Raw genomic sequence first — 55999 nt, 5'->3', positions numbered from 1 at the left:
CCTTCGGTGCGAAGTAGGTGAGGATACCGTCGCAGCCGGCGCGCTTGAAGGCGAGCAGCGATTCCATCATCGCCTTGTCGCCGTCGATCCACCCGTTCTGCGCGGCGGCCGTGATCATCGCGTATTCACCCGACACCTGATAGGCGAAGGTGGGCACCTGGAACTCGTCCTTCAGCCTGCGGATGATGTCGAGATAGGGCAAGCCCGGCTTGACCATTAGCATGTCGGCACCCTCGGCGAGGTCCTGCTCGGCCTCACGAATGGCCTCATCCGAGTTCGCGTGGTCGATGTAGTAGGTCTTCTTGTCGCCCCTGAGCAGGCCTTGGGTACCGATCGCCTCACGATACGGGCCGTAGAAGGCGGAGGCGAACTTGGTCGCGTAGGACATGATCGCGACGTCCTGATATCCGGCTGCGTCCAGCGCATCGCGGATCGCGCCGATGCGCCCGTCCATCATGTCGGACGGAGCAATGATATCCGCACCGGCAGCCGCCTGGAGAACGGCCGCAGATGCCACCTGCTCGACCGTCTCGTCGTTGACGATGACACCGTCGCGCAGGATGCCGTCATGGCCGTGACTGGTGAAGGGGTCGAGCGCGCCGTCGGTGATGATGCCGATGTCCGGAACCGCCGCCTTGATGGCGCGCGTGGCCCGGTTGATCAGATTGTCGGGATTGAGGATTTCCGAACCGGCCACGTCTTTCAGAGAAAAGACTACCTGCGGAAAGGTGGCGAGCGCGGGAATGCCAAGTTTTGCGGCGCGCTCTGCTTCCTTGACGGCGAGATCGACGGAAAGGCGGAAGACGCCCGGCATGGCCGCGATTTCCTCGCGGCGGTTTTCGCCATCGGTCAGGAAAAGCGGCCAGATCAGGTCGTCGACGGTGAGATGGTTTTCCTGCACCAGCCGCCGCGACCAGTCGGCCCTGCGCATGCGGCGAAGCCGGCGCGAGCCGGTGATCTCGTCGACCGTGCGTGACTGGCGGGGGAGGCTGAACTTGTTCATGAAAGTGCTCCGATCGCGCGGCTTCTAGCACGCAAAGGCAACGATGACCAATCTGTCACCGAGCCCCTGGCATTGACGCGGTTGGTGGCCGCGCTTAGCACTTCATGCGTTAATCGGAGGGAATCGAACGGATGGATTTCGGCGGCGGCGACCAGATCCGTTTCGAACGCCTCGGCAAGGCAGGCGTGGTCACGCTGACCCGGCCGGGAGCCCTGAATGCGCTGACCCACCAGATGGTCAAGGCGCTAAGTGCAGCGTTGACCGCTTGGGAGACCGATCCCGCCATCGCAGTCGTCATAGTCAAGGCGGAAGGCCGCGCTTTCTGCGCTGGCGGTGACGTCGTCGAAACCTACAGGGTTTGGGAGCGGGGCGGGCGGCTGACGCAGTTCTTTGCCGACGAGTACAGGCTGAATGTCCAGATCGACCGCTTCCCGAAACCCTACGTCTCCCTCATCGACGGCATTTGCATGGGCGGCGGCATGGGCATTTCCATCCACGGTTCCCACAGGGTCGCAACCGAAAACGCCGTCTTTGCGATGCCGGAAGTAGGGATAGGTTTCTTCCCGGATGTCGGCGGCAGTTACGTCCTTCCAAATCTCGGCGGTACCGTCGGCATGTATCTCGGTTTGACCGGAAACCGGGTGGGGCAGGGCGATGCTCTCTGGTCAGGCATTGCCACCCACACCATTCTTTCGGTTTACGTCCCGGCGCTGGTCGAGGAGATTGCCGACAGCGGCGACCCCGGAACGGAATTGCGAGAATTCTTCAAGAACGTGCCGCGCAAGGCCACCGACGCGCAGGTCCAGGCTATCGCCAAGCATTTTTCGCGCGGTTCGCTCCCCGAGATTATCGCCAGTCTCGAACGGGCGGCGCCCTCGGATGAATTTGCCGCCGAAACGCTGGCGATCATCCGCACGCGTTCGCCGACAAGCCTGCACGTGACCTTCCGTGCGCTCACGGCAGGTTCGACCATGCCGCTCGCCGATTGCATGCGCATGGAGTTCCGGATCCTGAACAGGATGCTGGAAAGCCACGATCTCTATGAAGGAATACGGGCGGCGCTCATCGAAAAGGGCTCCAAACCTGTCTGGAGGCCGCCCACGCTGGCCGACATCCGCGAGAGCGACATCGACGTCTTTTTTGCACCGTTGCCGAACGGAGAACTCGCGCTGTGAGTGACCTGGCCGAACGCGGACCGGTGCAGCCGACGCTCGCAGAAACCGGGTTTGTCTGGTTTCAGCGGATCGTCGCCGGCTACTGCCTGCTGTTTGGCATTTTGTACTGGGTGCGTCTGATCGGCATCTACGATGGGCCGCTGTGGCGGTTCGACCTCATGCCTGTTCACTGGCAGATCGCGGCCGTCACGCTTGCCGTGTTCTATCCATTTGCCGCCATCGGCCTATGGATGCTTGCGTCATGGGGGCCGGTGATCTGGGCGATCTGCGCAGTCACCGAGGTCCTGATGTACGTCTTGTTCCCGGACCTCTACGGCCACAAGCTCCTGATCGTGTCGAGCCACATCTTCGTGGCGGTTCTCTACACGGCCTTTCGCGTTCTGATACACCTGCAGCATCGCAAGGCGGAGCAATACGGTTAATTTTAGCTCCGCGGGTGACCGATCGTTAATCGTCTTGCCAACACAGGTCGGCTTAACCCCTTGTTAGTCCTGGTGTTTAAGTCGAATTTTATGTGCATTCGATAGTGTCGCGACCAAGGTGAGAAACAAAAACAATCACCGGGCGACAAACGAGAGGCAAGACAATGAACAATTCGCGTTCGGCGGCGAAGACCGCTCCCGTATCCGATGATCGTCGCGAAGCGATCCGCTCGCTTTACATGGAATCCCTGCAGCTGGTCGAGCGCCTGCACCGCCGCCTGCTGGACGTGATCAAGGACGAATTCGATCGCAATGGTCGCTCCGACATCAACGCGATCCAGGCGCTGCTGCTGTTCAACATCGGTAATGCCGAGTTGACGGCCGGCGAACTGCGCTCGCGCGGTTATTATCTCGGTTCGAACGTTTCCTACAACCTGAAGAAGCTGGTCGATCTCGGCTTCATCAACCATCAGCGCTCGCGTATCGATCGCCGCTCGGTTCGCGTCAGCCTGACACCGAAGGGGCAGGCCGTGGCCGAGGTCGTCGCCGGGCTCTACGAGCGCCACATCGGGTCGATCGAGCAGGTCGGCGGCATCAATCAGGACGAGTTCAAGCAGATGAACCGGGCGCTGCAGCGGCTGGACCGCTTCTGGAACGATACGATCGCCTATCGCATGTGATTTCTTGCCCTCCAGTCGGCAAGCAGCGGCCGTTGCGGGGAGGCAGCGGCCGCTTTCTTTTTGCCCGCCTCACGCTGTCGTGTGTGGCCAAAGCCTTGCTGCCGCCATAATCGGATGGATATGCGGACGTAGAGTTGCGCGATGCGCAGGCAAGGGTGACGGCTCCTGTTTGTGGTTGGCCATTTGTTAAGCATGGCCGCCATAGAGTTGCACCGCGATGATGACGGGACAGTATCCGGTATGACGATCAAAACCAGCCGACGGGTCTTTCTTTCAGGTGCGGGCATGCTCGCCGCTGCGGCTTTTGCTGCGCCGGCGAGGGCTCAGGACGTGATCATGGAAGTCCTGCAGTCCAATCGCCGTGGCAATTGGGACGACACTTTCGACGCACGCGCCAGCGATGGCGGCAAGGTTGCCACCAATCTCCCGATTTTTTCGCCACAGACGATTTCCTATATCCAGCAGGCCATCGGCCAGTATTCCAACATCGTCGCGCAGGGCGGATGGCCGGTCGTTCCGGCGACCAAGAAGCTGCAGTTGGGCGTAGTCGATCCCGATGTCGCGGTGTTGCGCAAGCGCCTGATGATCTCCGGCGACCTGTCGACCAGCGCGGGCATGTCGGAATCCTTTGACACCTATGTCGATGCGGCGGTGAAGCGCTTCCAGGCGCGCCATGGCCTCCCGGTGGACGGGGTACTCGGCAAGTACAGCTATGCGGCGCTAAACGTCTCCGCACAGACCCGACTCGGCCAGTTGCAGACCAATTTACAGCGTCTCCAGTCCCAGGCTCAGCCGGTCGGTCGCTACGTAATGGTCAACATCCCCGCCGCGCAGATCGAAGCGGTGGAGAACGACCGTGTCGTGCTCCGGCACACCGCCATCGTCGGCAAGATCGACCGCCAGACACCGATCCTGAATTCGGCGATCAACGAAATCATCGTCAATCCCTACTGGAACGCGCCAGAGTCGATCGTTCGCAAGGACATCATTCCGCTGATGCGGAAAAACCCGCAGTATTTGGCGGAAAACAACATCCGCATCCTCGGCCCCAACGGGGAGATCGATCCTGCAACGATCGATTGGAATACCGAAGACGCTGCCAAGTTCCGCTTCCGTCAGGATCCGGGCAAGATCAATGCTATGGCGTCGGTGAAGATCAATTTCCCGAACGAGCACGCGACCTACATGCACGATACGCCGCAGCAGACGCTGTTCGACAAGCTGATGCGCTTCGATTCTTCCGGTTGCGTCCGCGTCCAGAACGTCCGGGACCTTGTTACATGGTTGCTGCGCGATACGCCGGGCTGGGATCGTCAGCGTTTCGAATCGACAATCAAGAGCGGCGAGAACATGCCGGTGCAGCTCGCGGTCCCGGTGCCGATTTACTTCGCGTATGTCTCGGCATGGTCGACCGGAGACGGGGTCGCGCATTTCCGCGACGACATCTACGCGATGGACGGCGTGAGCGAACTGCAGCTTAGCCAGGCACTTTAGAGTTTCCAAGGGCCGCCTCTGGGCGGCCTTTTTGCTTTGAGAGCGGGTGTTCTCGGGCTGTCTGCCGCAATTCGGCGACGAAATTTCGCATGCGCGAGCGTGGCGAGGCCATATCAACTGTGTTAATGCGCGCCTGACCTTCCGCTGACCTCCATATTCGGGATTTGAACGCCATGGCAACAGCAACGGCAGCCGCGAACCATTCGGCTTCGTTTTTTGGAACATCGCTCGCCGACGCCGACCCGGAAATCTTCGGGGCCATACGCTCGGAACTCGGTCGTCAGCGTCACGAGATCGAACTGATCGCGTCCGAAAACATCGTGTCGCGCGCCGTGCTGGAAGCCCAGGGCTCGATCATGACGAACAAGTATGCGGAGGGTTACCCCGGCAAGCGCTACTATGGCGGCTGCCAGTTCGTAGATATCGCCGAGGAATTGGCGATCGAGCGCGCCAAGAAGCTGTTTTCCTGCAACTTCGCCAACGTGCAGCCGAATTCCGGCTCGCAAATGAACCAAGCTGTGTTCCTGGCGCTGTTGCAGCCTGGCGACACCTTCATGGGTCTCGACCTCAACTCGGGTGGCCACCTCACGCACGGCTCGCCGGTCAACATGAGCGGCAAGTGGTTCAAGGTCGTTTCCTACGGTGTTCGCCAGGACGATCACCTGCTCGACATGGATGCGATCGAGAAGACCGCGCACGAGACCAAGCCGAAGCTGATCCTGGCGGGCGGCACGGCCTATTCGCGCATCTGGGATTGGAAGCGTTTTCGCGAGATCGCCGATGCTGTCGGCGCCTATCTGATGGTCGACATGGCCCATATTGCGGGCCTCGTCGCCGGTGGGCAGCATCCTTCGCCGCTGCCGCATGCGCACGTGGTGACGACCACAACGCACAAATCCCTGCGTGGACCTCGCGGCGGCATGATCCTGACTAACGACGAGGATATTGCAAAGAAGATCAATTCGGCCGTGTTCCCTGGACTTCAGGGCGGACCGCTGATGCACGTCATCGCAGCCAAGGCGGTCGCTTTCGCCGAGGCGCTCAAGCCGGAATTCAAGACCTATGCCGCAAACGTGGTCTCGAATGCGAAGGCTCTTGCGGAAAGCCTCAAGGAAACGGGCCTCGATATCGTCTCGGGCGGCACCGACAATCACTTGATGCTGGTTGACCTGCGTCCCAAGAACGCGACGGGCAAGCGCGCCGAGGCCGCTCTCGGTCGCGCCAACATCACTTGCAACAAGAACGGCATTCCCTTCGACCCGGAGAAGCCGTTCGTCACCTCCGGCGTACGCCTCGGCACGCCGGCCGGAACCACGCGCGGCTTTGGCGAGGCGGAGTTCCGCGAGATCGGCAAGCTCATCGCGGAAGTTCTGGATGGCTTGAAGGTAGCAAATTCGGACGAGGGCAACGCGGCGGTCGAGGCGGCGGTGAAGCAGAAGGTGCTGACGCTGACTGAAAAGTTCCCGATGTATTCCTATATGGGATGACGCCGACTATCCCAACGTTGGAGGACGATTTGGACGAGCCTGACACACTGGATGGCACACCCCGCTCCAAATCGGTCGCGATGTTGACGGATTGGTCAGGTGCCAAGGTCTACATGACAAGGCCAGCGCTTCGGGAATTGGCTGCGGAACTCCTTCGTATTAGCGAGGCCGATCCGAAGGAGTGTTTTGAAGTTCATCTCTCGATACTCTTCTCGCATTTCGGTGCGAACAACGAGTATCTCGCGCCGAGAGCACGCTTTGCCAATGGCCTGGGGCCTGTCTTTGAGCGAATACAAAGGAAGGTCTGGCTTGATGAACCGGACAGCGGCAAATGGAATGCCGGTTCCGGGTTCGACGTGACGATCATGCACATCCCGCCCGAAATGGTCGGAGAGGAAGTCGGACGTCCTGACGAATAGTTCCCTTGCCCTTTCTTGCGACACCGGCGTACGTGTTTTGGCTCGCCGCAAAATCGGTTAAGTGTCGCTGCAGAATCTCTCCCTCCGTTTATCCGAAGGCCTTCATGCGCTGTCCCTATTGCCAGTCCGAAGACACACAGGTGAAGGATTCGCGGCCCGCCGAAGATGGCGGGGCGATCCGGCGCAGGCGCGTCTGCCCGGTATGCGGTGGGCGTTTCACCACTTTCGAACGCGTCCAGTTGCGCGATCTCGTCGTCTTGAAGAAGACGGGACGCAAGGTTCCCTTCGACCGTGACAAGCTCTTGCGGTCCGTCGAGATCGCGGTTCGCAAGCGCAACGTCGAGCCCGAGCGGATCGACCGGGCCGTCACCGGCATTGTTCGTCAGTTGGAAAGCTCTGGCGAAACCGAGATACCGTCGGCCGAAATCGGCCGGTTGGTCATGGAGGCGCTGAAGACGCTCGATGATGTTGCGTATGTCCGCTTCGCCTCGGTGTACCGCAATTTTCGCGAGGCCAAGGATTTCCATGAAGTTCTCGGCGAACTGAAAGGCGATGAGGACGCCGGCTGAAATGACCTCGCGCTCGGCGGCGGAACAAGAGGCGCTTGATCGCCGCTTCATGGCGGCTGCGATCCGGCTTTCGGGCAAGCACGCCGGCCTGACTGCCACAAACCCTTCCGTTGCCACGCTGATCGTCCGCGAAGGGCAGGATGGACCGGTGATTGTCGGCCGTGGCGCAACCGCTATCGGCGGCCGACCGCATGCCGAAACCGAGGCTTTGACTGAGGCCGGTGACCTGGCGCGGGGAGCGACCGCCTACGTTACCCTGGAGCCCTGCGCGCACCATGGGCGGACGCCGCCGTGCGCCAATGCGCTGGTTTCGGCGGGTGTAGCCCGGGTGGTTGGGGGGGCGAGCGACCCCGACGACCGCGTTTCTGGCAAAGGGTATACCATTCTGCGAGAGTCGGGCATCGAAGTCGTCGAGCGGGTCTTGGCCGAACAGGCCACCGATGCAATGGCCGGCTATCTCACGAGATCCCTGAAAAAAAGGCCGGAAGTCACGCTGAAACTTGCGATTTCGCAGGATGGGATGATCGGCAGGCCCGGCGAGGGGCAGATCGCGATCACGGGCGAGGTATCGCGCCGGCAGGTCCACATGATGCGCGCCATGAGCGACGCCATCCTCGTCGGGGTTGGCACAGCCATTGCCGACGATCCGGAACTCACAGTCAGGTTGCCGGGGCTTGCCGACAGATCGCCGACGCGGATCGTGCTCGATCCCGCTGCAAGGCTGCCGCTCACATCGAAGCTCGTCCAGACGGCCGGACAAGTCCAGCTCTTGGTCGCTGCCTGCGAAGGGGTCGATCCGGGACGGAAGGCCGCGCTGGAGCGTTCTGGAGCGGGGTTTCTCGCAACCGAAACCTTTGACGGACGGATTGCGCTGCCCGAACTGCTCGAGGATCTCGCCGCAAAGGGATTGTCGACGGTCATGGTGGAGGGCGGCGCGGCTACTGCGAGACATTTTCTGGACGAAGGCCTCGTGGACCGGATTGTGCTCTTTCGCGGTGCGGTGGTCGTCGGGGCGGACGGGATTGCGGCGCCGGTAGATGAAAACCACATGCCAGGTGGATTTAGCTTGGCGCGACGCGCAACCTTCGGCGACGACCACGTTTCGGAATGGGTGAGGCCGCTCTGATGTTTACCGGGATTGTCACCGATGTCGGCAGGATAGCCGCGACAGAGGCGCTGCCGAAGGGCGTCAGGTTTCGTATCGAGACGGCATACGATCCTGCCTCCATCGCTATTGGTGCGTCGATATCCTGTTCGGGCGTATGCCTGACAGTCACCCGACTTCCCGACGTCGGAAGCAATGAGCGCTGGTTCGAGGTCGAAGCCTGGGACGAAGCGCTTCGGCTGACGACCGCTTCAAGCTGGCAACTCGGTACGCCGATCAATCTCGAGCGAGCGTTGAAGATCGGGGACGAACTCGGGGGCCACATCGTTTCCGGCCACGTCGACGGCAAGGCCGGAATCGTCGCGCGGACGAAAGAGGGCGAGGCGGTGCGCTTTACGCTGGATGCTCCCCGGGAATTGGCGAAGTTCGTCGCGCCGAAGGGATCGGTCGCGCTGGACGGGACGTCACTCACGGTCAACAAGGTCGATGGCAGGCGCTTCGATGTCTTGTTGATCCATCATTCGCTTTCGGTCACCACATGGGGCGAACGGCAGGTTGGCGACGACGTGAATCTCGAGGTCGATACGATGGCGCGTTATGCCGCAAGGCTGGCGGAGGCGTCGACGCAGGGCCTCTGATGCGGTCATCGTGCGCATGGCTGGGGTGCACAATGTAGCGCTTGCGGTCGCACCCGGATCGGCCTAAGTCACCGCCCGACCGGGAGATACCAATGGCCGTCACTTCAGACCACGGAAAAGCCTTCAGCCTGCCCAAAGAGAAGGCGAACATCCTCATTGTCGAGGCACGCTTCTACGACGATCTCGCCGACGCCTTGCTTGATGGCGCAAAGGCGGCGCTTGACGAGGCGGGCGCGACCTACGACGTCATCACCGTTCCGGGAGCGCTGGAGGTTCCGGCCGTCATATCCTTCGCGCTCGACGCCGCGGATGAAGGCGGCACAGACTACGATGGCTACGTGGCTCTGGGGACAGTCATCAGAGGCGACACCTATCATTTCGACATTGTCGCGAATGAATCCTCGCGCGGGCTTATGAACCTGTCCGTCGACGAGTCGCTGGCGATCGGCAACGGCATCCTCACGACCGAAAACCTGGAGCAGGCATGGGTGCGCGCCAGGAAGACCGAGGGCGACAAGGGAGGGTTCGCCGCGCGCGCCGCGCTCACCATGATCGCGATCCGCGAGCGGCTGGGGGCCTGACCGTGCAAGAGCCAACTGGCGAACAGCCTAATATCAGGCAGGCCAACAAGCGCGGCGCGGCACGGCTCGCTGCGGTGCAGGCGCTGTACCAGATGGATGTCGCCGGTAGCGGGTTGCTGGAGATTGCGGCGGAGTACGAGGCCTTCAGGTTGGGGAAAGAAGTAGACGGCGCCCAGTATCGAGAGGCGGATGCGCAGTGGTTCCGGGCAATCCTGTCGGGGGTTGTCGAGAACCAGAAGGTAGTCGATCCCATGATCCGGCAGGCGCTGACGGAGGACTGGCCGCTGTCGCGGCTGGATTCGACGTTGAGAGCGATCCTGCGTGCAGGCGTCTATGAACTGATGAAGCGCGATGATGTGCCGGTTGCGGTCATCGTGTCTGAATATGTCGACATCGCCAAGGCATTCTACTCCGAGGATGAGCCGAAGCTGGTGAACGCAGTGCTCGATCGTGTCTCGCGCAGAGTCCGTGGCGAAGGACGGGGCCGCGACGCATCATGAACGCTCACGCGCCGGTGGATGCACGGCGCACCGCGCTCATTCTTGCCGCATCGCAAGCGATCATAGGGTCGGCGGCTCCGATCGCGATCTCGCTTGGCGGGTTGGCCGGTTTCTATCTGCTAGGCGCTGACAAGTCGCTGGCGACGTTGCCGGTCACTGGTTTCAACGTCGGCGTGGCGCTTGGTGCAATCCCGGCGGCGGTAATCATCCGCTCACTTGGCCAGCGCAACGGCTTCATGACGGGCACGCTGGTGACAGCGTTTGGCGGGCTGATCGCGACCTTCGCGCTTTTCCAGGCAAGTTTTTGGGGCTTCGTCGCGGGGCTCGTGGGAATTGGCGTCGGCGGCGCCTTCGTCCAACAATTCCGTTTTGCCGCGGCTGACAACGCGCCGCCAGAGTTCAAGGCTCGCGCGATTTCCTTCGTGCTTGCCGGGGGTATCTTCACGGCGGTCATCGGGCCCCAGATCGTAATCTTCACGCGCGATCTGCTGGCACCTGTCATGTTTGCCGGTGCTTTCGCCTCGATCCTGCCACTTGCGGCCGTGGGCGCAATCTTGCTGTCTTTCCTGCGCGTTTCCCGCCATGTCGTAGGCTCCAGGCAGGATGCCGACGCTCCTGCGCGTCCGTTGCGCGAGATCATCGCCCAGCCCCAGTTCGCGATCGGCCTTCTGTGCGCCGTCGGCTCCTATGCGTTGATGAGCCTTGTCATGACCGGCGCTCCGCTGGCGATGGTCGGCTGTGGATTTTCGCCCGACGACGCGGCGCTGGGCATCTCCTGGCATATCATGGCCATGTTCGGGCCAAGCTTTTTCACGGGCGCGCTGATTACCCGCTTTGGCAAGGAGACGATCGTCGCGGTCGGCTTGATCCTGCTGATCGGTTGCGCGATCGTGGCGCTGTCCGGCATCCAACTCTGGCACTTCTGGACTGCGCTGATCCTGCTCGGACTTGGCTGGAACTTCGGTTTCATCGGTGCGACGGCCATGGTCGCGGGCACTTACCGCGCCTCAGAGAAGGGCAAGGTCCAGGGTTTCCACGACTTCATCTTGTTCACCAGTGTCGCTTGCGGCTCCCTGCTGGCTGGCGTCGTTTACAACAACTGGGGCTGGGAAATGCTGAACTGGATCGTGCTGCCAGTCACAGGACTATGCTTCCTCGGCCTAGCCGGATTGCGGCTGTACGTGCGTGCCAACCCGGCCTGATCCAGCGAGTTTCCTTCCTTTTCGTGTCCTTGGGATGGATCGCAGGGCGATATTGCGCGCAAAAAGGCGAAAACCGGGCAAAAAACGAACGCCAGCTTGACCTTCGCGGGGCTGTTTCGCATAAGCCTCGTCCTTAGGGACCGGATTCAACACGACGAATCCCGGTCTCCTTCCGTCGGCCCGGGGAGGGGAGATTTTCGGGCCAGCAATCAGGGAATTTGGCATGACCATGCTGTACGTCGTTATCGCCTGCGGCCTGCTTTCTGTCCTGTACGCCATCTGGGCGACACAGTCGGTCCTCGCGTCCGACCAGGGCAATGCGCGCATGCAGGAAATATCGTCCGCCATCCGGGAGGGTGCGCAGGCTTATCTAGCACGGCAATACACTACCATCGCTATTGTCGGCGTCGTCGTCCTCCTGCTGGCCTGGTGGCTGCTGTCGTTCACGGCCGCGCTTGGCTTCCTCATCGGCGCGGTGCTGTCGGGCGTAGCGGGTTTCATTGGAATGCACGTGTCGGTTCGCGCAAACGTGCGGACGGCGCAGGCGGCTTCCAACAGCCTGGCGGCAGGCCTGGACATCGCTTTCAAGTCCGGTGCGATCACGGGCATGCTGGTTGCCGGTCTGGCCCTGCTGGGTGTCGCCGTCTACTATTGGGTCCTGATTGGCCCGATGGGGTATGCGCCGGCTGATCGCGTCGTCATCGATGCCCTTGTTTCGCTCGGGTTCGGCGCCTCGCTTATTTCGATTTTTGCCCGTCTCGGTGGCGGCATCTTCACCAAGGGTGCAGACGTCGGCGGCGATCTCGTCGGCAAGGTTGAGGCCGGCATCCCGGAAGACGATCCGCGCAACCCGGCGACGATCGCCGACAACGTCGGCGACAATGTCGGAGACTGCGCCGGCATGGCCGCCGACCTGTTCGAGACCTACGCGGTGACTGTAGTCGCCACCATGGTTCTCGGCGCCATCTTCTTCGGCGGCTCGGCTGTTCTCGGATCGGTGATGCTGTATCCGCTCGCGATCTGCGGTGCCTGCATCATCACCTCGATCATCGGCACGTTCTTCGTTAAGCTCGGTTCGAACGGTTCGATCATGGGCGCTCTCTACAAGGGCCTTATCGTCACGGGCATCCTGTCGATTATCGGGCTCGGCGCAGCGACGTCGCTGACCATCGGCTGGGGCGACGTCGGCACGGCGAACGGCTTCCTAGTAACAGGAACGAACCTCTTCATCTGCGGCCTGATCGGGCTTCTGGTGACGGGTCTGATCGTCGTCATTACCGAGTATTACACCGGCACCAACAAGCGTCCGGTTAACTCGATCGCGCAGGCGTCGGTTACCGGTCATGGCACCAACGTTATCCAGGGCCTCGCAGTCTCGCTCGAATCGACCGCGCTGCCCGCGATCGTCATTGTCGGGGGCATCATCGCGACGTTCCAGCTTGGCGGTCTGTTCGGTACGGCCATAGCCGTGACGACGATGCTTGGCCTTGCCGGCATGATCGTTGCGCTCGACGCGTTCGGTCCGGTTACCGACAACGCGGGCGGGATTGCCGAAATGTCAGGTCTGCCGCCTGAGGTGCGTCACTCGACCGATGCGCTGGACGCTGTGGGCAACACCACCAAGGCCGTGACGAAGGGTTACGCAATCGGTTCGGCGGGCCTCGGTGCGCTGGTCCTGTTCGCAGCCTACAGCTACGACCTGCAGTATTTCGCGGCCAACGCGGCGCAATACCCATATTTCGCCGATATCGGTACGGTCTCCTTCGATCTGTCCAACCCGTATGTCGTGGCTGGACTGATCTTCGGTGGCCTGATCCCCTACCTCTTCGGCGGCATCGCCATGACGGCTGTCGGCCGTGCGGCGGGATCGATCGTCGAGGAAGTGCGTCGCCAGTTCCGCGAGGACCCCGGCATCATGGCCGGAACCTCCAAGCCGAACTATGCACGCGCGGTGGATCTGCTGACCAAGGCGGCGATCAAGGAAATGATCATTCCTTCGCTCCTGCCTGTCCTGGCCCCGTTGGTCGTGTACTTCGGGGTGTTGCTGATCTCCGGCTCCAAGGCTTCGGCGTTTGCCGCTCTCGGCGCTTCGCTGCTCGGCGTCATCGTCAACGGCCTGTTCGTCGCGATCTCGATGACCTCCGGTGGCGGCGCCTGGGACAATGCCAAGAAGTCCTTCGAGGACGGCTTTGTCGACAAGGACGGCGTCAAACACCTCAAGGGATCGGAAGCCCACAAGGCCTCGGTTACCGGTGACACCGTCGGCGATCCCTACAAGGATACGGCCGGGCCGGCGGTCAATCCGGCTATCAAGATCACCAACATCGTCGCGCTCCTGCTGCTCGCCGTGCTCGCACACGGCTGAAAGCGGACCGGAAACAGAAACCCCGCGAAGAGCGATCTTCGCGGGGTTTTCTTTTTGGGCGACCTTAAAGGCGGTCTGAGGCTACTGGCCGCCGCCCAGAATGTTCTTCGCAGTGCTCGCGCCCATGTTGCCCGCGCCTGCGAGCATCTGGCCCAGGAAGTTGAGGTCGCGGCCGGCGGTCGGCGTCGTGCGCGAGATGAAGTCGAACACTTTTCCGTCCTTCAGTCCGTAGTTCGCGATGTTATCGACGCGCCCTTCCTGGTTGAAATAAACGGCGAGAATGCGTTGATCGACAAGCTTCGCGTTCATGAAGGCGACGGGTCGTTGTCTTGTCTGTGAGATATAATAGAAGACCTCATTGTCGAATGTGGCGGTCGTCGATGGGCTACCAAGCGTCAGCAGCACCTGCTCGCGGCTGGAGCCTACCGGGACAAGGTCGATCGATTGCTGGTCGATCACATAGCCCTGCGTCAATGTTTCCCCAGGCTTCAGGCCAGCAAAGGTTTTCGAACTGTTGCAGCCTGATACGAAAACCGCAGCGACAACGAGCGTAAGCCCCGCCGTCCTCGGAAGAGAAGATGACTTGAATTTCGACGCCTGCAACAAAAACTCCCTCGAAATCGCCCCAGCCGGCGAATAGTCTGGCCTGCTTGCGTGAGCCGGCAAAACCGGTAAACCAGCTTCCGTGGCGATGCAACATTGCCACCAGGCGAACCGTCGCCGGGAGAGCCCCATGTTCCAGCGCCTATTCCGCCGCGATCGCAGCACAAACCGCTTGATAACGGAAGAGCTTTACGCATCAATCGTGGCAGCCGCGCGGCAGGAACCGTTTTATTCGGACTGGCAGGTGCCGGATACGCCGCTTGGGCGTTTCGAGATGCTCTCGCTGCACATGTTCCTGTTTCAGCATCGGATGCGCGGGGAAGGGGACGCAGCCCGCGATATGGCGCAAATCCTGATCGACAACTTTTTCACCGATGTCGACCATTCGCTCAGGGAGCTGGGAGTAGGCGACCTCGGTGTGCCGAAGCGCATGAAGAAGCTGGCGAAGATGTATTACGGTCGCACGGCTGCCTACGGGGACGCGCTGGACCGGGGCGATGACGCGGATCTTGCTGCTGCCCTTGCACGAAACGTCTGCCCGACGATGGCTTCCTGGCCAGAGGCTACCTATCTTGCGAACTATGTCATGGGTGCCGACAAAATGCTGGCCGGGCAGGACGTGAATGCGATCCTCAGCGGAACGCTTCATTTTCCGAAGCCGGGCCGGACGGAGTGAAAATGGACGATCAGGCCAGCCCGGTTTCCTTCAAGGCGTTTGTTTCGCGTTTGCCGCAGAAGGGTATGCCCGTTGTCATCGATGCGGATGCCCGGCAACGCGAAGCGCTTTCGGCCGCTCATGGCGTTTTATCCGTCGAACGCTTTCACGCGGAACTGAACGTCACGCCGTGGAAGAGAAACGGCGTGAAGGTTTCCGGGTACGTCGAGGCCGATATCACGCAGGAGTGCGTTGTTACGCTCGAGCCTCTGAAAGCCGCGGTCCGGGAAGATGTGACAGGGCTTTTCCTTCCAGCAGATTCGAAATTGGGTCGAATGGGTTTCGGTGACGGGGGCGAAATCCACATCGACGCTGACGGGCCGGACAGTCCGGAAACCTTCACCGGCGATACGATTGATGTGGGTGCGCTTGCGGAGGAGTTCTTCGGTCTGGCTCTAGATCCCTATCCGAGAAAGGACGGCGCCTTGCTGGAGTCCAAGCCGGCCGATGTCGAGCCGGTCGAGGCCGAGGGCCCACTTCAGGCGAAACTGCGCAAGCTCGTACAAAAGGACTAGGGCAAGGCCATCCGAAGAATTCGCAGTTGTGTGACAGGCCAAAATCGCTATTTTGCGCCAGCTTTACCGGCCCCGGTTTGGCCGTACCCGTCCATTAACCCGTACCTGCCCTCAAACCAGATTCGTCCTGAATCGAAACTCAAGCGGAACGTGGCTTCGTGATCAGAATATCAATCGATGCGATGGGCGGCGACCACGGACCTTCCGTGGTGATACCGGGATTGATGAAAGTCGCCGAGCGCCGGTCGGATGTGCGGTTCCTTATTTTTGGCAAGGCCGACGAAGTGCGGCCGATTCTCGAAAAATACCCTAAGGTCGCAGCGATCAGCGAACTCGTGCATTGCGAAATCGCGGTGCGGATGGACGACAAGCCGAGCCAGGCGCTCCGTCACGGCCGCTGGAAGTCGTCCATGTGGAAGGCGATCGATGCGGTCAAGGCGGGCCAGGCCGACTGCTGCGTTTCGGCCGGGAATACCGGCGCGCTGATGGCGATGTCCAAATTCTGCCTGCGGACGATGGCGACGATTGACCGTCCTGCCATCGCCTCGATTTGGCCGACCATGCGCGGCGAAAGCATTGTGCTCGATGTTGGCGCTACGATCGGCGCCGATGCCCATCAGCTGATCGACTTTGCGATCCTCGGGACGGCAATGTCGCGTGCGCTCTTTGGCATCAACCGTCCCACGGTCGGCTTGCTGAATGTCGGCGTGGAGGAGGTCAAGGGCCAGGAAGAGGTCAAGGAGGCCGGTCAGTTGCTGCGCGAGGCCGGCCTGACCTCGATGAGCTACCATGGCTTTGTCGAAGGGGATGATTTCGGCAAGGGCACCGTCGACGTGTTTGTGACCGAGGGCTTTGCCGGCAACATCGCTCTGAAGACCGCTGAGGGCACCGCCAAGTTCATGGCGGCCCTGCTGAAGGACGCCATGGCGCGCACCACGATGGCGAAGATCGGCTACGTCTTCGCCAAGGGCGCATTCGACCGGTTGCGCGAAAAGATGGACGTACGCAAATCCAATGGCGGCGTTTTCCTTGGTCTGAACGGCATCGTCGTGAAGAGCCATGGCGGCACCGACGACGAGGGCTTTGCGGCAGCCGTGGAACTCGGCTACGACATGGTCCGAAACGGACTGCTCGACAGGATAGAGGCCGACCTCGACCTCTTCCATGCGCGGCATCCCAAGAAAATTGCGGCGCGCTCCGCCGAGGAAGACGACAAGGAATAGTCATCTTGATCAGGTCTGTCGTGCGCGGGATCGGCTCTGCCCTGCCTCGCCGCATCATGAAGAATACCGATTTCGAAGGTGTCGTCGAAACCTCTGACGAGTGGATCGCGCAGCGCACCGGAATACGCCAACGCCATATCGCAGGCGACGACGAGACAACCGCATCGCTCGGCGCGGATGCGGCCCGTGCCGCCCTTGCGAATGCGGGTCTTACGCCCGATGACATCGACCTCGTCCTGGTCGCGACATCGACTCCGGACAACACTTTCCCGGCAACCGCCGTGGATATCCAGAACCGGCTCGGCATGAGGCACGGCTTCGCCTTCGACATGCAGGCGGTGTGTTCCGGCTTCGTCTACGCGATCACGACGGCCGACCTCTACATCAAGGGCGGGCTTGCAAAGCGCGTGCTGGTCATCGGCGCGGAGACGTTTTCGCGCATTCTCGACTGGACCGATCGCAGCACCTGCGTGCTTTTCGGCGACGGTTCAGGCGCGCTCGTGCTCGAGGCGGTCGAAAGCCAGGCAACGCTTGCGGAGCGAGGCATTGTCGCAGCAAGCCTGCGATCGGACGGCGCGCACAAGGATAAGCTGTTCGTCGACGGCGGACCGGGGACGACGGGGACGGTCGGCCACCTTCGCATGGAAGGCCGCGAGGTATTCAAGCATGCCGTCGGCATGATCACTGACGTTATCGAGGACGTGTTCGCGAAGGCAGGCATAACCGCTGACGATCTGGACTGGTTCGTCCCGCATCAGGCCAACAAGCGCATCATCGATGCATCGGCGAAGAAACTCGGTATTGCCGAGGAGAAGGTGGTGACCACGGTCCAGCTTCATGGAAACACATCGGCGGCGTCGGTTCCACTCGCGCTGTCAGTGGCCGTGGCGGACGGGCGCATAAAGAAGGGCGATCTCGTCCTCCTTGAAGCCATGGGTGGCGGATTCACATGGGGCGCCGTCCTTCTTCGCTGGTAGGCTATCGCAATCCAACATCGGCATATCTGCCACACTTTGCTTTATCACGACTTGAGGTGACGGGTTCGGTCCTTGACCTAGTATGGTCAATTCCCTAACGTTCTTACGTTTCAAGCTGTAATTGTTATTATGTATCGAGGGGATGAGTTGGACGCTCGCATGGGAGGGAAGACACTTACTCGCGCCGACCTTGCCGAAGCCGTCTATCGAAAGGTAGGCCTCTCTCGGACCGAATCCGCTACTCTTGTGGAGTCGGTGCTTGATGAGATTTGCGAAGCAATCGTGCGCGGTGAGACAGTCAAGCTGTCGTCCTTCGCTACCTTTCACGTGCGGTCCAAAAACGAGCGGGTGGGCCGCAATCCCAAGACCGGCGAGGAGGTTCCGATCCTTCCGCGCCGCGTGATGACCTTCAAGGCATCGAATGTCCTCAAGGACCGTATTCTCCGGACGCACCAGAATACCAAGAAGGTCGCACGGTAGTTTCTAGGTCTTTGCGACCGCGCGCTCGGTGCATAAAGCATCTCCTATGTCAGTCGTCCCTTGAATAGCGGTCCGTAAACCGCTGGAATGCGTATCGATTCGGATTTTTGATACGCAACGGCATTCATGGAAAAGAGCCCAGACGCTTTCCGCACGATCAGTGAAGTGGCCGAGGATCTCGACCTGCCTCAGCACGTGTTGCGCTTCTGGGAGACGCGCTTCACGCAGATCAAGCCGATGAAGCGCGGCGGCGGCAGGCGCTACTACCGACCGCAGGACGTCGATCTGATCAAGGGCATCCGCCATATGCTGTATGATCAGGGCTACACCATCAAGGGTGTGCAAAAGCTGCTGCGGGAGAACGGCAATCAGTTTCTTGTCGCGATCGGCTCCGGCGATCGCGCGGCGGTGGAAGCGATTGCCCAGCGCAAGGCTGCGGAGACCGTTCCGCTTACGCCGGCCGCCCAGCCGCGTCAGGGCGAGGACGAAATGCTGGTCGGCGAGGCGAAAGCCAAGCCGCGCCGCTTCTTCGGTCTGGGCAAGGCTGACGATGACGGTCCGGTGCAACCGGGCGACGGTAAGCTTTCGCGAGACAATCGCGCGCTTCTGCAAGAGGCGCTGTTCGATTTGCTGGAGTGCAAGCGGCTGCTCGATCAGGTGCGCTAGACCTATCGCTCGCTGCGCTTGATCGTCTGGTTTGCGATGGCGAGCTTTTCGCACAGGTTGGTTGCCAGCAGGCGGTGGGCGAGCAGCGCCAGTTCCGGATCGTCGGTTTCGAGCCGCGTAAGGTCGTCTGCTCCGAGCCTGAATATTTCCGATTGCATTTCGACGATGACGTCGGCCGTGCGCTCCTGACGCATATAGAGGCCGATCTCGCCGACGAAGGATCCGTCGGTCATGGTGCGCAGCCTCAGCTTGCGTCCATTGGCAAGCGTGACCTGCACGCGCACGCGGCCATGAGCGATGAAGAACAGATCGTCCGCCTTGTCGCCGGCCGTGATGATGCGGTCCCCCACCTCGACATCGATCCTGCTCATCAGAGCGAGGAGGTCGCCCATCCGGGGGTGTGGACCGGCAAGCGCATTGAAATGACCGAGCAGCCCAGTCTGCGTATCCTCCGCCTGCTCCTGCAGGATCGCTTCCTCGGCGTGCTCAAGCGCATGGTCGATGTCGGCTTCCAGAGTCATCGGGCCGTCTTTGTCAAACCGGATGCCTGCGAGTTGGAGCGTTCGCCGGACATCGTCGGGTACCTGCGTCAGAAACACTTTGACGGAATTGTCCTCGCTCATCCGCCGGATCTTGATGAAGCCGGTGGTAGCGGCGGAATCCAGTCCGCTGACATGTCGGAAATCCAGGACGAGAAAACGCAACGGTATGCGGTGAGGGTCGGTCAGTCGTCGTTGGACATACTTCACCATCCCGTCGGCCGATCCGAAGAACAGGTAGCCCTGGAGCTGGATCATCTCGATGGCTTCCCCGTGGCGCGCGAGAAACCTTGCGGCTGCTGCCGACCGGTCTACGGAGCTTCGGTATTCGATGCCGTTGCCATTCACGCGCATGATCGGAAGGCGGGCGTAGTTGAAGACGAACACTGCGATCGAGACGAGTAGACCAACGGCCAGCCCCTCGAGGAAGCCGATCAGCGCGATGCAGGCGAGGATGAAAAGAACGATCAGCCACTCGCCGATCGGCAGTTCGCGGCGCGTCGCGAACAGCCATTCCTTCAAAAGCCCGATCCCCATGAAAAGCACGAAGCCCGCAGCGAGGAAGACAGGCACCTCGAAGACGAAGGAGCCTGCGGCGACCAGCCCGAGTATCATGGCGATGGCGGTAGCAATGCCTGCGCCGCGACCGTGCACCCCGGTTCGCTCCGCCAGGATCGTCATAGTCAGTCCGACATAGCCCGAAGGCCCGCCGATGACGCCGGAAAGCAGGTTGGCGATGCCGGTCGAGCGGAGTTCCGCATTGACGTCGATGTCCCGGCGCATGGCCAGTTCGAGGCCACTTATGTTCAGGAGCAGGCCTACCATGCTCACCGCCGCGACTGCGACTATCGTGGGAGCCGCCATCAGTACGGCGCTCCAGTCCACCTTCATGAGCATTTCGACAGTCGGAAACTCGATGCCACCATTCGCCGTCAACTGGGGAAAGTAGCCCAGCGCGCGGCCTTCCTCGATCGTAATCCCAGACGCTGCTAGCACCCCGAAAAAGATCATTGCGGCCAGCGCCATCACCACCGCGATTGTGATGGTATGGCGGAAACGTCCGATGGCGATTTCCAAGGCCACGGCAAAGGCTATCGCAGGCAGGAAGATGAAGATGACGTTTGGCTGGCTCGCGCGCTCGATAAAGGACAAGTCGATTCCCGCTCCGGTCATCATCACGACCGCGCCGTCGAGCAGGAGCCAACCTGAGCCGGCGAGGAAGCCCGCGACGACCGGGTAGGGCATGAAGCGGGCAAGACCGCCAAGCTTCAGTCTGCCCGTAACCCAGAATAGTGCGCCCGTGGCAAGGCTGGACACGCCCAGCACAGCGACAGCAGTCGCGACCCTGACGTCATCTGGGCCGGTGAGCGTGGCGGTCGCGGTTATGATCGCGGCCGCGAGGATGGCAATCGAGCTTTCCTGCACCAGCGCGATGGAATTGGCCAACACGCTCCTGAGCGCGACCACGAGCGCGAGGATCGCGCCTCCGACGAGGACGATCCCGACGCCGACGCCCAGTCCTTCCGAAAGAGGACCTGCAAACAGCAAAGAGGCTATCGCGAGCGACGCCGCGATGTTGTCGAGTCCGGCCAAAAAACCGATGGTCGCCGCCGGCAGCCACGAGCGGCCGCGCTCCTCCGCAATTCCGACTGCCATGTCCCCTCCGCTCGGCGGACGCGACGATATGCACTTTACTGCCGCAAGGGAACCCTTGGAGAGGTCTACTAGCGTTTAATGTCAATTGGATAAGGCTAATGTTTTGCTGGGCTTTATCGTTTCCTTCGGCGGCTCTGACGGCTCTTCCGTGGTTGTGACACAAGCCCCGCCATCGACGAGCGGAAGCGTCATGTAAGAGCTCGGCATTTTCGCCCTTGCACTTGAACGCTCGCTCTTCTAAGGCTCTCCGCGGTCCGGAGTGTAGCGCAGCCCGGTAGCGCACTTGACTGGGGGTCAAGGGGTCGTGGGTTCGAATCCCGCCACTCCGACCATTTTATCACTCGATCTTTTCCCTACGGCTTGCAGTCCCCGCTGATGCCGTTTTTCCAACGCCATTGCTCCCCAGACCATCCCGATCAGCAGATAGAAGTGGCGCCAGTGGTCGGTGTCGATGACGGTTCCCAAGGCGACATGGCCGAGGAAGACGAAGTAGGCGCATAGCAGGTAGGGCTGCCATGGGCGATTGCGGAAAAGTATCCGGAAGCCGCCTCCGATCGTCCAGCCGATCATGACCAGCCAACTGACGAAACCGAGCCAGCCGTAGTCGAGCAGCGCCTTCAGCCAGATATTGTGCGTGTCCTCGCCGTAGGTAAGGCCGAACATCAGGGGGCCGATGCCGAGCGGGTGTTCGGCGGCAACCTGAAATCCGATGATATGGCGCGCGAAGCGTCCGAGACGAGCAGAATCATAGTCCTGCGTCAGTTGGGCGCGCTGGGTCAGCATGTCCGCGACGCCCGGTATGTTGAGGATCGCGATGAAGGCGACAACGAGCAGGGCGACCGCGGCAATGCTCATTAGCGCTATCCGAAGGCGAAATTTCCCGCTGGCGCTTTGCAGAAAAAGTGTGGCCGTCAGCAGCATGGCGGCAAAGGCGAAGAGGCCCCAGGCACCGCGCGAGAACGACAGGAAAATGCCTGCCATCACCACGAGCAATGGTACGGCATAAAGCATCATCTTGAGAGGATTGCCCGTCAGCACGAGATACAGCAGGTAGATGCCGGGAAGCGCCAGGAACGGACCAAAGACGTTCGGGTCCTGAAAGGCTCCGGCGGCGCGATCGTACTTGGTGAAGATCTCCGCGCCCGGCAGCAGGCCGAAATAGCCGATGATGCCGAGCGTCGAGGTGACAACAGCGGCCGCAACCCAACTCCAGAAGATCAGGCTGTAGAGTGCCGGACGCGCCTCCAGGACCGCAGCGAAAAAGACAGCCGTCAAAGCAAGGAAAAGCGAGACGGCGATGTACATCGGCGTTTCGTATAGGTCAGACATCTGCGTCATGGAAATCATGCCGCCAATGTTGAACAAGACAAACAAGACCAGAAGCGGAGCGACCGAGCGTGATATCCTGAGGCCGAACAGCGCCCAGATGGCGATCAACCCCGCCATGTAGATTTCATGGGGCGCAGGTTCGTCGAGAACGAAGCCGGATAGCAGGATGCCGACCACCACCGCCGCCGACGAAATCAGCGCAACCAGCTTGGCGTTTACCGCCTCGCGCGGGAGCTCTGAAACGACGGCGTTCAATACGCGTTTTCCGTGTTGAGGAGACGTATTGGCGTCAGGAACAGGATCTGGAGGTCGAACCAGAGCGACCAGTTCTCGATGTAGTACAGGTCGTACTCCGTCCGCATTTTGATCTTTTCGTCGGTGTCCATCTCACCGCGCCAGCCGTTGATCTGCGCCCAGCCGGTGACGCCCGGCTTGACACGGTGCCGCGCGAAATAGCCATCGACCACCTCGTTGTAGAGAAGGTTGTGCGATTGGGCGGCAACCGCATGCGGGCGAGGGCCTACCAGCGATAGCGATCCGAAGAGGGCATTGAAGAATTGCGGCAGTTCGTCGATCGAGGTCTTGCGGATGAAGCGGCCTACGCGCGTTACGCGCGGATCGCCCTTGGTCACGGGACGGATTGCAGTCGGGTCCGCCTGGTCGGTGTACATGGACCGGAATTTGTAGACCTCTATCACTTCATTGTTGAAGCCATGTCGTTTCTGCTTGAAGAGCACCGGCCCCTTGCTGTCGAGCTTGATGGCGATAGCGGTCGCCAGCATGACCGGCGACAGCAGCACGATGCCGATCAGGCTGAAAACGATGTCGAAAGCGCGCTTGGCGACCGAATCCCAATCGTTGATCGGCCTGTCGAAGATGTCGAGCAGCGGAACCGATCCGATGTAGGAATAGGAGCGGGGACGGAACTGAAGCTGGTTCGAATGCGCCGACAGCCGGATGTCCACGGGCAGGACCCAGAGTTTCTTCAGGAGCGAGAGGACGCGCGATTCGGCCGTCAGGGGAAGCGAGACGATAAGCATGTCGATGCGGGCGATGCGGGCGAATTCAATAAGCTCCGAGATGTCGCCCAGCTTTGGGTAGCCCGCGACCAGCGGCGGCGAACGACGGTCGTCGCGATCGTCGAAGATGCCGCAGATGCGGATGTCGTTGTAAGGCTGCTGCTCTATGGCGCGGACCAGCGTTTCGGCAGCTTTGCCGCCGCCGACGATGACTGCGCGCCGCTCGATGCGCCCGTTGCGCGCCCAACGCTTGATCAGTCGGGCAAGCACGAGACGCGGAAGCACAAGCAGGAAAAGACCGGCGATAAACCAGCCGCCAAACCAGACTCGCGAAAAATCGTCTATGAGCTTGAGGAAGAACCCGGCAACCGCGAAGAGCGCAAGCGTCCATCCCCAGACGATCAGGATACGCGTCATCTTCGACGAAGGCCGCATGAGAGCGGGGAACTGGTAGCAGTCGTTGATATCGAGCAGAACGACCGCGACAAGCGAGGCAACCGCGATCACGACGGGATAGTGCCAGTCCAGTTCGGTGCCGAAGCCGACATAGGTTACGAAGAGAATCGTGCCCGAGAGCGCCAGAAGCACAAACTCGACCAGCCGCAGAACGCCGCTGACCATGATCGGGGACATCGTGTCGCGACGATACTGCGTGGCAACCTGACGGGCAGTGTCATTAAGCTGACCCGGTTGCGGTTTGCCGCCATCGACGCCATTTGTGCGCACCGCTTCAGGCGAAAAGCGGTTCGGCGGCTCTATCCTGTTCATGCTGCTGCCGGGCCTGTGTGATTCTTCGCTACCACGAGATAGCTAAGAAACCCTTGTCCGGGCTGCCAGTCTTTCCGGCGGAATGGTTAGCGCGGCAATGCGGCCACGTAGGCCTTTTCGATGTCTCTGGCCATGGTCTCGGCGCCAAAACGCGACCTCAGTTGGTCAACTGGAGGCATGTACCCGGCAAATGTCTCGGGCGCCAAAAGCGCCTCCGCCATCCTTTCAGCAAGCTCTCCCGAGTCAGGACGGACAAGCGCTGGCGAATCCGGGCCGAAAATCTCCGGTATTCCGCCGACCGCGGTGGCGATCATGGACTTTCCCGCCGCCAACGCTTCCAGCACCACATAGGGCATCGCTTCGGCGCGCGACGGTACGACGACAAATTCGGCCAGGGCGAACGCGAGACGCGCCGGCATCGGATCGAGAAAATGTACGCGCGGAGTCAGGCCAAGGCGCTGAACCTGTGCACGGTAGCGCGGTAGCTGATCGCCGCCGCCGACCATGGCTGCGGTGACAGGACGGCCGATCCGCTTCTCAACCTGCGCCAGGGCATCGATGAAAAGGTCCGGCCCCTTCAGGTCGCGCATCATGCCGATATAAAGGAAATCGGCGGCATCTGGTGCCGCCGGAACGCTTACGAACTCGACCTCCTGAAGGCCGTTGTAGACCAGGGCGCTCGGCCGGTCCGGCTTACCGACCTTGCGGTAATAGGCGTTGCGTTCGTAGTCCGAAACGAACAGCGTGTAGTCCGTGAACCGCGCCATCATGCGCTCAAGCGCGAAGAACAGCTTTCCGGCAGCGGTTCGTTCGTCATAGTGCAGGCTTCCGCCATGCGCTGTGTAGAGGCGGGCTACGCGAAACCTGAAAACCCGCAACAGTGAGCCGAACACGCGCGAATAGACGCCACCCTTGGCGCCATGTCCGTGCAGGATATCCGGCTTCAATTCCTTGATGATTCCATAGGTGCGCCACGCGTCGGCGATATCGCCGAAACTGATGTGGCGTTGCATTGGCGTTCTCGTGACGCCCAGGGCAAGGCTGGGCCTCAGTTCGTCGAACAGTTGTTCTTCCAGGTCGCCGCCTGTTGTGGAATCGCAGACGATTCCGACCAGATGTCCGGCAGCAGCCTGAGATTCCGTCAGATCGCGGACATGCCTGAAGATGCCGCCGACGGGCGATCGAAAGCAATGAACGATCCGCAATGTCTCAGTCACGAACGGCCTGCGATCATTGATCAGAACAGCCGTTCACGAACGTAGACCGTGTCGCTGGGCAAAAGCGGGTCGGTGGTCCGGACACGTCCCGTGACGACTTCGCCATTTATGTTGCGCGTGATGTCGACACTTCCCTGATTGGCGCGCGGCGAGAAGCCGCCGGCCATTGCAATCGCCTTCTGGACGGTCATGCCCGGCACGTAGGAATACTGGCCAGGTGCACCGACTTCGCCCATGATGAAAACGGGCCGATAACGATCGACCTCGACCGAGACGTCGGGATCGCGCAGGTATCCTTCCCGCAGTTTTGCTGCGAGCGTGGCTTCGATCTGCTGCACCGTGTGTCCGCGTGCAGGAACCACGCCGACAAGAGGAAATGCGAAGTAGCCCGACTGATCGACGCTGTAGGTGTTGGTCAAGCCTTCCTGCTCAAAGACGGTAACGCGGATGCGGTCGCCCGCGCCGAGCCTGTAGGGCTGATCAAGCATCTCGTGGAAAGCTGCGGGGGCAGGGCGATAGCCGGAACAGCCGGAAATCACCAGGCAGGCCAACAGCGCGTTTGTGATGAGCGAGAGCCGTTTCATGCAACCAACGCGAACCTTCAGGCTGGCCACCAGAGGCTTTCTCCAGCGGCGGAATGTCTGCAGCCGTTATCGTCCTGTTAGGGTTAATGGCTGGTAAAACCGGTCGGGATTTCTCGGTTGCGCGCAGCAGGCGTTCCGCTCTTGCCGCTTCGTATCTTAACCGCTGGGTTACCATAGTTCTTTACGGTGCGTTTCCACTAGCTTGGAGCGTGCATGCATGTCGGACGTACAGTCGTCAGCCAGTGACGTCGATGTCGATCTCGGAAGACTCTTCGGAAGTCTGGCGGCCCGCTGGAAGCGCATTCTGCTTGTGGCGCTGCTTGTAACCGCCGCCGCCTTGGTGCTGACGTGGTACGCGACGCCCCACTACAGGGGTGAGACACGGCTTCTCATAGAATCGCGCGAATCTGTCTTTACGCGCCCGCAGGGCGGCGCCGACGACGAGCGCCCGATGTTGGACGAGGAGGGGGTCACCAGCCAGGTCCAGGTCATTACGTCGACCGATCTGCTGAAGCAGGTGGCGTTGAAGCTCAATCTCGCCGAAATTCCCGAATTTGATGAAGCGGCTGACATGTCGTTTCTCAGCCAGTTGCTGGTCGTTGTCGGTCTGAAAAACGATCCGCGGCAAATACCGCCGGAGGAGCGGGTTCTGAAGGCCTTTCGCGAGAAGCTGAACGTCTATCGCGTTGAAAAGTCTCGCGTCATCGTGATCGAGATGTCGTCAGAAGATCCGAAGCTTGCCGCCGAAATTCCGAACGCACTCGCCGATGCATATCTGGAAGTGCAGAGCGCTGCGAAGCTGGAATCGAATTCGGAAGCGACAAACTGGCTGGAGCCGGAGATCGCGACACTCTCGCAGCGGGTGAGGGAGGCCGAGGCGCGTGTTGCCACCTTCCGGGCGCAGTCGGACCTGCTGATAGGCCAGAACAATTCCTCGCTCGCGACGCAGCAGCTTTCGGAGCTTTCGTCCGAGCTTTCGAGGACCCGGGCGAATCGGGCCGCCGCCGAGGCGAATGCGGCAAGCGTTCGTGCGGTGCTGGACAGCGGCGCGTCGCTCGACGCATTGCCCGAAGTGCTATCCTCGCCTCTTATCCAGAGGCTTCGCGAGCGGCAGGTCCAGTTGCAGGCGGACATCGCCGATCTCTCGACGACGATGCTGGACAACCATCCTCGCCTCCGTTCCCTCCGCTCGCAGTTGTCCGATCTCGACAGGCAGATTCGGACCGAAGCGCAGAACGTGTTGAAGGCGCTTGGTGCCGAGGCGAATGCAGCCAAGCTTCGCGAGCAGCAGCTTATGGGCGACCTGAACACCTTGAAGGCCGCGTCTGCCAGGGCAGGCGAGGAGGAGGTTGAACTGCGCGCGCTCGAGCGTGAGGCCAACGCGCAGCGGGAGCTGCTCGAATCCTATCTCGCACGATATCGCGAAGTCTCGTCGCGCAAGGACGGCAACTATCTTCCCGCCGATGCGCGCATATTCTCCCGCGCGATCGTGCCCTCCGAGCCATATTTCCCGAAGCCGCTCCCGATCGCTGGCGTGGCCTTTGCAGGCTCGCTTCTGATAATGGCCATCGTGACGCTGCTGCAGGAATTGTTCTCGGGCCGCGCGATGCGTCCTGCTCCCGGTTCTCGGATCGAGAGTGCCGCGACATCTGCTTCGCTAGAGCCTGTTGCCGGACAGCAAGCCGAAAGCCCGCCGGTCCAGGCGACATCGGACGTTGACCGCGGCCTGACGGTGCCTCCAACGTCGGAGGACGTCGTCGCGACGCCTGCCGCCGATCTCGATTCGAACGTGACGGAGATTGAGTCCGTCGTCGCGCCGGTTCCTGAAGTCGTCGATGAGGTTGCCGTCGAGCGCTCCCCAGACGAGGACAAGCCGACCCTCAGCGAGCCTGCGTACACAGAGACGAGCCGGGAAGCATCGCCGTCGCTTGCGCCTCTCAAGCGCGAGCCGTTGCCGACCGTGCACTTGAGCCACCCGACTTTTGCTGAGGCGTGGGCGAGGCACAAAAGAATCATGGACGCTGCGCGTTACGACGCGCCTTCCGAATCGCCGACGCATGTTACGCTGAATGAACCAGTCACGATCGAGAGCGACCCCGAGATGCGCAATCTGTTCAGCCGCTTGAAAAAGGCCTCGAAGCCTGAAGAAACGGCACCGACCTTGCCGTCGCAACTTGAGGTCGGTCGTGTCAGCGTCGAGGATGCGGCAGGTCTGCTTGTCAATGGCGGAGCGACGCGTGCGATCTTCGTTTCGCCGGAGGGTGACGAGGGAGCTGCCGCAGCCGTGATGGTCGCCCGCGAGGTGGCCGATTCGGGTCTGCGCGTCCTGCTTCTCGATCTGACGGCTTCGGGGGCTGCGTCGCGTCCCATGCTTGATGGCGCATCTTTGGCGGGCATCACTGACCTCCTGGTTTCCGAAGCGCAGTTTACCGACACGGTTCATGCAGACCACTATTCCGACTGCTACGTCATGCCGGTCGGCACGGTCGATCCCATGCGCGCCATGAAAGCGGCGGAACGCCTTCCCGCAATCATGGAAGCGTTGACCACCGCCTATGACGTGGTGGTGGTGGAATGCGGCGCGTCGGATGCAGAGGGCATTCGACGGCTCGTTGCCGATGGAACGGAAGTGATGGTGAGCGCCATAGAGCCGGACGAAGCCGCTATAGCGGCCGCAACCGACTTGCAGGCGCAGGGCTATGGTCGCGTCATGATGGTGTCGCTGGCAGCCTGAGAACTCCTACTCTTCCTGGGGTTCGGAACTCTGCTTGCCAGACGTGGACCGGCGCAGTCGCTTCACAAGATTCCACAGCGTTGGGCTGTTTTTCACATAGGTTTTTACGCCGGTCTTCAGCCCAAGGGTCGTCACGAGAAGCCTGCCCTTGAACGACAACGGCAGGACGATGTCGAAGTGGTTCGTCTCGATGTCGCACCACTGACGCTTGTAGGGTTCGTCTCCGACGCCGAAATCGTAGATTTCGAAGCCCGCTGCGCATGCTGTCCTGAGATTCTCGAAGAACAGGAATTCACCGGGGCTGGTGTTCAGGAGATCGTCCTCGGCGATTGCAGCGAAATCGCAAGTGATACGGTTGCCGGAAAGGCTCGAGCCGGTGACCGCTCGCAGCTTTCCGCCGACCTCGAGCGCCTGGAGCACAAACGGAGGACGTGCCTCGAGGAGCGCGTCACGAAACAGCGATCGAAAGAAGTTCTGTATCTCGATTTCGCCGAAAACATTGGCGATGCCCATCTTCCTGAAGCGCTCCGCCTTCATCTCGAAGAATGCTTCGAGCATGCGGTCAACGTCCTCCGGCGAGCGAGCGTCGAAGTAACGAAAGCCTCCCGCTGCCTCGTATTTGCGAAGCTGCGCGCGATTTTTCTTCCGCTTTCTTTTGCCGCTCGACCGATCGAGAAGTGCTTCAAACCCGCCTTCCAGGCTGACTGCCAATGCCACATTTGGGCTTGTGGAGTGCGGTTGCCCAAGGAGTGGATTTGCGAACCCATCCAGCTCCGGCAGCTGGCGTTCGAGCACCAGCGCATCGACTTTCGGATTTCTTGCCCGAATGCCTGACAGGAGAGCGGCCATATCGAATGTCTGCGAACCAAGAAAGGCGCGAGTGGACGCGGGAAAGTTGCCGTTCGCGTGGCTCCCGCCCAGAAATCTGGCGAGATGAAATGGACCGGATTTTACGATTTCGAGCGCCAGCGCGCATGCCGGTTTGCCGTCCTGCTCGATCACTGCGATCAACCCTTTAGGCGAAACGTTGGCAATCCATTCCTCGACCCAAAGAGGATGCTGCGCGGGCGCATGTACTGCCATCAGCGCGAACTCGGCGTAAGGAGCGAGATCGCTCAGCGGAAGTATGGATACGGTTGTGCGCCCCGAATGCGCCTGTGACACGTTGTCGATCCCTGGCGCCGCGGATTGGGTGCGAAATGACATGGCCGCGTCAACCATCCTTCAATCCTTGGGGCGTATTCCGTTCAAAGCCCGCGTAGGCTGCATTCGGAACAGCTAGGCTAGGCGTAAAAGGTGAAGGAATGATCGACGGGGGCGAGGTCTTCCGAAAGCTGGCCCTCAACGTGGCTCGATATTCAGGACTGGCCTCCATTTCCCGGCCCCTGGTCGGTGGCATCGGCGCGATCCTGATGCTGCACCGTGTCACCGCGCATCCGGAAAAGCCGCTCGGAGCCAACCGGCATCTGAGCATCAAGCCGGATTTCCTCGATGCCGTGGTCCGCGACATGAAGGCGCTCGGCTATGCGTTTGTCTCCATGGACGAAGCCGTCACGCGTATCAAAACCGGCGGTTCCGGAGGGCTGTTTGCCGCAATCACGGCGGACGACGCCTACAGGGACAATCTGACCGAAGCGCTTCCGGTTCTCGAACGGCACCAGGCTCCTCTCGCCATCTACGTTGCACCCGCCTTGATCGACGGTTCGGCTGACCTGTGGTGGGATGTGGTCGAAGACATCGTCAACGCAGGCGCTTTGCTTGAGCTTGCGCGACCGAGCGGCCCCGAAATCCTGGACTGCTCTGCTCCCGGTGCGCTCGTGCGGCTTTGTGACTACCTCACGACCGAGGTGCCGGAAGAGAACCAGCGCCAGGTGTTGCGCGACCTTGCACTCGTGGCGGGAGTGGATGCAGGCGAACCCGGCCGAAGGGTGCTGATGAACTGGGATGAAATTCGCGCTGCTGCCGCCAACCCGCTTGTCACGATAGGGGCGCACACTGTCAACCACTACAATTTGAAGCGGCTGCCGGAAGCGGTGGCCAGGCGCGAGTTGACCGAGGTGGTCAGCCGTCTGGAAAAAGAACTCGGTCATGCTCCGAGGCATCTCGCTTATCCCTATGGCTATCCTAGCGCGGTCGGGGGGAGGGAGGTCGGATTCGCCAGGGAAGCGGGATACCTTTCGGCCGTGACGACGCGACACGGTGTGCTGCGCGCCGGCCACGCGAACCATTTGCTCGCGCTGCCGCGCATTTCGATCAACGGCCGCTACCAGCAGGTGGCGCATATCCGGACGATGCTTTCGGGCATCACGACGCCGTTGGCCAATCGGGGTAAGCTGGTCGTGACGGTCTGACGATTCAGACTTTGGGTCTCGGCGGGATCATCAGCCATTTGATAATGCCCATTGCCGGCAAAACCCAGAGGATGCCGGTCAGGACGAAGAAGGCGAGGTGGACCAGAGGACCGGACTCCGCCAGCCGTGCGACCGCGACCGTTGTCGCGATGAGGGCGTAGACCACCACCAGAAGCACAAGCAGGACGGTGCCGATCAGTTTTTTCAGGCGGATTGGCATGTTTGTTCCTTTGGCTCCGGCTTAGTCGCTGGAGGGGCGCGGCGCAACCGGCATGCCTGCGCGACGGCTTGTCGCGAGGGTGCCAGCCTTGCAAGGGCGCCGTCTTTGGTCCACCAATCCGGCCCATGCAACAGGTTTTGTCCACCCAGACCGCAGGCGACGTGCGGAGCGAGCGCGAGCGCCTTCTTGCGAACCGCACTCTGGTTCGCGGCTGGCTCTATGTCGTGCTGCTGATGCTGTTCGCGCTGGTTCTTGTCGGTGGCGCCACGCGCTTGACCGATTCCGGCCTCTCGATCACCCAGTGGAAGCCGATCCATGGCGTTATCCCGCCGCTGAGCGAGGCGGAATGGCAGGAGGAGCTGGAGCTCTACCGGCAAATCCCGCAGTACCAGCAGATCAACAAGGGGATGAGCCTCGAGGAGTTCAAGTCCATCTTCTGGTGGGAATGGGCGCACAGGCTTCTGGCGCGGGGCGTCGGATTTGTCTTCGCGCTGCCGCTGGCTTTCTTCTGGGCGACGCGGCGTATCGAGCGGGGCCTTGCGCCGAAGCTCGTCGGCCTGCTGTTGCTTGGGGGGCTGCAAGGCTTCGTCGGCTGGTGGATGGTGGCGTCGGGACTGGTCGAGCGCACGGACGTCAGCCAGTACCGGCTTGCGATGCACTTGACGCTGGCCTGCATCATCTTCGCAGCCATCATGGTTGTCGCGCGGGGGCTGGCTCCGCACTCCGAGCCGCCGGCCGACCGCGGAACCCAGCGCTTCGCGGGCTGGCTGGTGGTCGCGACGTTGTTCCAGGTTTTCCTCGGAGGGCTGGTCGCCGGCACAAATGCCGGACTGACCTACAACACATGGCCGCTGATGGATGGTGCCATCATCCCGAGCGATCTTTTTGTCATGAATCCGGCCTGGATGAATTTCTTCGAGAACGTCAAGACCGTCCAGTTTACGCACAGGCTAGGGGCCTACGCCGTTTTCGTGCTTGCCCTATGGCACATGATTGCCGTGCGCCGACGGCTGCCGGGCACCACGCATGCGCGTCGGGCGCTCGTGCTTTTTCACCTCGTGCTTTTGCAGGCGGTCATCGGGATCGTCACGCTCTTGATGCACATGCCGCTCCACTGGGCGTTGCTGCATCAGGGTTTTGCGCTGATCGTGCTCGGCTTCGCGGCAGCGCATTGGCGCGGGACGAAGGGCGCCTATCCGCTGCCGACGGAGATCAAGGTCGCCGGCTGAGCGGTCTTTTTGTCAGCGCGTCAGCCCCAGCATGATGTCCATGTTCTGGACCGCCGCGCCGGACGCGCCCTTGCCGAGGTTGTCGTACACGGCGACGAGTGCGGCCTGCGCGCGTTTGTCGTTGGCGAAGACGTGCAGCCGCATGCGGTTGGTGTCGTTGTAGCTCTCGGGGTTCAGTTCCGGCGTACGCTCGGTCGCCGCGAAGGGTGCGACCTCGACCACCGAGTTTTCCAGTCCAGAATAATGATCGGCGATCGCGGCGTGGAGTTCGGCTCCGGTCGGCACGCGGCTCAGGGCGCCGAGCTGGAGTGGAACGACAGTGACCATGCCTTGCGCAAAATCGCCGACGACCGGCTGCATGAGTGGGTCGCGCGACAGGCCAGCGTAGAGCTTCAGTTCCGGAACGTGCTTGTGCTGGAACGTCAGGCCGTAAGGCAAATATTCCGGCGCGTCGTCGCCCTTGGCCTCGTAATCCTCGACCATCTGCCGGCCGCCACCGGAGTAGCCGGAGATGCCGTGCATCGTGACGGGGAAATCGGCGGGCAGCAGGCCAGCCTCGATCAAGGGACGCAGCGTTGCGATCGGGCCCTGAGGCCAGCAACCGGGATTGGCGACAAGTTTCGCATCGGCGATCTTCTTCGACTGCGCTCGATCCATTTCCGCGAAGCCGTAGGTCCAGCCGTCGGCGACACGGTGCGCGGTGGAGGCGTCGATGACGCGCGTGCCGGCGTCGCCAATCAGCGCAACGCTTTCCCTGGCGGCGTCGTCGGGCAGGCAGAGGATCGCGATGTCGGCGGCGCGCAGAAAATCGGCGCGGGCCTCCGCGTCCTTGCGGCGTTCGATCGGAATCGAAATGACCTCGATGTCGTTGCGACCGGCGAGGCGCGACCTGATCTGGAGGCCGGTCGTTCCATGCTCGCCGTCGATGAAGATTTTCGGTTTCATTTCAATCGTCTGACCTGAGAAGCTGAGAACTAGATTCCGCCGGCGTGGTTGGCGTCGTGGCCGCCGTCTTCCTGCCGCGCTTTGCGCTCGGCCAGCAGGCCGAGATATTGCATCGCCACCGTTGCGCCGGCGATCGCCGTTATATCTGCATGATCGTAGGCGGGTGCAACCTCCACGACGTCCGCTCCGACGATGTCGAGCTGCGTCAGTTGCCGGAGTACGGAGAGTATCTTTGCCGACGAGGGTCCGCCTGCGACGGGTGTGCCCGTGCCCGGTGCATAGGCGGGGTCGAGGCAGTCGATGTCGAAGGTGAGGTAGGCCTTCTTGCCGCCGGTTCGATCGATGATCGCGTAGGCGATGTCGGTTGCGCGCATCTCCTCGACCTCGTAGCCGTAGAGAATCTTGATGCCGCAATCGTCCGGCGCATGCGTGCGGATGCCGATCTGGATCGAGCGGTCGGGGTCGATGATGCCTTCCTTGACCGCGCGCGCGACAAAGGAGCCGTGGTCGATGCGCTTGCCGTCGTCATCCCATGTGTCCTGATGCGCGTCGAACTGGACGAGAGCCAGGGGGCCGTGGATGGCCGCATGGGCCTTGAGCAGGGGCCAGGTGACGAAATGATCGCCGCCGAGCGACAGCAGGAATGCGCCCGATCTCAGGAGCTTCGCCGCCTCGCGCTCGATCGTGGCCGGCGTCTTCTGGTGATTGCCGCTGTCGAGCAGGCAGTCGCCATAGTCGATCACCGACATCGTCTCGAAAAGCTGCCGATTGAACGGATATTGCGGGTCATTGTCGAAGATCGCGGCTGCGCGCCGGATCGCCTGCGGCCCGAAACGCGCGCCGGGCCGGTTGGTGACGGCCGCGTCGAAGGGGATGCCCCAGACGATTGCATCTGCGCCCTTGACGTTCTTGGTGTAGCGGCGCCGCATGAACGAAAGCGCGCCGGCATATGTCGGGTCATAGGCCCGGCCGGTGTTTTTCGTCGCTGTGAAAGCGTGATCCATCGCGGTCGCCGGCATCTGCTTCCCTCTCTGTTCGCGGGGCACCCTTATTCGACATTCTTTTCACAAATGCGACTGTTTCTTTTCGCTCACGGGCCGTATCGCCGCCTGCCGGCGGCTGGCCCTCCGCGGGGGGCGCGCCAAAAGGCGCGACGCCCGGTGTGCGCATGGCTGCGCCCTCCAAGGCAGCAGAATTGAAGCGCTGTCATGTGCCGCCGATGGTTTCCTCGTACCCTTACTCGCGAGATTCGTAGAGACGGTGGGTACTGCCAAGACCAACCGATATTCAATGATATCCAAGTTGCTTTGCCTGCACGTAGCGGTTGATAGTCTGTTGGCATGAAGCAAGCCCGCCTCAACCTCCCGCCAGCCAGTGGCTTTTCCTGCTCGGACGATGGCAGACTGCTTGCAGGCATCGGTCGTCGGGTCATTGTTGTAGACTTGGCAGCGCGACGCAGGCTTTCGTCCAGCCTTCCATTCTCTCATCCCTGTCACACGAGCTTTTCACCTGATGGAAGCAAGCTCGCGGTCAAATCGACGAGTGGTCGAATTGCGATCATCGACCCGGTGTCGGGCGAGATCGCCCACGACTTTGCCAATGACAGCGATGGCGAAGGCTGTGCGGTCAGATTTTCGCCGGACGGTCGCGAACTTGTGGATGGCTCGTGGTGCGGCGATCTCATCGTTCGCAGCACGTCAGGTCATGCGGGCAAGCGTCTCTCTTTCCCCGACGGATTGATAACGGACGTTGTGCATGATCTGTCGAGAACTGTCTGGCTCGTCCTGCACCATCCTCGCGTGGTTGGCGACGCAGATGAGCTTCCGCCAAGCTATGTCAACCTCTGGCATTGGCCCTTTTCGGGCGCTCCGGTTCGCAGAATCAACCTCAAGTCGGTGGTCGATGCGATCTGCCTGTCCCCGGACGGAAATCTTATGGCGTTCGTCGAGGGTTTTGAGGAGAGCAGGGCGCACATCGCGCGCGTTGCGGATGGGCAGATCATTGTAAGCAGCGACCCAATCGGACGGCGGTTTCTGGGTGCAAAGCTGGCGTGGAGCAGAGACGGCAGCTTCATCGCTGCGACGATCAGGGAAGGCCAATTTCTGGAGACAGATGTCGTTCTGCTCGATGCAAGCAATCTGTCGGTAGTGGTGAAATTACCTTGCAGCCCGTTCGCGCAAGACTTGCTGTTTCTCCCGGACAACAAGTCGCTTGCCTTCGGCGGTGTCAATAATCGCATCAAGGTGATGCAACTCGACGACATGTTCCGAAACGGGCGGCCTGCAGCCTTGAACTGAAACGAAAAGGCCGCCCGGAGGCGGCCTTTCCAAAAGTCCGGTTTCCCGGAAATTCGCTTAGCGCTTCGAGAACTGGAAGCTGCGGCGGGCCTTGGCCTTGCCGTACTTCTTGCGCTCGACCACACGGCTGTCGCGGGTCAGGAAGCCGCCCTTCTTGAGCACGGAGCGCAGGCCCGGCTCGTAGTAGGTCAGCGCCTTGGAGATGCCGTGGCGCACCGCGCCGGCCTGGCCGGACAGGCCGCCGCCGATGACGGTGGCGATGACGTCGAACTGGCCGTTGCGGTTGGTCGCGACGATCGGCTGTTGCAGGATCATCTGCAGGACAGGGCGCGCGAAATAGGCCGCGAATTCCTTGTCGTTGACGATGATCTTGCCGGAGCCGGGCTTAACCCAGACGCGCGCAATGGCGTTCTTGCGCTTGCCGGTGGCGTAGGCGCGGCCCTGCTTGTCGAGCTTCTGGACATGGACCGGGGCGGCCGGCTGTGCGGCGGCGGTGCCGAGGTCGGCCAGCGAGTTCAGGTCAGCCATGTTATTTGGCCCTCTTGTTCTTGGAGTTCATCGCGGCAACGTCGAGGACCTCGGGCTGCTGGGCGACATGCGGATGTTCGGCGCCGGCGTAGACGCGCAGGTTCTTCATCTGGCGACGGCCAAGCGGGCCGCGCGGGACCATGCGCTCGACAGCCTTTTCGACGACGCGCTCGGGGAAACGACCCTCGAGCAACTGGCGCGCGGTGCGCTCCTTGATGCCGCCGGGATGGCCGGTGTGCCAGTAATAGACCTTGTCGGTGAACTTCTTGCCGGTCAGTGCGACCTTGTCGGCATTGATGATGATGACGTTGTCGCCATCATCGACATGCGGGGTGAAGGTCGGCTTGTGCTTGCCGCGGAGACGGTTGGCGACGATGGAGGCGAGACGGCCGACGACGAGACCTTCGGCGTCGATCAGCACCCACTTCTTCACCACGTCCGCAGGCTTCTGCGAAAAGGTTGCCATGGTTCTGCTTTCTGCTGGACCTTGTGCCCGAAGGCAGCAAGGCGTTTCTTGTTGCTTGGATTGGCGGCGAACCGCCAATAAGAAAACGGCGGCCAAATGGGCCGCTGCTTCGGATGCAGCTTATACGCAGGGTTGGAATTGATCGTCAAGCGGCGTAAGATTTGAATAGTATATAGATTTCAATAGCTTGATTGTGTGGTATTATTTTACCGTATAGAATTGACCGAGAATGACGTGGTTTTGGCCGCGAACTTTCGCGAGACCGAGCCTCCTGATATCTTCTCGAGGCGCAGCGCAGACATGTGATCCCTTCCGAAAGGGCGGCCAACAGCGAGGTATCATGAATCGCGACGAGAAAATCCGCGTTTCGGTCGAACGGATTTCCGACGTCTTCCGCAAGAAGCCGTCGTCGGCCTTCAATACCAAGCGGGCCACGGGTCGTATCGAGAACGGCCTTGTCTGCGAGGCTAGACAGGATGGCCACACCGCCACCATGGATATGCCTGAAGCGATCGGCGGCGACGGTTCGGCGCCGTCGCCGGGCTTCCACATCAGGGTGGGCCTCGTCGGCTGCATTGCCGTCGGCATCAAGCTCACGGCTGCGCGTGAAGGGCTCGATATCGATGCCATCGATGTCGATGTCGAGATGGACTTCGACGATGCGGCGATGATCGGCGTCAGCGACAACACCGCTGCGCCGCTGGAGACGCGCGTGACCATCAAGATCGAGAGCCGGGCGGCCTGGGAGGAGGTGACCGCAATGGTCGACCGGGCGCTGGAGCGCGACCCCTATTTCATCGCATTTCGCGATGCGCAGCCGCTGAAGACCAAAGTCTTGGCAGCCTGACATGCTTCCGCGCTGGCATCGTGGCGCAGTTCGTACGGATGGGCGCGGAGCCATGTTGCATGGATGCGCTGCAACGCCCCATATGCTAGCTGTCCGACTTAACACGGAATGGAGATTGTCATGGCCGACATCGTATCGCTGAGGCGCGATGAGCCGGAAGAGACGGTGGCGCTCGACGGTGGTGTGTTGCGGATGACGCTCTCCAATCCGCCGGCCAACTTGCTTTCGTTGGAGGTCATGCGCGACCTTCAGGCCGAACTCGACCGCGCGGCCGAAGATCCGGCGGTGCGCGTCGTTGTGATCGCTGCTGCGGGCAAGCTGTTCTGCGCCGGTCATGACCTCAAGCAGATGACGGCGCACCGTTCCGACCCCGACGGAGGCAAGGCCTATTTCGAAGAGACCTTCGATACCTGCTCGAAGCTTATGCAGTCGATCGTTCGCCACCCGAAGCCCGTCATCGCCGAGGTGGATGGCGTGGCGACGGCGGCGGGCTGTCAGCTCGTCGCGTCGTGCGATCTCGCGATCGCCTCCGACCAGGCGACGTTCGGCGTCAACGGCATCAATGTTGGGTTGTTCTGCACGACGCCTGGCGTCGCGCTGGTGCGCGGGCTGAAGCCGAAGCATGCCATGGAAATGCTGCTGACCGGCGAGATGGTTGACGCCTCGACGGCGCGGGAGTTCGGCCTCATCAACCGCGTGGTGCCGCGCGAATATCTGAGCCAAGTGGTGATGAAATATGCGAAAACCGTCGCCTCGAAGTCGCCCGAGACGCTGAGGCTCGGCAAGGAGGCCTTTTACAGGCAGGCCGAGATGGGGCTGGCAGAGGCCTACGGCTACGCCTCGCAGGTGATGGTGGAAAACCTGCTCGCTGCTGACGCGAAGGAGGGCATCGCCGCCTTTATCGAGAAGCGCAAGCCGGAGTGGAAGGGGGAATAGTGTCCGCCTGCTCCTGGAGACTTGCCACTGTCGCAAACTGAAGTGCCTCCACGTCGTTCAATCACAAGACTCAAAGCGCCCTATCTGCAAAAGGTGCTTCTCGATCCGAGCCGGATCGACGATCCGGATTTGTATCCGTGGTCCATCCCGCTGTTCAGGGACGGGGACTTCGTCGTCGACTTTACGACACCGGTAACCATCATCGTCGGCGAGAACGGCACCGGAAAATCCACGCTGCTGGAGGCGATCGGCGCGCTTGCGGGATATGACGAGGCGGGCGGCGGCAAGGGATACCGGCCTGTCGATCACTCGGCGGCGATCGACAGGAGCGGGGCGGCGCTTGGCGCAAGCCTGCGCGCGCATTGGCTGCCGAAGGTGACGTCGGGCTGGTTCTTTCGCGCCGAGAGTTTTTATTCCGTCGCCCGCTATCTCGATGAAGCGGCCCGCGAACCGCTGAGCGGCCCGCCCCCGGATTTCCTGTCGTGGTCCCATGGCGAGGGGTTCATGCGCTTCTTCGAGGAGCGGTGCAGCCGCCAGGGGCTCTACCTGTTCGACGAGCCGGAAAGCGCGCTTTCGCCGTCGCGGCAGATCGAGTTCCTGAAGCTGCTGCGACAACTGGATCGATCGGGGCACGCGCAGGTGATCGTTGCGACGCATTCGCCGCTGCTCATGGCCTGTCCGGGCGCGCGGCTGCTGCAAATCAGTCGTTACGGGCTGGAGGACGTTCGGCTTGAGGACACGGACCACTTCCGGATGATGCGTGAATTCTGCCTCGATCCCGAAGTCTTTCTCGCGGAGGCCCTGGGCGAAGAAACCGACGCGCATGACCAGATGTCTTGATGCCGCGAAGCGCGACAGCTAACAGAGCCAGCATGAATCACGACGCTTACGACGACGCCTACATCTCCGGCATCCTCAACTCGATCAAGACGATCGCCATCGTCGGCGCTTCGGCCAACGACGTGCGGCCGAGCTTTTTCGTGCTGAAATACATGCTGGCGAAGGGGTTCGACGTCTATCCCGTGAATCCCGGGCAGGCGGGCAAAGAGATCCTCGGCACCAGGTTCTACGCGCGGCTCGCCGATATCCCGGTCGCGCTCGACATGGTGGACATCTTCCGCGCGTCGGAGGCGGTGCCGGGTGTTGTGGACGAGGTGAAGCGACTGAACCCGTTGCCGAAGGTGGTCTGGATGCAGTTGACTGTGCGCCACGACGAGGCCGCGGCGCGCGCCGAAGCGGCGGGCATCAAGGTGGTGATGAACCGCTGCCCGAAAATCGAATACGGCCGGCTTTCGGGCGAGATCGCCTGGAACGGCGTCAATTCGCGCGTGCTATCGTCGAAGAAACCGGTGATGCGGTCAGGCTTTCAGAGTTTTGGCATCCGGCAGAAATAAGCGAAGGCCGGAACAGTTATTCCAACAAGCGCGGCGTTTGTATCCGTCCCGTTTCAACCTACAACGCGGATCGGCATTTTCTTCTTTGCATTCGGGGTTATGCTGCCGGTAAATTAGCAACGGATTTCACAAAATACCTTGGAGAGGAAAAATGTCCCAACAAGAACCGGGCTTCAATACGCTCGCCATCCACGCCGGAGCGAAGCCAGACCCGGCGACCGGCGCGCGCGCCACGCCGATCTACCAGACGACTTCCTATGTCTTCGAAGATGCGGACCATGCCGCCTCGCTTTTCGGGCTGAAGGCGTTTGGCAACATCTACACCCGCATCATGAACCCGACGCAAGCGGTGCTGGAAGAGCGCGTCGCGGCGCTCGAGGGCGGCACGGCGGCGCTGGCCGTCGCCTCCGGTCACGCGGCGCAGCTTCTGGTCGCGCATGCGCTGCTCACCGCCGGCGAGAACTTCATCGCCGCGCGCCGCCTCTATGGCGGTTCGATCAACCAGTTCGGCCACGCCTTCAAGAGCTTCAACTGGGAAGTGCGCTGGGGCGACACGCATGACCTCTCGACCTTCGAGAAGCAGATCGACGACAAGACCAAGTTCATCTTCGTCGAAAGCCTTGCCAACCCGAACGGCGAATTCGTCGACCTCAAGGCGCTTGCCGACCTCGCTCACAAGCACGGGCTGCCGCTGGTGGTCGACAACACGCTGGCCACGCCTTACCTCGTCCGGCCGATCGAGCATGGCGCGGATGTCGTCGTCCACTCGCTGACCAAGTTCATCGGCGGCCACGGCAATTCGATCGGCGGTATCATCGTAGACGGCGGCACGTTCGACTGGTCGAAGTCGGGCAAGTACCCGATGCTGTCTTCTCCGCGTCCCGAATATGGCGGGCTGGTGCTGCACGAGACGTTCGGCAACTTCGCCTTCGCGATCGCGCTGCGCGTGCTTGGCCTGCGCGATTTCGGGCCCGCGATCTCGCCTTTCAACGCCTTCCTGATCCTGACCGGGATCGAGACTCTTCCCCTGCGGATGCAGCGTCATTCGGACAACGCAAAGGCTGTCGCCGAATGGCTGTCGAAACATCCCAAGGTTTCGTGGGTTTCCCATTCCGGGCTGGCCTCGGACCCGAACAACGCCCTGCAGAAGAAGTATTCGCCAAATGGCGCTGGCGCGGTGTTCACCTTCGGTCTCAAGGGCGGTTACGATTCCGGCGTGAAGTTCGTCGAGGCGCTGGAACTGTTCTCGCACTTGGCCAATGTCGGCGACACCAAGTCGCTGGTCATCCACCCGGCCTCGACCACGCACCGCCAGCTTTCCGACGAGCAGAAGACGCTAGCCGGCGCCGGACCAGATACGGTGCGCCTGTCGGTCGGCATCGAGGACATCAAGGACATCATCGCCGATCTCGAGCAGGCGCTGGCCAAGGCCTGAGCTGCAATGCAAGATGCTAGCCCGGCAGCACCCGCTGCCGGGTTTTTCTTTTGGGAGAGGCTGATGGCGAATTTTATCGATATCGATGCCGAGACGGTCGATCCGGAATTCGGCGCGCCGGCCGAAGACCGCCTAATCTCCGGCACTCCGAGGTTCCGCACCTGGAGCCTCGACGAGGCTCGGGGCGGCCTCTACGCAGGCGTCTGGGAAGCGACCCCAGGCAAATGGCGCATCGAATATGACGAATGGGAGTTCTGCCATATCCTGTCCGGTGTCTCCGTGATTTCGGAGGATGGCGGCGAGACGCGCACTATCACGGCCGGCGACAGTTTTATCCTCAAGCCGGGCTTCAAGGGCACATGGGAAGTGCTGGAGACGACGCGGAAGGAATATGTGATCAGGCTGTAAGGTAGGGGCCGAAGTGGTGCTGCCGTCAACAAGAGGTGCTAAGACACCAATTCTTCCAACTGCCTGATCTCGTCGCGCCGCTCCTGCGTCCTTTGGTAGAACCAGCGGTCCATCGTCTCGATCAAAATCGCATCTCCGCTCATGAAAAGACGGCCCTCCTCGATTTCGCGTGAAATGCTGGTGCGGCTAAGAAGTATCGAGCAAATGGATAGGCAACTCGTTTCGATAAAGAGATCGATATCGAACCCCGGAATCACGGAACAGATTTCTACGGGAGCGCCAGGCAGTATGAGTGCCCAATAGACGCTGTATTCCGTGTCGGAATCGCTGAAATGGAATTGCATGACGATCTGGCGATCCGGAAGCTCGGCGGGGTCTATATAGTTTCGCATGTGCCACATCAGCGTCGACAGGTTTGTCGCGGCCAACGCCTCCCGGGCGTCTATATTGCATTGAGCCCATCTGCCCAGAGCTGCGAGTACCGGCTCAAGCTCTATTGCGCGTTGCGTTCTGATGTATGCTACCTGGCCGTTTGTCGGATCCTCGATGCGACGGACGAGACCCTTGGCCTCCAATTCCTTCAGTCTTTTTGACAGCAGCGCAGTGGATATGTTGCCGACCCCGCGTCGGATGCAGCTGAACCGCGTGGCGCCAGCCCACATTTCCGTCAGGATCGGTATCGTCCAACGGGGCTCCAGGATGTCGCAAGCGTGCGAAATCGGACAAATCAATCCGTAAGGCCGGAAGCTCAATTGTTGACCTCCTGTTCAACCTCATCCTGAGTGACTGGCTGCAATCAATCCAGTTCACATAATGAACCGGAGCGGTTCATTATCCAAACTGTACCCTGCGTTGCCCAGTCTGCCAGAAAGGAGCGTCATCAGATAAATAGGAGAACATGATGCAACGATTTGTAATCGAGCGGGAAATTCCAGCGGTAGGTTCATTCAATCGCGAGCAACTGCGCGATGCTTCGAAGACTTCGAACGCAGCGCTAGCTAAACTTTCCCCGCGTGTGCAGTGGGAACACTCCTATGTTTGCGGCAAAAAGACCTTCTGCCTTTATCTGGCGGAAGACGAGGCGGCTATTCGTGAGCACGCGAAGCTCAGCGGTTTTCCAGCGAGCTGCATCACTCAGGTCTTGTCGATCATCGATCCGACCACTGCGAACTAGCTTCAATCAGCGAGAAGGCGCTGCCGGAGACGCAGCTTCCCGGCAGTCGTCCTAGCAGCGATCGGTGGCCGAAAACCTCTCAGAATGAATTGGCGCCTAGCCATGGGGCCAGACGTAGTCGCGATGGGTTGCCTACGATGAAATTAAATGTATAGTTCATTCATTTAATTGGAGCGGCCATGTCGCCACGCCAGTATGTGATGAACAAGCGAGAAGCCTCGGTCGCCCGGACGAGGCAGCGCATCGTCGAGGCGACCCTGGAGCTTCACGGCCGCAAGGGTATCTTCGGGACAAGCTGGCAGGACATCGCTGCCGCTGCGGACGTCTCGATCGGCACCGTCTACAAGCACTTTCCGTCACTGGACGAATTGGTGCCGGCTTGTGGCGAACTCCTGATGGAGCGCATCTTTCCGCCATCGCCGGAAGACCTGCCGGCCATCCTTGGAGACGCGCTCGACCCTCGCGAACGTCTTCGGCGCGTGGTCCGGGAGCTTTTCAGTTTTTTCGAGCGCGGCGGCAAATACCTCGAGAGCGATCCTCGGGAGCGTGAGCTGGAGAGCATGCGCGATTTCGAGGACCAGTTGCGATCCATGGTCAGCCTGTTCGTTGGAGAGGCGCTGCGCACGATGGAGCCCTCGGAGGCAGACCTGGCTGTCGTGAGCGCACTGGCCGACCTGCCGTCGTTTCAGGCCATGGCGATTCGGGGCGTGCCGCTCGAAGATGCCGTCGCCGTTGCGGTGGGCGGTTCAATGGGATGGTTGCAGAAAGCCGCAGACGAGGATGATGTGAAGCAAGGGAGAAAGTCGTGAACAAAAACGGTAGTGTTGCAGACGTGGCCTTCGCACTTGGAGCCGAGGAGGGGGAAGCGCGTTGGTGGATGGGTTCTCTTGCCGTCATCAAGGCGACGGCCGCGCAGACCGGTGGACAGTTCACGCTTGTGGAGGTCACCGAAAACGAGGGCGAGACGCCCTTGCATGTCCATCATCGCGAAGACGAGACATTTATCGTCCTGCAAGGCGAGGTCGAGTTCGAAGTGGGCGAGAAATCCATTGTCGCCGGGCCCGGCGCTGTTGTGTTCGGACCGCGATCCGTTCCGCATCGATATGTCGTCAGGCGCGGGCCTGCAAAAATGCTCTTCCTGCTTACGCCTGGAGGTTTTGAAGGGCTGCTGAGAGAGACGAGCGAGCCGACAACGGCGTTGCGGATACCGGGACAAGGCGAGGCGGAACCGGATTTCGAAGCGCTTCCGGCAATTGCCGAGCGGTATGATTGCGAGCTGCTGGCCTGAGCCTCTGGTCAGTACCTCACGACAAGCCTTTCCAGCCCGTGGAAGTGCCATGTGTCGCGATAGCGCGGCGGCTCGGCGATGCGGATTGCGGGCAGCCGGTCGAAGAGCACTTTCAGCGCCACCTGTAGCTCCAGGCGCGCCAGCGGCGCGCCGATGCAGAAGTGGATGCCGGCGCCGAAGGAGACGTTCTTCTGGTCGGTTCGTTGCGGATTGAAGGCATCGGCGTCAGCGAAGGATTTCGGGTCGCGGTTGGCCATGCCGAGCAGGAGGCCGATCTGGTCGCCGGGTTTCACGGTCACGCCGGGGGAAACCTCGATCTCTTCGTAGGCATAGCGGGTGAAGAGGTGGAGCGGCGCGTCGAAGCGCAGGCACTCCTCGACTGTGGCGGCGACGGATTCCGGCGACCCGAAAAAGCGCCTGGGGTCGCCGCCCTGCGAAAGGATGGTGCTCACTGCATTGCCGGCCTGGTGGACGGTCGCTTCGTGGCCGGCGTTGAGCAGCAGGACGACCGAGGAGACGAGTTCGTCCTCGCTGAGCTTCTGGCCGCCCTCCTGAGCGGCGATCAGCAGCGACAGAAGATCGTCGCCGGGGGCGCTTTTTCGTTTCGCGACGTAGCTGCGCAGGAACGCCGAGAATTCCGCGGAAGCGCGGTTTGCGGTGTCCTCGATCTCACGGGTGCGGCCGTGCGTGTACATGGCGACCATCTGGTGCGACCAGTCGAGCAGTTGCGGGCCCATCTCGACCGGCACGCCGAGCATTTCGGCGATGATGGTGATCGGCAAAGGCGATGCGAAAGCCGGTAGCAGGTCGAATGGCTCGTCCTTGGGGAAGCCGTCGACCAGTTCGTTCGCCAGCGCCTCGATGCGCGGCCGCAGCCGCTCCACCTGCCGGGAAACGAAAGCGCGGTTGACCAGTGTCCGCAGCCGCGTGTGGACGGGTGGCTCCAGTTCGAGCAGCGAATGTGCCTCGATCGCATCGAAGTCGCTCAGGTGTGAGCGGTCGCGATCCGCGCCGCGGCTGTCGGGAATGCCGGTCAGGCTTTGACGGCCGAAGCGGCGGTCGCGCAGCAGGCGGTTGACGTCATCATAGCCGCCAAAGCACCAGTACCCGAACTCCTCCCAGAAAAAGGTCGATCCCTGCCCGTGGAGCCAGACATAGGCTTCGTAAGGGTTCTGGTAGAAGCCGGGCGCGCGCGGATCGAGCCGCAGGCGGCGGGTTTCGGCGTCGAAGGAGAGGTAGGCAGGTGGACGGGTCATAGCTTGCATGGTTGGTCATTACCCCGCCTTGCCAAGTGCAGGCCAGCCCGTATTGTTCGGCCAGCAAATTGCCCCGAGAGGTTTCATGAACATCATCGTCGTTGGCGCCGGCATCGCCGGCCTGTCGACCGCCTGGTCGCTGGTGAAGGCCGGCCACAGCGTGACGCTGCTGGAGCAGGGGGAGGCTATCCCCAACCCGCTTGCCGCGTCGGGCGATCACCATCGTATCATCCGACGCGCCTACCGGGCGGCGGGCGGCTACGGCAAGGTGATTGGCGAGGCCTATGACGCATGGGACGAGATGTGGGGCGATCTCGGGCAGAACCATCTCGATCCGCGCGGCTTCCTGTGCGTCTCGCTCGAAGAGGGCGACAAGATCGACGAGTATCTGGAGGGGATGGACCTCGGCCGCTGGCCTTACGACATGTATCAGCCGGCCGAAGCGGCGAAACGCTGGCCGTTCCTCGATCCCGACAGTTTCCGCTACGCATATTTTTCGAAGGATGGCGGCGCGCTGCATTGCCGGCCGATCGCCACCGGTCTTGCCGACTGGCTGCGGAAGAAGGGCGCGAACGTCTACACCGGCAGCAAGGTCGTCGATATCGACGTCGACGATGGGCGCGTCGAACTGGAGACCGGCGAGACGCTGCGGGGCGACAGGATAGTCGTCACCGCGGGCGCATGGGTGCTGGAACTTTTCCCCGAGCTCGAGGGCGAACTTAAGACCTATCGGACGGCCGTCGCCTATGTCGATCCGCCGGCCGATCTGCGCGCGGCATGGGAGGCTGCGCCAGTGATGATGACGGGCGGCAAGGCGGACGGCTACCTGATCCCGTTCACGGGTGGGGCGGGCATGAAGTTTGGGGCCAACATCCACAAGGTGCGGACCAGTGATGCCGACTGGAACCGCGAGCCGGTGGAAGGCGAGGGCGAGGCAATCAGGAACCTGTTCTCGCCACCGTTCGCGCGGATAGACGAATATCGAGTGACCGAAGTGGTCACCTGCGCCTACACATTCACCTATGACGAGACCTTCTTCGCCCACGAAAAAGGCAGGGTGCTGGTCGTCTCGGCCTGCTCCGGCCACGGCTACAAGTTCGGCGCGGCGGTCGGCAGGCGCGTGGCGGCTTCTATCGGAAACGGCGATACGGAGGGACTGAAGCGCTGGTTGCGAGCGGAGGCCTGATGTTCTCCATGGCAGGAGCCTTGCCGCGGTCGGTAAGGTTAGCGCGAGGCCGCTCTTGCACAAGGCTTGGGGGCCATCCTATCTACGGAACCAACGCTTCATTACGATTCTGCCCCCATTGCATTCGCCGGGCGCCGGAATCCCAGCCGGAAAAGGGACAACGATGAGAGACCCCGTCGAACACTACATGAACCTCGTGCCGATGGTGGTCGAGCAGACCAACCGGGGCGAGCGCGCCTACGACATCTTTTCGCGCCTGCTGAAGGAGCGCATCATCTTCATCACCGGCCCGATCGAGGACGGCATGGCGTCGCTGGTTTGCGCACAGCTCCTTTTCCTTGAGGCCGAAAACCCCAAGAAAGAGATCAATCTCTACATCAATTCGCCGGGCGGCGTCGTCACCAGCGGTCTGGCGATGTATGATACCATGCAGTTCATCAAGCCTCCGGTTGCCACGCTTTGCGTCGGGCAGGCGATGTCGGCTGGTTCGCTGCTGCTTTGCGCAGGCGCCAAGGATATGCGCTTTGCCACGCCGAACGCCTCGATCATGGTTCACCAGCCCTCCGGCGGTTATCAGGGCCAGGCGACCGATATCATGATCCATGCGCAGTGGACGGAGGCCCTGAAGCGCCGGCTGAACGAGATTTACGTCAAGCACACCGGCCAGGACTACGAGACGATCCACAACGCCATGGAGCGCGACCGCTTCATGACTGTCGAGCAGGCCCTCGAATTCGGCCTGATCGACAAGGTCATCACGTCGCGCGAGGCGATGGAAGTTCCCGCAGCCAAGTGACGCCGGAACCCCTTGCAAACCGCCTCTTCGGGGCGGTTTGGGGATATGACGTATTTTTGACGCGGCCTGCGGCATTTCGGTCACAATTAGCTGTTTCCTCCCTTGGAGGGACCGCCTACGTTAAGCCTATGTTGATTTTCGACGGCTTAGCTTTGTCGGGGCTTATTGCGAATCATTGCCGCGCCGGTCGATTGTGTGTTTCGTGTGAATGCGTATCGGGCGAGTTTGCTGGTATCAGCGGGCGTGAGCTCTATATTGCATAGAGGCGTCCGCACCGGTTTCGGGGTGACGCTGCGGAAAGGACGAAGACGATATGAGCAAAGTCGGCAATAGCAGCGGCGGAGACTCGAAGAACACGCTCTACTGCTCGTTCTGCGGCAAGAGCCAGCACGAGGTTCGCAAGCTGATCGCCGGACCGACCGTATTCATCTGCGATGAATGCGTCGAGCTCTGCATGGACATCATCCGCGAGGAGAACAAGAGCTCCATGAAGGTCGCGCGCGACGGCGTGCCGACCCCGCAGGAGATTTTGAAGGTCCTCGACGATTACGTGATCGGCCAGCCATATGCCAAGCGCGTGCTGTCGGTGGCGGTGCACAACCATTACAAGCGCCTCGCGCATGCCGGCAAGAACAACGACGTCGAACTGGCGAAGTCGAACATCCTGCTGATCGGCCCGACCGGCTGCGGCAAGACGCTGCTGGCGCAGACGCTGGCCCGCATCATCGACGTGCCGTTCACAATGGCCGACGCGACGACGCTGACCGAAGCCGGCTATGTCGGCGAGGACGTCGAGAACATCATCCTGAAGCTGCTGCAGTCGGCCGACTACAATGTCGAGCGGGCGCAGCGCGGCATCGTCTACATCGACGAGATCGACAAGATCAGCCGCAAGTCGGACAATCCGTCGATCACACGGGACGTGTCGGGCGAGGGCGTGCAGCAGGCGTTGCTGAAGATCATGGAAGGCACAGTCGCCTCCGTGCCGCCGCAGGGTGGCAGGAAGCATCCGCAGCAGGAATTCCTGCAGGTCGATACGGCCAACATCCTCTTCATCTGCGGCGGCGCGTTCGCCGGTCTGGACAGGATCATCTCGGATCGCGGCCGCAAGACCTCGATCGGCTTCGGCGCGAGTGTCGCCTCGCCGGAAGACCGGCGCTCGGGCGAACTGTTCCGCCAGGTCGAGCCTGAGGATCTCTTGAAGTTCGGCCTGATCCCGGAGTTCGTCGGCCGTCTGCCGGTTCTGGCGACGCTCGAAGACCTCGACGAACCGGCGCTGATCCAGATCCTGACCGAGCCGAAGAACGCTCTGGTGAAGCAGTATCAGCGCCTGTTCGAGATGGAGAACGTGGAACTGACCTTCCACGAGAACGCATTGTCGGCGATCGCCAAGCGCGCCATCGAGCGCAAGACCGGCGCACGCGGCCTGCGCTCCATCATGGAAGCGATCCTGCTCGACACGATGTTCGAGTTGCCGGCGCTGGAAGGCGTGCAGGAAGTCGTGATCTCGGAAGAAGTGGTGTCCGGCAACGCCCGGCCGCTTTACATCTACACCGAGGCCAAGGAAAAGAAGGACAGCAAGGCCAGCGCGTAAGCGTTGCGCTTGACGTTGAACGGAACGGCGCCTTCGGGCGCCGTTTCTGTTTCAGGCCGCCGTGATGTGGCTGTGGCCGAAGAAGACGGGGTAAAGGCAGAGGTCGCGTACGAGGCGGTGTGTTCCGCGCTCGAAGACCAACAGGTTCTCCCAGTGGCCCGTCACGCAGTAATGCTTGCCGTCGGGCAGGAAGGTGACGCCGGCGGGATAGCGCAGGCCGCCTGTGCTGGTGTCGAGGATGTTTGAGACCGCGCCGGTGGCCCCGTCGAACACCAAGACATGGTGCGTGGTGGGGTAGGTGGCGATCGCCTCGTCGTGCTTGTCGTCGTAGCGGATCGACAGGCCGTGGCGCATCAGCTTCGTGGCGTTAGCATCACCCATTTTCGTTAGGCGGTTGCGGGACGCGTCGTATTTCAGCGTCGCCGCGGCCATGTAGTTGTAGCCGGGGTCGGTGGTGATGTCGGATTCATGGGCGATGTTTTCGTCGGCGAGCTGACGGGCATTGGCGCGGTCGTTGCCGTAGCGCGACTGGATCGCGAAGATGCGGTCCAGCCGGCCGGCCGCAAGATGGCGTAGTTCCGTGTCGCTGCGGCCGGTGATACGCTTGTCTACCAGCTTGCCGCTCGAGACTTCGACCACGGTGATCGACGCCTGCACGACCTGGCGCGGGATGGTGTACTGGCGGGTTTCGGCCGAGACCGTCGAGCCATAGTTGGCGGCGACGATGTATCTGCCGTCGGCGGTGAGCCGGATGTCGTGCGGATCGATGCCGTAGGTGGAGTAGGTCTCGGCAATCTTCAGCGTTTTCGGGTCGCGGATCGTCAAGCGGCCGTAATGCCGCTCCGCCTTGCCCTGCCATGGCTGGTAGGGCGCGCGCTCGGAGAGGATCGCCGTCCTGCCGCCATCGAGATAGACGGCATGTCCGCCGCCGCGCCAGCCATCGCCGAGCGAAGGGCCGATTGCAGCGAGTTCGAGCGTATCGGGATCGAAAGCCGTGTGCTGTTCGCCGTCCATCGAGCACAGCACTCCGATCGAGCGATCGGGCGCGACCTCTACGTCGTGCGCCGCAACTGGCAGCAGCGTCTGGCGGATCGATCCGTCGAAGCCGACGCGCGCCAGCATCTTGTAGTAGGGCTGGCCCTTGATGGCGCGGTTGAAGCGGCGGTTTTGGGCCAGCGGCTTGCCGTTGGCGTAAGCGCTGTCCGGAAGATAGCCGGGTACGTAAACGGCCGTATCGCCAAGGTCCTTTTTGGCGGGTTTGGCGGGAGCGGCTTCAGTCTTGTCGGTTGCCGTTGCGGCAAGGGCCAAGAGGGCTCCGCCGGTGAGAAGGCTGCGGCGGTCAACGGACATGGCGCACCTGTCGCGTCAAAGCCGAGCATGGTCGGTGCATTGGGAACATACGTACTCTATGGTGTTGATTGGGCAATCGTTTCCGCCGTCGTGCCTCATATTACGGTGTGATCTTCCGCATAGGAAGCCATCGCGAGCTATGCATGAGGCGCACGGCGCATGACGTTGGAGGCAGCCACACTTGATCTTTGCCGCCTTGCTATCCAATTAACCACCATTGGGCCACAAGCTGTATTCCGTGCTGAAAATCCACAAATCGTGTTACGTGGTAGGCGAGACGGTTGGTGGCCGTTAATATGAGATTCGCGGTTGGCTCAAGGCGGCCGCGAGGAAAGGTAAGTAAGATGGCCAAGACATCCCGGACACCCGGTAACGGCGGCGTTTTCGCAGTCCTCCCCCTGCGCGACATCGTCGTGTTCCCGCACATGATCGTGCCGCTCTTCGTCGGGCGTGAAAAGTCGATCAAGGCGCTGGAAGAGGTCATGGGCGCCGAAAAGCAGATCATGCTTGCGACGCAGAAGAACGCCGCCGAGGATGACCCGGCCGCTGACGGCATCTACGACATCGGTACGCTCGCCAACGTGCTTCAGCTGCTCAAGCTGCCCGACGGGACCGTGAAGGTTCTGGTCGAGGGCACTGCGCGCGGACGCATAACCGGCTTTACCGATCGCGGCGACTTTCACGAGGCGCATGCAGAGGTTCTGCACGAGCCGGCGGAAGAGGAAATCGAGATCGAGGCGCTCGCGCGCTCGGTGGTTTCCGATTTCGAAAACTATGTGAAGCTGAACAAGAAGATCTCGCCCGAGGTTGTCGGCGCGGCATCGCAGATCGACGACTACTCCAAGCTCGCCGATACGGTCGCTTCGCATCTCGCAATCAAGATCCCCGAGAAGCAGGAGATGCTAGGCACGCTGTCCGTCAAGGAACGGCTTGAGAAGGCCATGGGCTTCATGGAGGCTGAAATCTCCGTCCTGCAGGTGGAGAAGCGCATCCGCTCGCGCGTCAAGCGCCAGATGGAGAAGACGCAGCGCGAGTATTACCTCAACGAGCAGATGAAGGCGATCCAGAAGGAGCTCGGCGAGGGCGAGGACGGTCGCGACGAGGCTGCCGAGATCGAGGCGCGCATCAAGAAGACGAAGTTCTCCAAGGAAGCCCGCGAAAAGGCGGAAGCCGAGTTGAAGAAGCTGCGTTCAATGTCGCCGATGTCGGCTGAATCGACGGTGGTTCGCAACTACCTCGACTGGCTGTTGTCGTTGCCCTGGTCGAAGAACTCGAAGGTCAAGACCGACCTGAACTTCGCGCAGGAGGTGCTGGACACCGATCACTACGGCCTCGACAAGGTCAAGGAGCGCATCGTCGAGTACCTTGCGGTCCAGAGCCGGCAGAAGAAGATCAAGGGGCCGATCCTCTGCCTCGTCGGCCCTCCCGGCGTGGGCAAGACCTCGCTCGGCAAGTCGATCGCGAAGGCGACCGGACGCGAGTTCGTGCGCCTGGCGCTTGGCGGCGTGCGTGACGAGGCCGAGATCCGCGGTCACCGTCGCACCTATATCGGCTCGATGCCCGGCAAGGTCATCCAGTCGATGAAGAAAGCGAAGAAGTCGAACCCGCTGTTCCTGCTCGACGAGATCGACAAGCTCGGCCAGGACTATCGCGGCGACCCGTCTTCCGCACTTCTCGAGGTGCTCGACCCCGAGCAGAACGCGACGTTCATGGATCACTATCTCGAGGTTGAATACGACCTGTCGAGCGTGATGTTCGTGACGACGGCCAATACGCTGAACATCCCCGGTCCGCTTATGGACCGCATGGAGATCATTCGTATCGCCGGCTACACGGAGGACGAGAAGGTCGAGATCGCCAAGCGGCATTTGCTGCCTAAGGTGATCCGCGACCACGCGCTGCAGCCGAAGGAATTTTCGGTGAGCGACGAGGCCATCCGCGCGATCGTCCAGACCTATACGCGGGAAGCCGGCGTGCGCAGCCTTGAGCGCGAGCTGATGAAGCTCGGGCGCAAGGCGGTCACCGAGATCCTGAAGTCGAAGACAAAGAGCGTGGAGATCACGCCCGAGAACCTCTCCGACTATCTCGGCGTCCAGCGCTTCCGCTTCGGACAGGTCGAGGCTGACGATCAGGTCGGTGTAGTCACGGGTCTTGCCTGGACCGAGGTCGGCGGCGAACTGCTGACGATCGAAGGCGTCATGATGCCCGGCAAGGGCCGCATGACGGTGACCGGCAACCTGAAGGACGTGATGAAGGAATCGATCTCGGCGGCGGCGTCCTATGTCCGCAGCAGAGCCATTGATTTCGGCATCGAGCCTCCGCTGTTCGACAGGCGCGACATCCACGTCCACGTTCCCGAGGGGGCGACCCCGAAGGACGGTCCGTCGGCTGGCGTCGCCATGGCGACGGCGATCGTTTCGGTCCTGACCGGAATTCCGGTTCGGGCGGATGTCGCGATGACCGGCGAAATTACGCTCAGGGGCAGGGTGCTGCCCATCGGCGGCCTGAAGGAGAAGCTGCTCGCGGCTCTGCGCGGCGGCATAAAGAAGGTGCTGATCCCCGAGGAGAACGCCAAGGATCTGGCGGATATCCCGGACAACGTGAAAAGCGGCATGGAAATTGTGCCGGTCAGCCGGGTCGGCGAGGTGCTGAAGCACGCTCTCGTGCGGATGCCCGAGCCGATCGAATGGGTCGAGCCGGCGACGCCTCCCGCAGCGTCAGTCGACTCCGGCGAGGACGGCGGCAAGACGCTCGCCCACTAGCCGAATCGCAATTGCTGCGACGCAATATGCAAAGCCGGGCCTTCGGGCCCGGCTTTTCTGTTAAAAAAGCCCGGATTTCCAAGGGTTCCAACGATTTTTCCGCTTGGTTGCGGAGCCAGTTTTTCATAAAGTCCGCTTCCTGCCGGAGCGAGTCTCGTCCGGTTTTCTCATGGAAGGGAAAGTAGATGAACAAGAACGAACTGGTGTCCGCCGTTGCCGACGCTGCCAATATTTCGAAGAGCGATGCGCAGTCGGCGGTTGATGCGGTGTTCTCCGTAATCACCGGCGAGTTGAAGAATGGCGGCGACGTGCGCCTCGTGGGCTTCGGCAATTTCTCCGTGTCCAAGCGCGCTGCCTCGACCGGCCGTAACCCGCAGACCGGCGCTGCCGTGAAGATTCCCGCCCGCACCGTGCCGAAGTTCTCGGCCGGCAAGGGCCTCAAGGACGCCGTCAACTGATTGACGCGCCTGATGCGGAACATGGAAAAAGCCGGGTTCGTCCCGGCTTTTTTCTTGGGTGCGGGATAAGAGGGAGAACGCGATTTGCCTAACGCCGGATAGGCTGTCTGCGTCCTTGACTTCAAACACGGCTGCGGCCTATATCGCGCTTCGCTTTGGCCAGCGGCCATAGGCGGGCGATTAGCTCAGCGGGAGAGCACACCCTTCACACGGGTGGGGTCACAGGTTCAATCCCTGTATCGCCCACCATCAACCCCGAAAATCTAGCTCTTTCAGGATCACAATCCAGCCGGTCAATGGCCTTGGGCGGCCATCAGCTGCATCGTAAGTGGCACGGTCAGTTCGTCGAAATGGGAGATGATCTTCGACGGTTCGAACTCGCGCACGTGGCGGTCTGTATAGCCGAAATCGACCGCGACGACGGGGATGCCGGCCGCCTTCGCCGTGTCAATGTCGGTGCGCGAATCGCCGACCATTATCGCGTGCTTCGGGTTGGCGCCCGCAAGTAGGATGGTTTCGGTGAGATGACGCGGATCGGGCTTCCTGAAGGCGAATGTGTCCTGGCCGCAGATCGCGGCGAAATAGCCCGAGAGGCCAAGGCCAACCAGCAGTCGCTTTGACAGTTCTTCGGTCTTGTTCGTACAGACAGCGAGGAGGTAATCGGCGTCCCGTAGCCTGTCTAGCGCCTCAACGACGCCGGGGTAGGGCTTCGACTGTCCGGGAACGTTCGCGCCGTAATGCTCCAGAAACAGGGCGAACAGCCGGTCATGCTCGCCGGCGGCGAAGTCGCGGCGCTGTGCCTGATAGGCGCGCTCGATCATGACGCGACCGCCGTGCCCCACGAACTGGCGGAACCCGGCCAAGTCTGTGCGAGCGACCCCGCCGGCGTCGAGGGTGTGGTTCAGGCTGTCGAGCAGGTCGGGTGCGGTATCGACCAAAGTTCCGTCCAGGTCAAAAACGACGATCGGCCTGGCCATGATGCGATTCCCCGAGAGCTGATTTCTGGCTCGTTCGGATAGCCCGGTCGAGGCAGGGGCGCAAGCAGGAGGCGCCAACCCAACCGTCTGCTTTGCCTTGGACAGCAAAGATGGTAGGAGCCGCACCCGAGAGGAAGACTGCGGGAAACATGGATCAGAAAGCGCTGAAGATCGAGGCGGCGAGAGCCGCGCTTGGCCATGTCGAGGACGGCATGCGGCTGGGCATCGGGACCGGAACGACCGCTGCCGAGTTCGTGCGGCTTCTGGCCGAGAAGGTTCACGCGGGCATGCGGATCATCGGGGTGCCGACATCCGAGCGGACGGCTGCCTTGTGCGAGGAACTTGGTGTTCCTCTTTCGACCCTCGAACAGACACCGGAACTGGACCTCACGGTGGATGGCGCCGACGAGGTCGATCCTAGGCTCAACCTGATCAAGGGCGGAGGCGGCGCCTTGCTGCGCGAAAAGATCGTCGCGGCAGCGTCGGCGCGGATGATCGTGATTGCGGATGACAGCAAGCTCGTGGACACGCTGGGACGATTCCCTCTGCCAATCGAGGTGAACGGATTTGGGATGAAGGCTACCGAGATCGCGATTACGCGAGCGTCATCCGCGCTCGGGCTGTCGGGGCAGCTGACATTGAGGATGACGGAAGGCCGGCCTTTTGTTACAGACGGCGGGCATTTCATCCTGGATGCATCTTTTGGCCGCATTCCCGATACAAGAGCGCTGTCGAATGCGCTGCTCGCCATTCCGGGGGTTGTCGAACACGGACTGTTTCTGGGAATGGCAAGTCTGGCGATTGTTGCGGGCGCCGACGGAATCAGATCGGTACACGCAAGCTGAGAAATCAAGGGGTCTTCTGCTCATGATGGTTACGTCTCGAGTCCGTCGGACTGTCGCGGCTCTGGCTGCATCGGCCTTCGTCGTCCTGTCGTCGCACGTTTTCGCTCAGGACATTTCGGAAGCGCATATCAAGGCGGCGCGCTCCGCCATGGCGGCGTTGAAGGCGACGGAGCAGTATGATCTGTTGCTTCCGGCTGCTGCCCAGATGCTGAAGACCGAACTCATCCAGCAAAATCCTGATCTTACGGACCTGATCAGTTCCACTGTCGACGAAAAGGCACTCGCGCTGGCGGCCCGCCGCGCCGATCTGGAGAAGGAAGTGGCGTTGATCTACGCTCGCGCATTCTCCGAGGCGGAACTCAACACAATCGCCACGTTCTACACAAGCGAGGCGGGGGTGAAGTTGCTTAGCCAGGGGCCGTTGATCAACCGCGACATGACAAGGGCCGTCGATATCTGGCAGCGCGGCATCCAGCGAGACCTCGCCAACGAGGTCAGTACCACGATTACAAATATCATTCAGGCGCAGGCGAAGGCTAATCCGCCGCCGGCCCAGGCTACACCCGAAGCGGGAGCGGCGCCGGAAGATGGA

The 55999-nt window shown here is 61.4% G+C and carries 56 protein-coding genes and 2 tRNA genes (2 of these 58 running past the window's edge); 41 read left to right on the top strand and 17 right to left on the bottom strand.

Annotated features, from left to right (window positions below):
• Positions 1 to 1003, bottom strand: the 5' portion of a protein-coding gene (hemB, locus tag ABMA32_RS09160) for a porphobilinogen synthase (protein WP_349013472.1). 23 nt of this gene lie to the left of the window's left edge; only the first 1003 of its 1026 coding nucleotides appear in the window; the start codon lies at positions 1001 to 1003; its stop codon lies beyond the left edge, outside the window.
• Between the two features lie 131 nt (positions 1004 to 1134).
• Here hemB and ABMA32_RS09155 point away from each other — a divergent pair, with 131 nt between their 5' ends.
• The 13 genes from ABMA32_RS09155 to ABMA32_RS09095 all read left to right on the top strand — a co-directional run bounded on the left by ABMA32_RS09155 (position 1135) and on the right by ABMA32_RS09095 (position 13640).
• Complete coding sequence (locus ABMA32_RS09155; RefSeq protein ID WP_349013471.1) at positions 1135 to 2178, top strand: enoyl-CoA hydratase/isomerase family protein; 1044 nt, start codon at positions 1135 to 1137, stop codon at positions 2176 to 2178.
• Positions 2175 to 2600 (top strand): DUF6163 family protein, encoded by a 426-nt coding sequence (locus tag ABMA32_RS09150; protein WP_349013470.1) that lies wholly within the window; start codon positions 2175 to 2177, stop codon positions 2598 to 2600. The genes ABMA32_RS09155 and ABMA32_RS09150 overlap by 4 nt, the downstream gene beginning before the upstream one ends.
• A gap of 164 nt (positions 2601 to 2764) precedes the next feature.
• On the top strand, positions 2765 to 3280 hold the full coding sequence (gene ldtR / locus ABMA32_RS09145) for a transcriptional regulator LdtR (RefSeq protein ID WP_349013469.1): 516 nt from the start codon (positions 2765 to 2767) through the stop codon (positions 3278 to 3280).
• A gap of 246 nt (positions 3281 to 3526) precedes the next feature.
• Complete coding sequence (locus tag ABMA32_RS09140; RefSeq protein ID WP_349014694.1) at positions 3527 to 4774, top strand: L,D-transpeptidase family protein; 1248 nt, start codon at positions 3527 to 3529, stop codon at positions 4772 to 4774.
• 173 nt (positions 4775 to 4947) lie between these two features.
• Positions 4948 to 6261: a serine hydroxymethyltransferase gene (glyA, locus tag ABMA32_RS09135; RefSeq protein ID WP_349013468.1), complete on the top strand. Its 1314-nt coding sequence runs from the start codon at positions 4948 to 4950 to the stop codon at positions 6259 to 6261.
• A gap of 29 nt (positions 6262 to 6290) precedes the next feature.
• Positions 6291 to 6680, top strand: coding sequence for a hypothetical protein (locus ABMA32_RS09130; RefSeq protein WP_349013467.1), 390 nt, complete (start codon positions 6291 to 6293; stop codon positions 6678 to 6680).
• 104 nt (positions 6681 to 6784) lie between these two features.
• Complete coding sequence (nrdR, locus tag ABMA32_RS09125) at positions 6785 to 7249, top strand: transcriptional regulator NrdR (protein ID WP_349013466.1); 465 nt, start codon at positions 6785 to 6787, stop codon at positions 7247 to 7249.
• 1 nt (position 7250) lies between these two features.
• On the top strand, positions 7251 to 8375 hold the full coding sequence (gene ribD / locus ABMA32_RS09120) for a bifunctional diaminohydroxyphosphoribosylaminopyrimidine deaminase/5-amino-6-(5-phosphoribosylamino)uracil reductase RibD (protein WP_349013465.1): 1125 nt from the start codon (positions 7251 to 7253) through the stop codon (positions 8373 to 8375).
• Complete coding sequence (locus tag ABMA32_RS09115; protein ID WP_349013464.1) at positions 8375 to 8992, top strand: riboflavin synthase; 618 nt, start codon at positions 8375 to 8377, stop codon at positions 8990 to 8992. The genes ribD and ABMA32_RS09115 overlap by 1 nt, the downstream gene beginning before the upstream one ends.
• A gap of 92 nt (positions 8993 to 9084) precedes the next feature.
• Positions 9085 to 9573 (top strand): 6,7-dimethyl-8-ribityllumazine synthase, encoded by a 489-nt coding sequence (ribH, locus tag ABMA32_RS09110; protein ID WP_349013463.1) that lies wholly within the window; start codon positions 9085 to 9087, stop codon positions 9571 to 9573.
• Between the two features lie 2 nt (positions 9574 to 9575).
• Complete coding sequence (nusB, locus tag ABMA32_RS09105) at positions 9576 to 10073, top strand: transcription antitermination factor NusB (protein ID WP_349013462.1); 498 nt, start codon at positions 9576 to 9578, stop codon at positions 10071 to 10073.
• Entirely contained in the window at positions 10070 to 11275 is a 1206-nt protein-coding gene (locus ABMA32_RS09100) for an MFS transporter (protein ID WP_349013461.1), read from the top strand. Before nusB ends, ABMA32_RS09100 begins: the two co-directional genes overlap by 4 nt.
• Positions 11276 to 11498: 223 nt before the next feature.
• On the top strand, positions 11499 to 13640 hold the full coding sequence (locus ABMA32_RS09095) for a sodium-translocating pyrophosphatase (protein WP_349013460.1): 2142 nt from the start codon (positions 11499 to 11501) through the stop codon (positions 13638 to 13640).
• Positions 13641 to 13721: 81 nt separating this feature from the next.
• Here the strand turns inward: ABMA32_RS09095 and ABMA32_RS09090 are convergent, their stop codons facing one another.
• Positions 13722 to 14243, bottom strand: a complete 522-nt coding sequence (locus ABMA32_RS09090; RefSeq protein WP_349013459.1) for an outer membrane protein assembly factor BamE — start codon at positions 14241 to 14243, stop codon at positions 13722 to 13724.
• Positions 14244 to 14373: 130 nt separating this feature from the next.
• Here ABMA32_RS09090 and ABMA32_RS09085 point away from each other — a divergent pair, with 130 nt between their 5' ends.
• The 6 genes from ABMA32_RS09085 (at position 14374) to ABMA32_RS09060 (ending at position 18819) form a co-directional block, all read left to right on the top strand.
• The gene (locus ABMA32_RS09085) at positions 14374 to 14919 is read left to right on the top strand and encodes a ubiquinol-cytochrome C chaperone family protein (protein ID WP_349013458.1); all 546 of its coding nucleotides are present in this window, start codon (positions 14374 to 14376) and stop codon (positions 14917 to 14919) included.
• Entirely contained in the window at positions 14916 to 15473 is a 558-nt protein-coding gene (locus ABMA32_RS09080; RefSeq protein WP_425475508.1) for a YceD family protein, read from the top strand. The genes ABMA32_RS09085 and ABMA32_RS09080 overlap by 4 nt, the downstream gene beginning before the upstream one ends.
• Positions 15474 to 15631: 158 nt before the next feature.
• Positions 15632 to 16696 carry a phosphate acyltransferase PlsX gene (gene plsX / locus ABMA32_RS09075; protein WP_349013456.1) on the top strand — a complete coding sequence of 355 codons (1065 nt, stop codon included), beginning with the start codon at positions 15632 to 15634 and terminating at the stop codon, positions 16694 to 16696.
• A 5-nt stretch (positions 16697 to 16701) separates the two neighbouring features.
• On the top strand, positions 16702 to 17673 hold the full coding sequence (locus ABMA32_RS09070; RefSeq protein ID WP_349013455.1) for a beta-ketoacyl-ACP synthase III: 972 nt from the start codon (positions 16702 to 16704) through the stop codon (positions 17671 to 17673).
• A gap of 159 nt (positions 17674 to 17832) precedes the next feature.
• Positions 17833 to 18153, top strand: a complete 321-nt coding sequence (locus ABMA32_RS09065; RefSeq protein ID WP_292771157.1) for an integration host factor subunit alpha — start codon at positions 17833 to 17835, stop codon at positions 18151 to 18153.
• Positions 18154 to 18279: 126 nt separating this feature from the next.
• Complete coding sequence (locus ABMA32_RS09060) at positions 18280 to 18819, top strand: MerR family transcriptional regulator (RefSeq protein ID WP_349013454.1); 540 nt, start codon at positions 18280 to 18282, stop codon at positions 18817 to 18819.
• Positions 18820 to 18821: 2 nt separating this feature from the next.
• Here ABMA32_RS09060 and ABMA32_RS09055 read toward each other — a convergent pair whose 3' ends face one another.
• Positions 18822 to 21014 carry a cyclic nucleotide-binding domain-containing protein gene (locus ABMA32_RS09055; protein WP_349013453.1) on the bottom strand — a complete coding sequence of 731 codons (2193 nt, stop codon included), beginning with the start codon at positions 21012 to 21014 and terminating at the stop codon, positions 18822 to 18824.
• Between the two features lie 255 nt (positions 21015 to 21269).
• On the opposite strand from ABMA32_RS09055, the gene ABMA32_RS09050 reads away from it, so the two are divergent.
• Positions 21270 to 21346, top strand: a tRNA-Pro gene (locus tag ABMA32_RS09050).
• Here ABMA32_RS09050 and ABMA32_RS09045 read toward each other — a convergent pair.
• The 4 genes from ABMA32_RS09045 to ABMA32_RS09030 all read right to left on the bottom strand — a co-directional run bounded on the left by ABMA32_RS09045 (position 21309) and on the right by ABMA32_RS09030 (position 25931).
• Positions 21309 to 22598 (bottom strand): O-antigen ligase family protein, encoded by a 1290-nt coding sequence (locus ABMA32_RS09045; protein WP_349013452.1) that lies wholly within the window; start codon positions 22596 to 22598, stop codon positions 21309 to 21311. The two genes, ABMA32_RS09050 and ABMA32_RS09045, sit on opposite strands and share 38 nt — an antisense overlap.
• On the bottom strand, positions 22595 to 24130 hold the full coding sequence (locus ABMA32_RS09040; protein WP_349013451.1) for an undecaprenyl-phosphate glucose phosphotransferase: 1536 nt from the start codon (positions 24128 to 24130) through the stop codon (positions 22595 to 22597). The genes ABMA32_RS09045 and ABMA32_RS09040 overlap by 4 nt, the downstream gene beginning before the upstream one ends.
• Before the next feature lie 86 nt (positions 24131 to 24216).
• Entirely contained in the window at positions 24217 to 25347 is a 1131-nt protein-coding gene (locus ABMA32_RS09035; protein ID WP_349013450.1) for a glycosyltransferase family 4 protein, read from the bottom strand.
• A 20-nt stretch (positions 25348 to 25367) separates the two neighbouring features.
• Entirely contained in the window at positions 25368 to 25931 is a 564-nt protein-coding gene (locus ABMA32_RS09030; RefSeq protein WP_349014693.1) for a polysaccharide biosynthesis/export family protein, read from the bottom strand.
• Positions 25932 to 26148: 217 nt separating this feature from the next.
• Between ABMA32_RS09030 and ABMA32_RS09025 the strand changes: the two genes are divergently transcribed.
• Complete coding sequence (locus ABMA32_RS09025) at positions 26149 to 28665, top strand: exopolysaccharide transport family protein (RefSeq protein WP_349013449.1); 2517 nt, start codon at positions 26149 to 26151, stop codon at positions 28663 to 28665.
• Between the two features lie 6 nt (positions 28666 to 28671).
• Here ABMA32_RS09025 and ABMA32_RS09020 read toward each other — a convergent pair whose 3' ends face one another.
• A complete protein-coding gene (locus tag ABMA32_RS09020) occupies positions 28672 to 29829 on the bottom strand; it encodes a GNAT family N-acetyltransferase (protein WP_349013448.1) in 1158 nt (385 codons plus the stop codon).
• A gap of 140 nt (positions 29830 to 29969) precedes the next feature.
• Here ABMA32_RS09020 and ABMA32_RS09015 point away from each other — a divergent pair, with 140 nt between their 5' ends.
• Positions 29970 to 31016: a polysaccharide deacetylase family protein gene (locus ABMA32_RS09015; protein ID WP_349013447.1), complete on the top strand. Its 1047-nt coding sequence runs from the start codon at positions 29970 to 29972 to the stop codon at positions 31014 to 31016.
• Between the two features lie 4 nt (positions 31017 to 31020).
• On the opposite strand, the gene ABMA32_RS09010 is transcribed toward ABMA32_RS09015, so the two are convergent.
• Entirely contained in the window at positions 31021 to 31236 is a 216-nt protein-coding gene (locus ABMA32_RS09010; RefSeq protein ID WP_349013446.1) for a DUF2842 domain-containing protein, read from the bottom strand.
• Positions 31237 to 31361: 125 nt separating this feature from the next.
• Here ABMA32_RS09010 and ABMA32_RS09005 point away from each other — a divergent pair, with 125 nt between their 5' ends.
• Positions 31362 to 32465, top strand: a complete 1104-nt coding sequence (locus tag ABMA32_RS09005; RefSeq protein WP_349013445.1) for a COX15/CtaA family protein — start codon at positions 31362 to 31364, stop codon at positions 32463 to 32465.
• Positions 32466 to 32477: 12 nt separating this feature from the next.
• Here the strand turns inward: ABMA32_RS09005 and argC are convergent, their stop codons facing one another.
• Positions 32478 to 33410 (bottom strand): N-acetyl-gamma-glutamyl-phosphate reductase, encoded by a 933-nt coding sequence (gene argC / locus ABMA32_RS09000; protein WP_349013444.1) that lies wholly within the window; start codon positions 33408 to 33410, stop codon positions 32478 to 32480.
• A gap of 29 nt (positions 33411 to 33439) precedes the next feature.
• Positions 33440 to 34429, bottom strand: a complete 990-nt coding sequence (gene speB, locus ABMA32_RS08995) for an agmatinase (protein WP_349013443.1) — start codon at positions 34427 to 34429, stop codon at positions 33440 to 33442.
• A gap of 915 nt (positions 34430 to 35344) precedes the next feature.
• On the opposite strand from speB, the gene ABMA32_RS08990 reads away from it, so the two are divergent.
• The gene (locus ABMA32_RS08990; protein ID WP_349013442.1) at positions 35345 to 35707 is read left to right on the top strand and encodes a hypothetical protein; all 363 of its coding nucleotides are present in this window, start codon (positions 35345 to 35347) and stop codon (positions 35705 to 35707) included.
• 57 nt (positions 35708 to 35764) lie between these two features.
• Here ABMA32_RS08990 and rpsI read toward each other — a convergent pair whose 3' ends face one another.
• Positions 35765 to 36235 carry a 30S ribosomal protein S9 gene (rpsI, locus tag ABMA32_RS08985; RefSeq protein WP_349013441.1) on the bottom strand — a complete coding sequence of 157 codons (471 nt, stop codon included), beginning with the start codon at positions 36233 to 36235 and terminating at the stop codon, positions 35765 to 35767.
• Between the two features lies 1 nt (position 36236).
• Entirely contained in the window at positions 36237 to 36701 is a 465-nt protein-coding gene (gene rplM, locus ABMA32_RS08980) for a 50S ribosomal protein L13 (protein ID WP_349013440.1), read from the bottom strand.
• 340 nt (positions 36702 to 37041) lie between these two features.
• On the opposite strand from rplM, the gene ABMA32_RS08975 reads away from it, so the two are divergent.
• The 6 genes from ABMA32_RS08975 to ABMA32_RS08950 all read left to right on the top strand — a co-directional run bounded on the left by ABMA32_RS08975 (position 37042) and on the right by ABMA32_RS08950 (position 41721).
• Positions 37042 to 37548, top strand: coding sequence for an OsmC family protein (locus ABMA32_RS08975; protein ID WP_349013439.1), 507 nt, complete (start codon positions 37042 to 37044; stop codon positions 37546 to 37548).
• Between the two features lie 120 nt (positions 37549 to 37668).
• Positions 37669 to 38484 (top strand): enoyl-CoA hydratase, encoded by an 816-nt coding sequence (locus ABMA32_RS08970; RefSeq protein ID WP_349013438.1) that lies wholly within the window; start codon positions 37669 to 37671, stop codon positions 38482 to 38484.
• A gap of 42 nt (positions 38485 to 38526) precedes the next feature.
• Positions 38527 to 39324 (top strand): AAA family ATPase, encoded by a 798-nt coding sequence (locus ABMA32_RS08965; RefSeq protein WP_349013437.1) that lies wholly within the window; start codon positions 38527 to 38529, stop codon positions 39322 to 39324.
• A gap of 32 nt (positions 39325 to 39356) precedes the next feature.
• Positions 39357 to 39878 carry a CoA-binding protein gene (locus ABMA32_RS08960; protein WP_349013436.1) on the top strand — a complete coding sequence of 174 codons (522 nt, stop codon included), beginning with the start codon at positions 39357 to 39359 and terminating at the stop codon, positions 39876 to 39878.
• 151 nt (positions 39879 to 40029) lie between these two features.
• Positions 40030 to 41313, top strand: coding sequence for an O-acetylhomoserine aminocarboxypropyltransferase (locus tag ABMA32_RS08955; RefSeq protein WP_349013435.1), 1284 nt, complete (start codon positions 40030 to 40032; stop codon positions 41311 to 41313).
• 63 nt (positions 41314 to 41376) lie between these two features.
• Positions 41377 to 41721 carry a cupin domain-containing protein gene (locus tag ABMA32_RS08950; protein WP_349013434.1) on the top strand — a complete coding sequence of 115 codons (345 nt, stop codon included), beginning with the start codon at positions 41377 to 41379 and terminating at the stop codon, positions 41719 to 41721.
• Positions 41722 to 41759: 38 nt separating this feature from the next.
• On the opposite strand, the gene ABMA32_RS08945 is transcribed toward ABMA32_RS08950, so the two are convergent.
• A complete protein-coding gene (locus ABMA32_RS08945) occupies positions 41760 to 42452 on the bottom strand; it encodes a winged helix-turn-helix transcriptional regulator (protein WP_349014692.1) in 693 nt (230 codons plus the stop codon).
• 170 nt (positions 42453 to 42622) lie between these two features.
• Here ABMA32_RS08945 and ABMA32_RS08940 point away from each other — a divergent pair, with 170 nt between their 5' ends.
• The 3 genes from ABMA32_RS08940 (at position 42623) to ABMA32_RS08930 (ending at position 44183) form a co-directional block, all read left to right on the top strand.
• Positions 42623 to 42895: a DUF4242 domain-containing protein gene (locus ABMA32_RS08940; protein ID WP_349013433.1), complete on the top strand. Its 273-nt coding sequence runs from the start codon at positions 42623 to 42625 to the stop codon at positions 42893 to 42895.
• A 179-nt stretch (positions 42896 to 43074) separates the two neighbouring features.
• The gene (locus ABMA32_RS08935; protein WP_349013432.1) at positions 43075 to 43704 is read left to right on the top strand and encodes a TetR/AcrR family transcriptional regulator; all 630 of its coding nucleotides are present in this window, start codon (positions 43075 to 43077) and stop codon (positions 43702 to 43704) included.
• Positions 43701 to 44183, top strand: coding sequence for a quercetin 2,3-dioxygenase (locus ABMA32_RS08930; protein ID WP_349013431.1), 483 nt, complete (start codon positions 43701 to 43703; stop codon positions 44181 to 44183). Before ABMA32_RS08935 ends, ABMA32_RS08930 begins: the two co-directional genes overlap by 4 nt.
• Before the next feature lie 8 nt (positions 44184 to 44191).
• Here ABMA32_RS08930 and ABMA32_RS08925 read toward each other — a convergent pair whose 3' ends face one another.
• Positions 44192 to 45439 carry a cytochrome P450 gene (locus ABMA32_RS08925; protein WP_349013430.1) on the bottom strand — a complete coding sequence of 416 codons (1248 nt, stop codon included), beginning with the start codon at positions 45437 to 45439 and terminating at the stop codon, positions 44192 to 44194.
• Between the two features lie 85 nt (positions 45440 to 45524).
• Between ABMA32_RS08925 and ABMA32_RS08920 the strand changes: the two genes are divergently transcribed.
• The 3 genes from ABMA32_RS08920 (at position 45525) to clpX (ending at position 49015) form a co-directional block, all read left to right on the top strand.
• On the top strand, positions 45525 to 46625 hold the full coding sequence (locus ABMA32_RS08920) for an NAD(P)/FAD-dependent oxidoreductase (RefSeq protein WP_349013429.1): 1101 nt from the start codon (positions 45525 to 45527) through the stop codon (positions 46623 to 46625).
• Positions 46626 to 46788: 163 nt separating this feature from the next.
• Complete coding sequence (locus tag ABMA32_RS08915; protein ID WP_349013428.1) at positions 46789 to 47421, top strand: ATP-dependent Clp protease proteolytic subunit; 633 nt, start codon at positions 46789 to 46791, stop codon at positions 47419 to 47421.
• A 313-nt stretch (positions 47422 to 47734) separates the two neighbouring features.
• Positions 47735 to 49015 carry an ATP-dependent Clp protease ATP-binding subunit ClpX gene (gene clpX / locus ABMA32_RS08910; protein WP_292765413.1) on the top strand — a complete coding sequence of 427 codons (1281 nt, stop codon included), beginning with the start codon at positions 47735 to 47737 and terminating at the stop codon, positions 49013 to 49015.
• 51 nt (positions 49016 to 49066) lie between these two features.
• Here clpX and ABMA32_RS08905 read toward each other — a convergent pair whose 3' ends face one another.
• Positions 49067 to 50365, bottom strand: a complete 1299-nt coding sequence (locus ABMA32_RS08905; RefSeq protein ID WP_349013427.1) for a YncE family protein — start codon at positions 50363 to 50365, stop codon at positions 49067 to 49069.
• 344 nt (positions 50366 to 50709) lie between these two features.
• On the opposite strand from ABMA32_RS08905, the gene lon reads away from it, so the two are divergent.
• The 3 genes from lon (at position 50710) to ABMA32_RS08890 (ending at position 53834) form a co-directional block, all read left to right on the top strand.
• Positions 50710 to 53127 (top strand): endopeptidase La, encoded by a 2418-nt coding sequence (gene lon, locus ABMA32_RS08900; protein WP_349013426.1) that lies wholly within the window; start codon positions 50710 to 50712, stop codon positions 53125 to 53127.
• Between the two features lie 185 nt (positions 53128 to 53312).
• Positions 53313 to 53585 (top strand): DNA-binding protein HupB, encoded by a 273-nt coding sequence (hupB, locus tag ABMA32_RS08895; RefSeq protein WP_292765398.1) that lies wholly within the window; start codon positions 53313 to 53315, stop codon positions 53583 to 53585.
• Positions 53586 to 53759: 174 nt separating this feature from the next.
• Positions 53760 to 53834: transfer RNA gene (locus ABMA32_RS08890), tRNA-Val, on the top strand.
• 44 nt (positions 53835 to 53878) lie between these two features.
• Here the strand turns inward: ABMA32_RS08890 and ABMA32_RS08885 are convergent.
• On the bottom strand, positions 53879 to 54562 hold the full coding sequence (locus ABMA32_RS08885; RefSeq protein WP_349013425.1) for a phosphoglycolate phosphatase: 684 nt from the start codon (positions 54560 to 54562) through the stop codon (positions 53879 to 53881).
• A 149-nt stretch (positions 54563 to 54711) separates the two neighbouring features.
• On the opposite strand from ABMA32_RS08885, the gene rpiA reads away from it, so the two are divergent.
• Positions 54712 to 55407, top strand: a complete 696-nt coding sequence (rpiA, locus tag ABMA32_RS08880) for a ribose-5-phosphate isomerase RpiA (RefSeq protein ID WP_349013424.1) — start codon at positions 54712 to 54714, stop codon at positions 55405 to 55407.
• 148 nt (positions 55408 to 55555) lie between these two features.
• Positions 55556 to 55999, top strand: partial view of a DUF2059 domain-containing protein gene (locus ABMA32_RS08875; protein ID WP_349013423.1) — the 5' portion only. 75 nt of this gene lie beyond the right edge of the window; only the first 444 of its 519 coding nucleotides appear in the window; its start codon is at positions 55556 to 55558; its stop codon lies off the right edge, out of view.

It is taken from the genome of Mesorhizobium quangtriensis (genome assembly GCF_040081925.1).
Lineage (GTDB): Bacteria > Pseudomonadota > Alphaproteobacteria > Rhizobiales > Rhizobiaceae > Mesorhizobium_K > Mesorhizobium_K quangtriensis.
The sequence above is the reverse complement of the archived record's forward strand: the minus strand, read 5'-3'. Positions and strand labels throughout refer to the sequence as shown.

Bases quoted from the DNA above. Each gene is read 5' to 3' on its own strand.
- ABMA32_RS08975 (WP_349013439.1), top strand. From the start codon at position 37,042: ATGAATCGCGACGAGAAAATCCGCGTTTCGGTCGAACGGATTTCCGAC.
- ABMA32_RS08960 (WP_349013436.1), top strand. From the start codon at position 39,357: ATGAATCACGACGCTTACGACGACGCCTACATCTCCGGCATCCTCAAC.
- rpiA (WP_349013424.1), top strand. From the start codon at position 54,712: ATGGATCAGAAAGCGCTGAAGATCGAGGCGGCGAGAGCCGCGCTTGGC.
- argC (WP_349013444.1), bottom strand. From the start codon at position 33,410: ATGAAACCGAAAATCTTCATCGACGGCGAGCATGGAACGACCGGCCTC.
- ABMA32_RS09155 (WP_349013471.1), top strand. From the start codon at position 1,135: ATGGATTTCGGCGGCGGCGACCAGATCCGTTTCGAACGCCTCGGCAAG.
- ABMA32_RS09065 (WP_292771157.1), top strand. From the start codon at position 17,833: ATGGGAGGGAAGACACTTACTCGCGCCGACCTTGCCGAAGCCGTCTAT.
- ABMA32_RS09005 (WP_349013445.1), top strand. From the start codon at position 31,362: ATGCAACAGGTTTTGTCCACCCAGACCGCAGGCGACGTGCGGAGCGAG.
- ABMA32_RS09015 (WP_349013447.1), top strand. From the start codon at position 29,970: ATGATCGACGGGGGCGAGGTCTTCCGAAAGCTGGCCCTCAACGTGGCT.
- ABMA32_RS09055 (WP_349013453.1), bottom strand. From the start codon at position 21,014: ATGGCAGTCGGAATTGCGGAGGAGCGCGGCCGCTCGTGGCTGCCGGCG.
- ABMA32_RS08915 (WP_349013428.1), top strand. From the start codon at position 46,789: ATGAGAGACCCCGTCGAACACTACATGAACCTCGTGCCGATGGTGGTC.
- ABMA32_RS09040 (WP_349013451.1), bottom strand. From the start codon at position 24,130: ATGAACAGGATAGAGCCGCCGAACCGCTTTTCGCCTGAAGCGGTGCGC.
- ABMA32_RS08935 (WP_349013432.1), top strand. From the start codon at position 43,075: ATGTCGCCACGCCAGTATGTGATGAACAAGCGAGAAGCCTCGGTCGCC.
- ABMA32_RS09060 (WP_349013454.1), top strand. From the start codon at position 18,280: ATGGAAAAGAGCCCAGACGCTTTCCGCACGATCAGTGAAGTGGCCGAG.
- ABMA32_RS08905 (WP_349013427.1), bottom strand. From the start codon at position 50,365: ATGTCCGTTGACCGCCGCAGCCTTCTCACCGGCGGAGCCCTCTTGGCC.
- rplM (WP_349013440.1), bottom strand. From the start codon at position 36,701: ATGGCAACCTTTTCGCAGAAGCCTGCGGACGTGGTGAAGAAGTGGGTG.
- clpX (WP_292765413.1), top strand. From the start codon at position 47,735: ATGAGCAAAGTCGGCAATAGCAGCGGCGGAGACTCGAAGAACACGCTC.
- ribH (WP_349013463.1), top strand. From the start codon at position 9,085: ATGGCCGTCACTTCAGACCACGGAAAAGCCTTCAGCCTGCCCAAAGAG.
- ribD (WP_349013465.1), top strand. From the start codon at position 7,251: ATGACCTCGCGCTCGGCGGCGGAACAAGAGGCGCTTGATCGCCGCTTC.
- ABMA32_RS08955 (WP_349013435.1), top strand. From the start codon at position 40,030: ATGTCCCAACAAGAACCGGGCTTCAATACGCTCGCCATCCACGCCGGA.
- ABMA32_RS09085 (WP_349013458.1), top strand. From the start codon at position 14,374: ATGTTCCAGCGCCTATTCCGCCGCGATCGCAGCACAAACCGCTTGATA.
- ABMA32_RS09025 (WP_349013449.1), top strand. From the start codon at position 26,149: ATGTCGGACGTACAGTCGTCAGCCAGTGACGTCGATGTCGATCTCGGA.
- lon (WP_349013426.1), top strand. From the start codon at position 50,710: ATGGCCAAGACATCCCGGACACCCGGTAACGGCGGCGTTTTCGCAGTC.
- ABMA32_RS09095 (WP_349013460.1), top strand. From the start codon at position 11,499: ATGACCATGCTGTACGTCGTTATCGCCTGCGGCCTGCTTTCTGTCCTG.
- ABMA32_RS08940 (WP_349013433.1), top strand. From the start codon at position 42,623: ATGCAACGATTTGTAATCGAGCGGGAAATTCCAGCGGTAGGTTCATTC.
- ABMA32_RS09010 (WP_349013446.1), bottom strand. From the start codon at position 31,236: ATGCCAATCCGCCTGAAAAAACTGATCGGCACCGTCCTGCTTGTGCTT.
- glyA (WP_349013468.1), top strand. From the start codon at position 4,948: ATGGCAACAGCAACGGCAGCCGCGAACCATTCGGCTTCGTTTTTTGGA.
- ldtR (WP_349013469.1), top strand. From the start codon at position 2,765: ATGAACAATTCGCGTTCGGCGGCGAAGACCGCTCCCGTATCCGATGAT.
- ABMA32_RS08970 (WP_349013438.1), top strand. From the start codon at position 37,669: ATGGCCGACATCGTATCGCTGAGGCGCGATGAGCCGGAAGAGACGGTG.
- rpsI (WP_349013441.1), bottom strand. From the start codon at position 36,235: ATGGCTGACCTGAACTCGCTGGCCGACCTCGGCACCGCCGCCGCACAG.
- ABMA32_RS09100 (WP_349013461.1), top strand. From the start codon at position 10,070: ATGAACGCTCACGCGCCGGTGGATGCACGGCGCACCGCGCTCATTCTT.
- ABMA32_RS08920 (WP_349013429.1), top strand. From the start codon at position 45,525: ATGAACATCATCGTCGTTGGCGCCGGCATCGCCGGCCTGTCGACCGCC.
- ABMA32_RS09030 (WP_349014693.1), bottom strand. From the start codon at position 25,931: ATGAAACGGCTCTCGCTCATCACAAACGCGCTGTTGGCCTGCCTGGTG.
- hupB (WP_292765398.1), top strand. From the start codon at position 53,313: ATGAACAAGAACGAACTGGTGTCCGCCGTTGCCGACGCTGCCAATATT.
- ABMA32_RS08990 (WP_349013442.1), top strand. From the start codon at position 35,345: ATGGCGTTCGTCGAGGGTTTTGAGGAGAGCAGGGCGCACATCGCGCGC.
- ABMA32_RS09115 (WP_349013464.1), top strand. From the start codon at position 8,375: ATGTTTACCGGGATTGTCACCGATGTCGGCAGGATAGCCGCGACAGAG.
- ABMA32_RS08925 (WP_349013430.1), bottom strand. From the start codon at position 45,439: ATGACCCGTCCACCTGCCTACCTCTCCTTCGACGCCGAAACCCGCCGC.
- ABMA32_RS08885 (WP_349013425.1), bottom strand. From the start codon at position 54,562: ATGGCCAGGCCGATCGTCGTTTTTGACCTGGACGGAACTTTGGTCGAT.
- ABMA32_RS08950 (WP_349013434.1), top strand. From the start codon at position 41,377: ATGGCGAATTTTATCGATATCGATGCCGAGACGGTCGATCCGGAATTC.
- speB (WP_349013443.1), bottom strand. From the start codon at position 34,429: ATGCCGGCGACCGCGATGGATCACGCTTTCACAGCGACGAAAAACACC.
- nrdR (WP_349013466.1), top strand. From the start codon at position 6,785: ATGCGCTGTCCCTATTGCCAGTCCGAAGACACACAGGTGAAGGATTCG.